This window comes from Nostoc sp. CCY 9925 (genome assembly GCF_963920935.1).
In the GTDB taxonomy this organism is placed as follows: domain Bacteria; phylum Cyanobacteriota; class Cyanobacteriia; order Cyanobacteriales; family Nostocaceae; genus Nostoc.
Genome location: NZ_CAWUDO010000047.1, coordinates 1 through 57671, shown reverse-complemented (window position 1 = coordinate 57671; position 57671 = coordinate 1). Strand labels below are relative to the sequence as shown.

General features: G+C 41.0%; 40 protein-coding genes and 1 tRNA gene. 18 read left to right on the top strand and 23 right to left on the bottom strand.

The window, feature by feature from the left end; genetic code table 11:
- Positions 1-82 precede the first annotated feature (82 nt).
- A complete protein-coding gene (locus ACM0OY_RS22390) occupies positions 83-484 on the top strand; it encodes a fasciclin domain-containing protein (RefSeq protein WP_414571038.1) in 402 nt (133 codons plus the stop codon).
- Between the two features lie 152 nt (positions 485-636).
- On the opposite strand, the gene sfsA is transcribed toward ACM0OY_RS22390, so the two are convergent.
- On the bottom strand, positions 637-1362 hold the full coding sequence (sfsA, locus tag ACM0OY_RS22385; RefSeq protein WP_414571044.1) for a DNA/RNA nuclease SfsA: 726 nt from the start codon (positions 1360-1362) through the stop codon (positions 637-639).
- 241 nt (positions 1363-1603) lie between these two features.
- On the opposite strand from sfsA, the gene ACM0OY_RS22380 reads away from it, so the two are divergent.
- Positions 1604-2272 (top strand): 2OG-Fe dioxygenase family protein, encoded by a 669-nt coding sequence (locus ACM0OY_RS22380; RefSeq protein ID WP_414571037.1) that lies wholly within the window; start codon positions 1604-1606, stop codon positions 2270-2272.
- A 229-nt stretch (positions 2273-2501) separates the two neighbouring features.
- On the top strand, positions 2502-3869 hold the full coding sequence (locus tag ACM0OY_RS22375; RefSeq protein WP_414571036.1) for a cytochrome P450: 1368 nt from the start codon (positions 2502-2504) through the stop codon (positions 3867-3869).
- A gap of 73 nt (positions 3870-3942) precedes the next feature.
- On the opposite strand, the gene ACM0OY_RS22370 is transcribed toward ACM0OY_RS22375, so the two are convergent.
- The 5 genes from ACM0OY_RS22370 to ACM0OY_RS22350 form a co-directional block, all read right to left on the bottom strand.
- Entirely contained in the window at positions 3943-4611 is a 669-nt protein-coding gene (locus tag ACM0OY_RS22370) for an HAD family hydrolase (protein WP_414571035.1), read from the bottom strand.
- 203 nt (positions 4612-4814) lie between these two features.
- Complete coding sequence (locus ACM0OY_RS22365; protein WP_414571034.1) at positions 4815-5453, bottom strand: histidine phosphatase family protein; 639 nt, start codon at positions 5451-5453, stop codon at positions 4815-4817.
- Positions 5454-5673: 220 nt separating this feature from the next.
- Positions 5674-10620, bottom strand: a complete 4947-nt coding sequence (locus ACM0OY_RS22360) for an eIF2A-related protein (protein WP_414571033.1) — start codon at positions 10618-10620, stop codon at positions 5674-5676.
- Positions 10617-11921, bottom strand: coding sequence for a P-loop NTPase fold protein (locus tag ACM0OY_RS22355; protein ID WP_414571032.1), 1305 nt, complete (start codon positions 11919-11921; stop codon positions 10617-10619). The genes ACM0OY_RS22360 and ACM0OY_RS22355 overlap by 4 nt, the downstream gene beginning before the upstream one ends.
- 202 nt (positions 11922-12123) lie before the next feature.
- Positions 12124-13530, bottom strand: a complete 1407-nt coding sequence (locus ACM0OY_RS22350; RefSeq protein ID WP_414571031.1) for a lysophospholipid acyltransferase family protein — start codon at positions 13528-13530, stop codon at positions 12124-12126.
- A gap of 1236 nt (positions 13531-14766) precedes the next feature.
- Between ACM0OY_RS22350 and ACM0OY_RS22345 the strand changes: the two genes are divergently transcribed.
- Entirely contained in the window at positions 14767-14964 is a 198-nt protein-coding gene (locus ACM0OY_RS22345) for a DUF2795 domain-containing protein (RefSeq protein WP_414571030.1), read from the top strand.
- Between the two features lie 216 nt (positions 14965-15180).
- Here the strand turns inward: ACM0OY_RS22345 and ACM0OY_RS22340 are convergent, their stop codons facing one another.
- The 4 genes from ACM0OY_RS22340 to ACM0OY_RS22325 form a co-directional block, all read right to left on the bottom strand.
- A complete protein-coding gene (locus ACM0OY_RS22340) occupies positions 15181-15609 on the bottom strand; it encodes a hypothetical protein (RefSeq protein WP_414571029.1) in 429 nt (142 codons plus the stop codon).
- A gap of 72 nt (positions 15610-15681) precedes the next feature.
- On the bottom strand, positions 15682-15909 hold the full coding sequence (locus ACM0OY_RS22335; protein WP_414571028.1) for a hypothetical protein: 228 nt from the start codon (positions 15907-15909) through the stop codon (positions 15682-15684).
- A 151-nt stretch (positions 15910-16060) separates the two neighbouring features.
- Positions 16061-16372, bottom strand: a complete 312-nt coding sequence (locus ACM0OY_RS22330; RefSeq protein WP_414571027.1) for a hypothetical protein — start codon at positions 16370-16372, stop codon at positions 16061-16063.
- A 290-nt stretch (positions 16373-16662) separates the two neighbouring features.
- Positions 16663-16735, bottom strand: a tRNA-Ala gene (locus ACM0OY_RS22325).
- A 71-nt stretch (positions 16736-16806) separates the two neighbouring features.
- On the opposite strand from ACM0OY_RS22325, the gene ACM0OY_RS22320 reads away from it, so the two are divergent.
- On the top strand, positions 16807-17715 hold the full coding sequence (locus ACM0OY_RS22320; RefSeq protein ID WP_414571026.1) for a rhodanese-related sulfurtransferase: 909 nt from the start codon (positions 16807-16809) through the stop codon (positions 17713-17715).
- A 22-nt stretch (positions 17716-17737) separates the two neighbouring features.
- On the opposite strand, the gene ACM0OY_RS22315 is transcribed toward ACM0OY_RS22320, so the two are convergent.
- From ACM0OY_RS22315 to murJ, 3 genes are all read right to left on the bottom strand, one after another.
- Entirely contained in the window at positions 17738-18031 is a 294-nt protein-coding gene (locus ACM0OY_RS22315) for a hypothetical protein (RefSeq protein WP_414571025.1), read from the bottom strand.
- A 214-nt stretch (positions 18032-18245) separates the two neighbouring features.
- Entirely contained in the window at positions 18246-18758 is a 513-nt protein-coding gene (locus ACM0OY_RS22310; RefSeq protein ID WP_414571024.1) for an outer membrane beta-barrel protein, read from the bottom strand.
- A 516-nt stretch (positions 18759-19274) separates the two neighbouring features.
- Positions 19275-20942, bottom strand: coding sequence for a murein biosynthesis integral membrane protein MurJ (gene murJ, locus ACM0OY_RS22305; protein ID WP_414571023.1), 1668 nt, complete (start codon positions 20940-20942; stop codon positions 19275-19277).
- Positions 20943-21762: 820 nt separating this feature from the next.
- Between murJ and ACM0OY_RS22300 the strand changes: the two genes are divergently transcribed.
- Positions 21763-25290 carry a GAF domain-containing protein gene (locus ACM0OY_RS22300; protein ID WP_414571022.1) on the top strand — a complete coding sequence of 1176 codons (3528 nt, stop codon included), beginning with the start codon at positions 21763-21765 and terminating at the stop codon, positions 25288-25290.
- Between the two features lie 162 nt (positions 25291-25452).
- Here ACM0OY_RS22300 and ACM0OY_RS22295 read toward each other — a convergent pair whose 3' ends face one another.
- Together ACM0OY_RS22295 and ACM0OY_RS22290 are read right to left on the bottom strand one after the other, a co-directional pair.
- The gene (locus ACM0OY_RS22295; RefSeq protein ID WP_414571021.1) at positions 25453-25983 is read right to left on the bottom strand and encodes a pentapeptide repeat-containing protein; all 531 of its coding nucleotides are present in this window, start codon (positions 25981-25983) and stop codon (positions 25453-25455) included.
- Between the two features lie 155 nt (positions 25984-26138).
- Positions 26139-27653 (bottom strand): LCP family protein, encoded by a 1515-nt coding sequence (locus ACM0OY_RS22290; protein ID WP_414571020.1) that lies wholly within the window; start codon positions 27651-27653, stop codon positions 26139-26141.
- Positions 27654-27768: 115 nt separating this feature from the next.
- On the opposite strand from ACM0OY_RS22290, the gene ACM0OY_RS22285 reads away from it, so the two are divergent.
- From ACM0OY_RS22285 to ACM0OY_RS22270, 4 genes are all read left to right on the top strand, one after another.
- Positions 27769-28833: a mannose-1-phosphate guanylyltransferase gene (locus ACM0OY_RS22285; RefSeq protein ID WP_414571019.1), complete on the top strand. Its 1065-nt coding sequence runs from the start codon at positions 27769-27771 to the stop codon at positions 28831-28833.
- A 318-nt stretch (positions 28834-29151) separates the two neighbouring features.
- Complete coding sequence (locus tag ACM0OY_RS22280) at positions 29152-30798, top strand: ABC1 kinase family protein (protein ID WP_414571018.1); 1647 nt, start codon at positions 29152-29154, stop codon at positions 30796-30798.
- 562 nt (positions 30799-31360) lie between these two features.
- Positions 31361-32344, top strand: a complete 984-nt coding sequence (locus ACM0OY_RS22275; RefSeq protein WP_414571017.1) for an ABC transporter ATP-binding protein — start codon at positions 31361-31363, stop codon at positions 32342-32344.
- A gap of 69 nt (positions 32345-32413) precedes the next feature.
- On the top strand, positions 32414-33202 hold the full coding sequence (locus tag ACM0OY_RS22270; protein WP_414571016.1) for an ABC transporter permease: 789 nt from the start codon (positions 32414-32416) through the stop codon (positions 33200-33202).
- Positions 33203-33301: 99 nt separating this feature from the next.
- Here ACM0OY_RS22270 and ACM0OY_RS22265 read toward each other — a convergent pair whose 3' ends face one another.
- Together ACM0OY_RS22265 and ACM0OY_RS22260 are read right to left on the bottom strand one after the other, a co-directional pair.
- The gene (locus ACM0OY_RS22265; RefSeq protein ID WP_414571015.1) at positions 33302-35077 is read right to left on the bottom strand and encodes a protein kinase domain-containing protein; all 1776 of its coding nucleotides are present in this window, start codon (positions 35075-35077) and stop codon (positions 33302-33304) included.
- 174 nt (positions 35078-35251) lie between these two features.
- Positions 35252-36091 carry an alpha/beta fold hydrolase gene (locus ACM0OY_RS22260; RefSeq protein WP_414571014.1) on the bottom strand — a complete coding sequence of 280 codons (840 nt, stop codon included), beginning with the start codon at positions 36089-36091 and terminating at the stop codon, positions 35252-35254.
- Positions 36092-36381: 290 nt separating this feature from the next.
- On the opposite strand from ACM0OY_RS22260, the gene ACM0OY_RS22255 reads away from it, so the two are divergent.
- The 3 genes from ACM0OY_RS22255 (at position 36382) to ACM0OY_RS22245 (ending at position 42799) form a co-directional block, all read left to right on the top strand.
- Positions 36382-37914: a SagB/ThcOx family dehydrogenase gene (locus tag ACM0OY_RS22255; protein WP_414571013.1), complete on the top strand. Its 1533-nt coding sequence runs from the start codon at positions 36382-36384 to the stop codon at positions 37912-37914.
- 576 nt (positions 37915-38490) lie between these two features.
- Positions 38491-41283 (top strand): PAS domain S-box protein, encoded by a 2793-nt coding sequence (locus tag ACM0OY_RS22250; RefSeq protein WP_414571012.1) that lies wholly within the window; start codon positions 38491-38493, stop codon positions 41281-41283.
- Between the two features lie 10 nt (positions 41284-41293).
- Entirely contained in the window at positions 41294-42799 is a 1506-nt protein-coding gene (locus tag ACM0OY_RS22245) for an ATP-binding protein (RefSeq protein ID WP_414571011.1), read from the top strand.
- Between the two features lie 76 nt (positions 42800-42875).
- On the opposite strand, the gene ACM0OY_RS22240 is transcribed toward ACM0OY_RS22245, so the two are convergent.
- From ACM0OY_RS22240 to ACM0OY_RS22225, 4 genes are all read right to left on the bottom strand, one after another.
- Positions 42876-45488: a DUF3769 domain-containing protein gene (locus ACM0OY_RS22240; RefSeq protein WP_414571010.1), complete on the bottom strand. Its 2613-nt coding sequence runs from the start codon at positions 45486-45488 to the stop codon at positions 42876-42878.
- A gap of 181 nt (positions 45489-45669) precedes the next feature.
- Positions 45670-45786, bottom strand: coding sequence for a photosystem II reaction center protein I (locus tag ACM0OY_RS22235; RefSeq protein WP_190955567.1), 117 nt, complete (start codon positions 45784-45786; stop codon positions 45670-45672).
- Between the two features lie 426 nt (positions 45787-46212).
- Positions 46213-46911, bottom strand: a complete 699-nt coding sequence (locus tag ACM0OY_RS22230) for an acyltransferase (RefSeq protein WP_414571009.1) — start codon at positions 46909-46911, stop codon at positions 46213-46215.
- A gap of 649 nt (positions 46912-47560) precedes the next feature.
- The gene (locus ACM0OY_RS22225; protein ID WP_256091202.1) at positions 47561-47689 is read right to left on the bottom strand and encodes a hypothetical protein; all 129 of its coding nucleotides are present in this window, start codon (positions 47687-47689) and stop codon (positions 47561-47563) included.
- A gap of 597 nt (positions 47690-48286) precedes the next feature.
- Between ACM0OY_RS22225 and ACM0OY_RS22220 the strand changes: the two genes are divergently transcribed.
- Together ACM0OY_RS22220 and glgP are read left to right on the top strand one after the other, a co-directional pair.
- Positions 48287-48610: a hypothetical protein gene (locus ACM0OY_RS22220; RefSeq protein WP_414571008.1), complete on the top strand. Its 324-nt coding sequence runs from the start codon at positions 48287-48289 to the stop codon at positions 48608-48610.
- 565 nt (positions 48611-49175) lie between these two features.
- Positions 49176-51740 (top strand): alpha-glucan family phosphorylase, encoded by a 2565-nt coding sequence (glgP, locus tag ACM0OY_RS22215; protein ID WP_414571007.1) that lies wholly within the window; start codon positions 49176-49178, stop codon positions 51738-51740.
- Between the two features lie 225 nt (positions 51741-51965).
- Here glgP and ACM0OY_RS22210 read toward each other — a convergent pair whose 3' ends face one another.
- The gene (locus tag ACM0OY_RS22210; protein WP_414571006.1) at positions 51966-52424 is read right to left on the bottom strand and encodes a DUF29 domain-containing protein; all 459 of its coding nucleotides are present in this window, start codon (positions 52422-52424) and stop codon (positions 51966-51968) included.
- A gap of 104 nt (positions 52425-52528) precedes the next feature.
- Positions 52529-53260: a DUF429 domain-containing protein gene (locus ACM0OY_RS22205; RefSeq protein ID WP_414571043.1), complete on the bottom strand. Its 732-nt coding sequence runs from the start codon at positions 53258-53260 to the stop codon at positions 52529-52531.
- A 459-nt stretch (positions 53261-53719) separates the two neighbouring features.
- On the opposite strand from ACM0OY_RS22205, the gene ACM0OY_RS22200 reads away from it, so the two are divergent.
- The 3 genes from ACM0OY_RS22200 to ACM0OY_RS22190 all read left to right on the top strand — a co-directional run.
- The gene (locus tag ACM0OY_RS22200) at positions 53720-54985 is read left to right on the top strand and encodes a glycosyltransferase family 4 protein (protein WP_414571005.1); all 1266 of its coding nucleotides are present in this window, start codon (positions 53720-53722) and stop codon (positions 54983-54985) included.
- Between the two features lie 135 nt (positions 54986-55120).
- The gene (locus ACM0OY_RS22195) at positions 55121-55987 is read left to right on the top strand and encodes a calcium-binding protein (protein WP_414571004.1); all 867 of its coding nucleotides are present in this window, start codon (positions 55121-55123) and stop codon (positions 55985-55987) included.
- A gap of 348 nt (positions 55988-56335) precedes the next feature.
- A partial coding sequence (locus ACM0OY_RS22190; RefSeq protein WP_414571003.1) for a toll/interleukin-1 receptor domain-containing protein occupies positions 56336-57671 on the top strand: 1336 nt, incomplete at its 3' end.

The following is a 57671-nucleotide window of genomic DNA, read 5'->3' as shown; positions in this document are numbered from 1 at the left end:
TTGAGATACATCTCATGATAGATATAGTTTATTGAAAAATCGTTTAGATTTGTAACAAGTTACACAGAACTAGGTAAAACGCATGGCCAACATAATTGAAACTGCTACTAACAATGGTTCCTTCAAGACACTAGTTGCAGCAATCGAAGCGGCTGGTCTGGTAGATACACTGAAAGGTGATGGCCCATTCACCGTCTTTGCACCCACTGATGAAGCATTTAATAAGCTTCCAGCAGGAACAGTAGACGCATTACTTCAAGATATTCCCAAGCTCAAGAAAATCTTGACCTATCATGTTGTCTCAGGCAAAGTACTGGCTGCTGATGTAGCTAAACTCAAGACAGCTAAAACAGTTGAAGGTTCAGATGTAAAAATTGACGCTTCTAATGGCGTTAAGATAAATGATGCAAAAGTTGCAGCCGCAGATGTTACTGCTGATAACGGTGTCATCCACGTCATTGATACAGTTTTGATTCCTGCATAAGCAAACGTCAAAATAGCAAATGCTATTTTTGAGGCGGTTACTATCTATAAGTTCCTTCTCCATCGCTGTTTAAACGTTTTTTAGTAAACACCAGCTACAAATAAATCCATCTAGATAGTGTCTAGATGGATTTGTTGTTTAATCGAGTGCAATTAAATTTTTAGTTTTGCCAAACCCAAATAACGGATACCTTCAGGGGAAATATCAAAACGACAAGGTAACACTTCTAAACCAAGAGCGATCGCCTCTCGTAATAACTTACCATATACTGGGTCAGTGCGATCGCCAGGGGAAAACTCAGTACAATCACTCCGATTGATAAAATAAAGCATCACCGCACGAGTTAAAGGTAACAGCGCCATTAATTCCCGCAAGTGCCTTTGTCCTCTAGTAGTTTCCGTATCTGGAAATAAAGCTAATCTCCCGTCACAGAAAGTTGTGTTTTTAACTTCTAAATAAATTGGCCGTTCCTCAAGACTTGCTGTTAAGAAAAAATCTACTCGACTTTTTTTATCTAGTCCATAAACCACCTCGCCCTTAACTTGGGTATATTCGCCCAATTCCGGGAAAAGATATTTCGCCAAAGCTAACTTGACCACCCGATTAGGCAAAATAGTATTCACACCCACCCAAGTCGGCTCGTTGTCATGTACCTGAATTAGTTCTAAAGTGTAAGCCAATTTGCGGTTTGGATTATCACTTTTAGAAAGCTGTACTGCACTTAGGGGAGTCGATACTCCAGTCATTGGCCCTGTATTTGGACAGTGTGCTGTCACTATCTCGCCAGAAGTCAGTTGAACGTCTACAAAAAACCGCTTGTAGCGTTTTAGCAGAATACCCGAATACAGAGGTGGGTAACGGTAAAGCCAATCAATCATCATCAAACCTTGTTGCTGTAGTCAATATACGTCGATTCCTGACCCACCTACTTGACAACAGGAAATCTTTTCAAGAGTACTCCACCCTATGATGGAATTTGCATAACTTTCTATATCATAGATTGTCAACTTTTGTAGTCAAATTTACGACACTTTAATAAAAAGTAGCATATACTAGGTGTCGTAACCCTCCCATAAAGAAAAATCGGGGAGAAATTCAACGTGCAAGGAGGTAAATCCTATGCAAAAAGTGTGGGCATCAACGGAATTAGAATATGCTTTTCTGTTTACTTTGAGAAAAGTAAATTCAATTAATGTAGAAGGTTTCAAGCCATTTTTTAGGAATATGCCTATCGATCCTTACATCAAAGGCAACTATCGTTCCAGAAGATTATCTCGGTTCATAGTTGCTGAGGATCAATTAATTAAATTACCTCATGGCTACCTCTTCCAAAGTAAAGACTACAATCCATTATTAGGCGATATCAAAAGAGAGTTTGCAGAATTAGAAGATGCACTTATTGAACTTGATATTTTTAGAAATCTTGTCTTAGCATTTCATGATTCTTGTAAACTTCATCCGGAAGCAGAAATCGGAGTTCATCAAATCAGAACTATTTGTTCGCCAGATAATTTAGGTAATCCTGCACCTGAAGGTATCCATCAAGATGGTACTGATTTTATTGGCATATTCTCAGTAGATAGAGATAATATTCAAGGTGGCGAAACACATTTGTATAGGGCCAAAAAAGAAAAGCCTGTATTTAGTAAAATTCTCAATTCGGGAGAACTTTTATTGGTTAACGATCATGAATTTTTCCACTTTACCACTCCCATCAAACCAGAGATTGAGGCTCAGGGAAGTAGGGATGTTTTTGTGCTAACTTCTCCTAGCTTACTGACTGAATAACTTTAATATTCAATAATTTAGCTGCGTAGGTTGAACTGTAAAGATTTTCCAATTTAGGGGATATAACAATCCTAGTTAATGTGTGAAAAATCGCAGTGTTCAGATACCCGACTTCTTCAAGAGGTCGGGTATCTAATTTTTCAAAAGTAGACGCTCACCAAAAGAATTTCAACCTCTTAATTCTACTTCTGCTAAGTTAGTGTAAATAGAACTAATCGGAGTATTTGTCATGAAACTGCCAGAAAGTCCACAAACTCCAAAACTTATACAACTGCTTCAGTGGATTTTTAACCCTTTGGAACTGATGGAAACATCTGCAAAGGCGTATGGGGAATGTTTTTCGCTAAACCTAACTGCTAATAACCCAATTGTATTGTTTAGTAATCCCCAAGCAATTCAACAGATTTTCACCGCTCCACTCGAGCAGCTAGACGCTAGAGGTTCCGCGCAACTTTTAGGATCTTTGTTGGGTGAAAACTCCTTAATATTGCTATCTGGTGCATCTCACCAACGCCAGCGGCGATTATTGACACCGCCTTTTCATGGCGATCGCATGAAAGCCTACGGTCAAATTATTGCTAATATTACTAATGAAATCATCAGTAAATGGAAAATTGGCGAACCTTTTTCTATCCGTGACTCCATGCAAGAAATCTCCCTGAGAGTAATTCTCCAAGCTGTATTTGGTCTAAATCAGGGAGAACGTTTAACAAAATTGCAGGGACTGTTGCGTTCCGTCCTGGAGTTATCTGGTTCCCCCTTACGTGCTTCCATAACATTTTTTCCCATACTGCAAGTAGATTGGGGTAACTGGAGTCCTTGGGGGATATTTTTGCGTCAAATACAGCAAATTGATGAAATCCTTTACAGTGAGATTAAAGAACGCAGAGATCGTCCAGATGCTTCTCGTACTGATATCCTCTCCTTGATGATGTCGGCGCGTGATGTCAATGGCGAACCGATGACTGATGTCGAGTTGCGCGATGAGTTAATGACTTTGTTAGTCGCCGGTCACGAAACCACCGCTTCAGCTTTGACATGGGCAATTTATTGGATTCACCATTTGCCAGAAGTACGAGAAAAGCTGCTAACCGAGTTAGATAATGTTAGCGAGAATCCTGATTGGAATGAAATTTCTCGCTTACCTTATTTAACAGCGGTATGCCAAGAAACACTCCGCATTTACCCGATTGTCATGCTTACTATCCCTCGGATAGTCAAGACACCGATAGAAATCATGGGTTATGAATTACAACCGGGGACATTGCTAACAGGTTCTATATATTTAATGCATCACCGCGAAGATTTATATCCTGAACCAAACCAGTTTAAGCCAGAGCGATTTTTACAACGCCAGTATTCACAGTATGAATATTTACCCTTTGGTGGCGGCAATCGTACCTGTATTGGTATGGCGTTTGCAATGTTTGAAATGAAATTGGTATTAGCAACGGTGTTATCACAAATGAATTTAGCATTAGTTGATAATTATCCAGTTAAACCGACACGTCGCGGCATAACTTTAGGCCCTTCTGGCGGTAAGTGGTTAATCGCAACCGGTCAGCGGCAAAAGGTGAAAACTCCTGTGGGTGTGTAATTAGGGCAAAACTTAGAAACAAAGAAGCGATCGCCTAAAATAATTTCAACAAGTGCGATCGCTTTTTTAATATTTAACCATTTGCACCCAGGAAAGAAGAGTCATAGTGCTGTAGCAAATCTTCTGGGTCATCATAAATTGCCAGCGCTTCGGACAATTGTTCATCGCTAAAGCCACCGCAGCGCACAGCAATCACACCTACCCCTGCTTTGCCAGCAGACTCAATATCGTAGGGAGAATCTCCTAACATCACTACTTTACCAGGTGTCATTTTCCCTTTCTCCAAGGCGGCTTGTACAATATCAGGAGCAGGTTTAGATGCTTGGGCATCATCGGATGTAGTGACTTCTGATAGCAAATCATCTACTTGGGCAATTTTGAGCATGATCTCAAGTTCTTCAGAACTAGCTGAACTAGCAACAACCAAATGCAACCCAGCTTTTTGCATCTTTAATATTAAGTTTCTGCTACCATTGGCAGCAGTAATTTGCGGTATATATTTGTCAAATAATAGTTGTTTGCGTAGTTTAGCGATCGCTTTGCCAGTTCCATCCTTACCATCTAATTCTGGCACTACTTTGGGAATCAGTTGATCTCCACCCATGCCCATGAGTGGTCTAACTTTTTCAAATGGCACTTCTAAGTCATAAGCTGCAAATGCCTCAACCCAAGAATTTGCATGAACATCATTACTTATAACCAGCGTGCCATCAATATCTAATATCACCCCTTCTAATGCCATCAAAAACCTCGCCTGACGTTTTATTTCATAGCTGATGATGGCATAGTGAATATTTTACTTCATCGTCCTATGAGGGGAGAAGGGGGTTATATAGCAATACGGTTCAGTTAAAGGCTACTGGTAAAAAATTTTGGGTTTTCGAGACGCGATAAATCGCAGTCTCTACAAGTGTTTTGGTCTTATCTGAACTGTATTGGGGACTATTATGTTCCCGGACGAGAGCGAATATGATCTGGTATATGATGGCGATCGCCTAATATTTCTAACAAAGGGCCATTAACGTCAAATTTAACCATACTTACCGACGCAACCAAAATATTCACCCGATAGCGATAGCGTCCCAAATCAATTCCCAGTAAACTGCAAAGCATAATCCGAATCGTGGCTTTATGGGAAACGACTAAAACATTACCTTGGGGATGTTTTTCTTGAATTTCAGCAATTACAGGCATAGAACGGTTAGCAATATCTACCGCAGTTTCTCCACCTAGTGGTGCATTCCAAGCGGGTTCTGTCAACCATTTGACATAGTTTTGGGCGTAATTCTCTTGGATAAACGATTTACTCTTAGTTTCCCATTCGCCGTAACTACCTTCTCTAAGTCCGTCACGTAACTGCATATCCATACCGATAGCATCACAAAATGGCTTGGCAGTTGCAATTGTGCGCTTCATCGGGCTAACATAAACAGCCTCCCACTTCAATTTTTGATAAACATCGGCAAAACTCTCTGCCATCTGCATCCCTTGTAAGGTCAACTCTGCATCAGTTTTACCGCAGAAATCACCACTTTGACTAAAAGTAGTTTCTCCATGTCGCAGTAAATATAAATTGAGTGTCATAGCTTGTATTGCGATTGGGATAAAGGAGTTTGTGCAAAAATAAAATACCATCAATCTCGCAATCGATTATGTGACACTAGGACAAAGTAATCAACCAAAAAAGTCAATTCCCCCACAAACTTTTGAAATCGAAGATAAAAGTAGCGGTTTGGGCTAGTAAGTAGGTAGACATAATTAGCGTAGACGCTTCATCGGCTTGTTGTCAGCGATCGCTTGGCTTTTACTTGATCTTGTCACAGAGATGGCGATCGCTCTGGCTCACTTTTGAGTTATTCTGCAAATAATCATGTAACCATTCACAGCCACGCACCAGTAAGTTATCTAATTTATCCAGAGAATTTAGCTGTTGCAAATCCCACAAAATCACGATATTGTCAGCACTGCCTAAGGCCAAGGTCTTGTCATCGGGTGAAAAACTTACACTTAATATTTCTTTGCTATGTCCGCTAAGAGTTCTGATGGAAGTACCATTTGGACGCCAAAGTTTTACTGTCTTGTCATCACTGGCAGTGGCAATCTTTTGATCGTCCGATGAAAAGACTACACTTTTGACTTCATCGTTATGTCCTGTCAACTTTTTGTATAAGCGAAACTCACCGTCATCCTCTTGCTTCCAAAGGATCGCCGTTTTATCATTACTGGTCGTGGCAATCATTTTGCCATTGTGTGAAAAGGTAACGCTATAAACCCAGCTTTTGTGGCCATTTTCTCCGGTGAGAGTCTTGTAAATTTTAAACTTTTGATAGCGATCGCGCTGCCAAAGTTTTATCGTATTGTCATCACTTGCTGAAGCAATAAAGTTGCCATCTTTTGACCAAGCTACACTTCTGACCCAATCGCGATGACCTTTGAGAGTTTGATAAGGTAGGGTTTCAAACTCACCCTCGCCATCTCGCCGCCAAATTTTCACTGTATTGTCCACACCACCCGCAGCCAGAAGTTGACCGTCGGGTGAAAAACTCACATCTAATATCTTGTCACTATCGTCAGTTAGGGTTTTGATGAGGCTACCGTCCTGCTTCCAGAGTTTTACAGTTTTATCTGCACTAGCAGAAGCAATTATTTGGCCATCGGGTGAGAAAGTGACACTATTAACCTGATCTTTATGCCCCTCAAGAGTTCTGAACAAGGTGCCATCAGCAGATTTCCAAAGTTTCACTGTTTTGTCATAACTAGCTGAGGCAATTATTTCACCATTAGGTGAGAAACTCACCTTATTAACCCTATCATCATGAGAATTGAGGGTACTTAGCACGCCACTTCCTAGCCGACCACCTTTCATGGTACTGTCAGCGCAAATAGACGCATTGCGATCGCCCTTGTGTAACAAACTTCCAGCATCAAGCTGCCAAATTTTTATCGTACTGTCAGCACTGGCGGTGACAAGAACTTTACAGTCAGGCGAGAAACGTGCAGCATAAACCCCGTTTGTATGTCCTGAGAGAGTTGTCAGCAATGTACCTTCAAGCTTTCCATCAGATTTTTTGTCAAGCTTCCAAAGCTTCACTGTTTTGTCTTGGCTAGCTGAGGCAATTATCTTGCCATCGGGACTAAAACTTACATTCATAACCCTCTCTCTATGCCCTTTAAAAACTTCTAGGACTTTGCCGTCTAGGTTCCAAACTTTTACGAAGTTGTCCCGCCCAGCAGTGGCAATTATCTTACCATCCGGCGACCAAGCTACAGCCCAAACAAAGTCCTCATGCTTATCTTTAAAAGGTTTGAGGAGTTTACCGTTGGGTCTCCACAATTTTACTTTCCTGTCCCGGCCACCCGTGGCAATGATCTGACCATCAGGTGAGAAAGCAACGCTAGTAACTCCATCTTCATATCCTGTAAATGTTCTTATCCAATTGCCGTTAGGTTTCCAAAGTTTCACAGTCTTGTCCCGACTAGCCGTAGCAAACATCTCACCATTCGGAGAAAAACTTATTCCATAAACTCCATTGCTATTTTTGCTATTGTGAGCTTTCAACTTTTTGAACTCTTTGAATTGAGTACTTTCACGCTTCCAAAGTATCACGGTACCATCGAAATCGCCTGAAGCAATCATCTGACCGTCAGGTGAAAAATTAACGCTCAAGACTTTATCTTTGTGTCCTTCAAGGGTTTGTCTTAATTTACCGTCACGATCCCAGAGTTTTACAGTATGGTCAAAACTAGCTGAGGCAATTATCTGACCGTCAGGTGACAAATTCATACCCCAAATTAGACCTTCATGGCCTTCTAAACGATTGCGCTCTACTAACCAGTAAACTGGTTGTTGTAGTGCTGTTACAACTTGTGTAGCAATGTATTCTTTATCCTGATTTTGTATAAAAGGTAATTGTTTTAGCAATATTCCCGCCTTGATGCCTTCTTTGAGAGCATCAAACCTTTGACCTGAGGCAAAAAGAGCTTCTGAAGTTTTACTAATGGCTATTATTCGGTTGTTTTCTACTTCTCGTTTTTGAGATTCTGCTTGCGCCCAAAATCTTCCTGATAGAACTGCCAGAATTGTCATCATAGCAACTCCAGCGATCGCCCAGTTGCGTTGCTGTTTAAGAACGCGATTTAGCTGTGCTTCAGCCTGTTGTCGTTTTTTCTTTTCCTTTTTCCGTTCTTCTAATTCTCTTGCTTGTTGTGATTGCCTAATAAAAGATACTAGATAATCATGAACTAGTTGATATCGGTCAGCAGGGTCTTCAGGAATATTTAACACTAGTCCCGAACCAACTAAAATCTCTAAGACTAAATTTAGTTGTTGTTTATTTGAGATAATATCTGCTGTTTTTAAATCTTCTGCTAAATTGTCAGAAGTTTTTAGGGGACGAGTGCGATTTTCGTCTGTGAGTAAGTATAAAACTACTCTGGCACAGCGTTCATTTTCAAAACCACAGTCTTGAATAACTTCTTCTAAAAATCCCTCGACCAACTTTTCTTTTGTTCCTACCTGGAGATATTTTTCTAAAGTTGTAATTTTATGTGTTTGGAGTTGCGCTCCAACTATTTGCAACTCAATCGGGCGTACTTCTCCTTCGTCTGATAAATCTTCTAATAATTTATCAATTAACACAGGTTCTAAATAAAAGTTGGTTTCTTTAGTTAGACTCTGAACAACAGCTTTGGCATCTTCTGAAGATAAATTTTTTAATTCATAACGAATATACTTATCTAAAATATTATTATTAATTGCTGTAAAATTAAAGAGGTGATCGCATTCCAATAAATAATGCAAATAATCTTCTCTCAAACAAAGAATCACCTTCACAAAAGGAATATCTAAGCAAAGGTACAAAAATTTATAAAATGGCTGCCTTTTACTTTTATCTGTGTAAACAAAGAAAAATTCTTCAACCTGATCAAAAATTAAAACTGTTAACAGATTACGCTCGGCATTTTTGTGTAAATTTTCACATATAGATTCTATGGAAATACTAGATGTACTATTATTGGCTAAACGTTTTGCTAATATCCCCATCCAATCTGTATAGACTCTTACGACAATAGGTAATACATCACGAGCATCAATTGATTGCAGTTGCAGAGCAGGTATTAACCCACCGATCAAAATCGAACTTTTACCTACACCGGAATGACCATGAAATACAGTTAATTTATGGTCATTCCGGCTCATTCTTTCTCGTAATCTATCCACATCTTTTTGCCGACCAGAAACAGCAATTTCTTGGGCAACTTTTACTGAATTTTCTACTTGTACTAATGCCGGATTAATAACTTCATACTGAGGATTTAAATAAGCTGCTCCAATGAAGGCGCGAAAACCATATTGGTGTTCAATTTTAATTTGTTCTTGCTTAATCTGAAAAGCTTCAAGATATTGACGTTGTTGATAATAAATTTGTCGTAAATTTTTTAATATGCAAATATAAAGCTCTGGATCGTATTGAGGTTTAGTTTTTTGTTTAGCAGTTTTTAGAGTAACTAAAGCATCTTGTATCTTATTAAGCTGCTGTTGCGCTCTGGCTAGTGCAAATAAATACCAACCCTGATGATAATATAGGACTAATTCTAAATTAGCATTGGCTTCAGAAAATTGGTTAGTAGCTACAAGAGAAAGCGCTTGTTCAGCCGCTTGTTTGGCTTTATTCCAATCAGATTTAGCCAGTGCTACCTCAGAGATAAATCCGTAAGCTCTAGCTTCTCTGAACCAATCAGGATAAGTTTGATATAGTTTTAAAGCTTTTTGTGCAACCTTTTCTAATTCATTCCACAGCTCGAGTTTTTGTAGTACTTCTCCTAGAGCATTGATAAATTTTGCGGTTAAGTCGGGACGATTTGCTTGTTCAAATACCTCCAGACATTTTTGATAATAATCTTTAGCTTGTAAGCAAGCAGGTTGCTCTTCTGTTAAATGTTGCACTGCATAAGTACGCCACCATAACCCCAAATTGTACAGTACACATCCTTGCTGCTCTAGTTTAGAAATTTGCTGCCAAAGTGTTAAACTGCGTTCATAATGCTGGCGTGACTGTTCCATCGAAACCGCATCTCGACCGAGAACAAATTCTAAACTAGCTTCTAGTTCTGCATCTAACTTCACACCCCGTGTTTGGAGTTCGGCTTGTGCTGATTCCAGTTCCACGCGCTGCGGCGAACCAATTGCGAGATTGAGTGCGGAATTATCAAGAAATTTCCCTGCACCAGCATCTAAAACTTGGTCAAAAACTGACTCAGCAGTTTGTTTGATTAATTTAATTAAATCAGTGGTAGCGATCGCAGTGGGAATTATTGTTGCCCAATTCTCGAAATCTGTCGCTAATCTTATTAGCTTTTGTAGAACTTGGTCATTAACCAATAACACCACTGGGAACGGGAAATTTTTTCTAAACTCCTCTCGTACTTGGTTAGCCGAAGTTAAAACTGTATCAATATCTTTAACCGATTCCAAACCAAAAACCATTAACGCTGGTGGCTGTTCATCTGCGAGTTCTTCACCTATACAGGTGTAAAGAGTTTTGACTGACGTAGGTAAGGAGATTTCACGGATTTTAACAGGAGATAGTTCGTGCAGGCGTTGTACTATATCTTGACGTAAAACTGCATAGTTACAACGCAGTAAAATCAGCGAAAATTCTCCCTGAGAAAGGGTAATTGCTCGCACCAGAGTTTGCAATGAACGTTCATTTTCAACGACCAAATGTTCTGGCTCGTTCTGATTACTCATAACCTGAATTCCTTAGCTTCAGCCAAAATAGGATTAATATCAAACCACGAACCATCCTCATTTCGGTATTCAAATACAAACATACTGCGGAGCAAAAGTTCGTATCTTTCATGACCTCTTAAGCTTTTTTCTTGCGCCACTTCACGCAATACCTCCCATTCATCAGCTGTAATTGCTAAAGTTAGCTCATTGCAGCGTTGTTTAATTACTCTATTTACGCACTCTTGCGATAGAGGTGGGTCTTCTTGTTGAAGACAGCGAAATAATAACATCAGCAAATTTCGTAAATGACCGCCGCTAACTAAGCACAGCCTTTCTAAAGTATCAGGACTATCAAAAACTTCGGTAATTAAATGCTGGCTTTGTTCCCAACTGACACCAGGAAAAGCTCTTGCCATGACCATTTTTTGCAGGAGTGTAATTCCTTGGAAAAATTGCGAACCATCCTGTAGTTGCACCGGAACCATCGGTAAAACCTTGGGATCTACTCCAAAGCGATTTGTTAACCTGCCTAAAGCATTGGAAAAAATCAATACCAAGGGAATAGTATAAACAACGTGACAATTTAGTTGGTTTAATTGTTCGCCGCGTTCTACAAATAAATATTCTGGTTGATAATAACCTGAAGGTTTCAAAGAATTATCAACTCGGTCAAGATTATCAACAATTACCACCAGTCCTTTTTTACCTTGCTGCTTGAGTTTTTCTCTCGCAGGCTTGAGTAATTCTTTGTTTATTGACTCTAAAATGCCATTGGTGCGGGGTTCTAAATATTGTCGCAACTGACCGCGAAGTTCGGGACTATCTTTAGTTTTGGCAGTGATTTTGGCAATACCTACAGACAATTCGGCTTCAACGCCAATGTCTAAGGGTGTTTGCAAAAATTTAGAAATTTCATGAAACAGATTTTTAAAGTATCCTGGTTTCAGGTTAATTTTTATTGCTTCCAGACTTTGACTCACTTCACGAGCGATCGCCAGTAAAATATCTGTAACATCAATATCAGCCATATCTAGGCTTTGGCTAGACTCAAAATAAACTGTATGAAAGCCCTGCTGTTCTAACTCTGCTTTCAGCCGCAGTAATTCAGTAGATTTGCCACAGCCGATATGTCCAGTAAATAATTGACAGGTAGGTTCTTCCGGTGAAAGGCGGGTGATAGTCCGCCCAAGTTCCTCAATAATTTTGGCACCACGCACTTTGGAAAAATCAATATAATACTGCCTATCTTCCGGTTTGCTCACAACCAGAGTCTTGGCAGGGTTGCAAGCCTGAAAAAACCTGACTAAATCTAGTTTCATCACAAATTACCCGAAATCAGCTTGACGCTCTTACCCATCTCAGTGATTATACAGATGGCAAAGCCGCTATTTCGGATAATTGGCGTCACAATTCCCAATCATGTTTGGTTAAGGCAACAGACGCGATAAATCGCCGCCTCTATAAAAGATTGATTATTGTAGAGACGGCGATTCATCGCGTTTTTTCAAGATATTTTATTTATCAACTAATCATTTTCTCTAAAGCAGTTTGTAAATCTTTAGTTAATTGGCTCGCAGCTTGCCTAGACGCGTGGCGATCTCCTTGACTTTTTTCCCAGCGTTCACTAACTGAAATTGGTTCTCCCACAGTAATTTTTGCCCGTCGCAAACCTAACCTGGGTCGCCCCGCAAGTGTGGTATCTTTAATTCGAGAAAGCATATCAAAAATTAGCAAAGTTGTTTCCGCAAACTTTTCTGCTGTCGGTTTTTCTTTAATATAAGTAGCGGTGACTGCAACAAAACTTTCTACAATCCGCATGTGCCGCATTCGCAAGTCTGCTTCTTGGGCAATCCAATCTGCTAAACCGCGTTTGAAGGGTGGCAAATTATTAATATCTGGCAAATCTTCGCGGTAAATATAATTCCAACCAGCTTCTTCTAAACGGCGACAACGGTCAATGAAATTTCCTTGTGGCTGAACTCCAAAATATTGCTCGGTAACTGCTAAAGATTTATCTAGTAGGCGATGGAGTCTTTCAATTAATACTTCATTAGGATTAGTAGATTCATCAATTGAGACGGTTTTAGGGATATCTTGATGATAGAAACGACGGTAAAATTCTTCCATTTCTGTAATTAAATATTCACCAAGACGATAGATGCGTTGATAGTAAATTTCTTCACGTTCGCCTTGAGTAATTTCCATCACAGGTAAGCCACTATCAGCTTCCAATTTGCTCAATAACCAATCCAATTTTGACCAAGGTGGCTGGTCATAGGAATATTGAATGGCGATCGGTACAATTAAAACTGTCTCAGAACGGTTGGCTTTTTGCAAATCTTCTACACACCAAAACCCCATTTGGGAAACACCAGGTTCTAGCGGACTAACAATGCCACTATGACCATTAGTACCGCCTTCGGGTGCCACTGCGATCGGCAGTTGGCCATTAGCAAACAACTCCCGTGCTGTTTGGATGGCTTGGCGATCTAATCGCCTACCGCGACGAACCGGCACACCTCCCACCAGTGAAAATAACCAACCCAGCCAGTTTCCAGCCCAAACCGTCATACCCCTGTCATAAAGAAAATAGCTGTGAACTGGGTATTGCAGCTCAATATTTTTCTGACGCGCAACCTGTGGCACAATCCGAGAAAGCAAATACAGCATACACAGAGGATCTTCTACCTCTGGGTGGCGAAATGCCAACAAAAAGCGAATTTTTCCAGCCTGGAATTGTTGATAAAGTTCAGCTAAGACCTCAACATTCTCAGCCTCAATTCCGACGATACCAGCCGGTAACCAAGGTCGAGTCCGGAATCGTAGCGCTATTGGGAGTAACCATCGAAAAATGTAGAGTACCGATGGGTTAAACCGTTGGGGGATAAATTTCAGTGGTGGTTGAGTAGATTGAATTGATCTAGGCAAGTCGCTTTCCAGATTGTATTTTTAGCGATCGTACAATATCTAAGCTAACAGCGATTCTATAGCAATCCTATCCCTGTTATGAAAATTACTATTTAAAACGTGGAATCTTGAATTTACGGCAAAAGGGACTTCCAAATAAAAAAATAATCAATCGCTTTGGTGGGCAGCACTTCTCTACGAGACGCTGCGCGTAGCTTGCTTCTCCGTAGGAGTACGACTACGCTCAGTGGCCGGGGTCAGGGGAGGCAGTTGCTGAGCAGAGGGAGAAGAAATCAGTCGTATTGGATGCAGGAATTGAGTAGTTTAATTTTTGGATGTCCCAAATAGAGGAAACCAGAATTTATTGAAGCCACCTCTGGAAACTGCACAACACATATAGCAAATTCCAACTTGGTGAGGTAGAGATAATTGTAGGTGCACAACATGTCCATTGGTGTCAACTTAAGCTCAAACACTCAATCTTCCGTCGTTTTAGATCCCCCAACCCCCGTGGGGGCATTCGATTCTAGTTCCCCCCTTAAAAAGGGGGGTTAGGGGGGATCTAAAATCTAGGTGGTATATGGAAAAATTGTCAAATGCTTGTCAGACTTACCTTTTACGTTAAGTTGACGCCCCTACCCGTGTACTTCATTTACCTGAAATACCCTGTAAGTGTAGACCGAACTGTTGACCCACGTTACTCCAGTTATCACAGGCACTTCCCTTGCAGCTATAGCCGTAGTCACACAGGTTAGGACATTTTGAAAGCATGGAAGCTAGGAATAGTAATACTTTTACCTCCTGCCTTCTGCCTTCTGCTATATCTCGTTTCCATGCCTGCCTACGCCTTCACTCACTAATCACATCTATTTCTTTGGTGATGGCGGCAAGTTCTCGCTAATTTTTGGTAGTTCGATTGGCTCAAGCAGATTTTGTGACGGTTAAGACTCAGGTGTGAAGTGCAACAACGCCAAATCTTACTTAAGGAGCATGAATTGACGAGCAGGTATGTCTGAAGCTAGAGATGGCAGACGTGGAAATTTTATGTGTCAATTAGGCGACTAAAAACCTGAGTGTGGCAACGAGGAAGTTTACCGAGGAAATAAGACCATAAATCAAATTGAGTCAAAAGTACATTGGCTGGGGATAGGCTTTCTTCATTTGTAACTAACTGTTTTCAATTGTTCCCAGAACGAGTATTAAACTCAAGAACCATCTTGTTGAGTAAATATACAATATTAGACTTGGAGGAAAATCATGAGCGCTACAGTCAATTTATCAAAATTACAAAACAATTTGAATGAAGTTAATTACCCAATCAGCAGAGAAGAATTGCTGAGATACGCAGAAGAAAAAGGCGTTGACGAGGTTGTTTTGCGAGCCTTGAAACAATTACCTCCAAAACAGTATCAAACCTTAACTGATGTCAGTCAAGCTATCGGAGGCAGCGAATAAGTGTTAGTAAAAAACTAATATAAATTGCGTCACTTCGAGGGTAGCAGTACAGAATGACTGATTGCCTCCCAATATTTATCGGATAACTACTTTTCACTTCTGGTGCGACGATCTGGGAAAAGAAGGGTAAGGGATAAATTTAAACCCTTTCCCTTTTCCCTTTCCCCTTTAACCGACAAGTATTAGATTGCCTCCTAGCTGTCACATATTCATAAGCTATGATGCCTCAGAAATAGGCAATGGTAGCACGGCGTCATGAGGAAAAGCCCAGAAACGACCTTCAAATACAAATAAATCCGTCCATCCATATTGGTTACACCAATTGGTAGAACTTACTAAAAAATCACTATCAATTTGCTGTTGGAGGCGTTCTAAACCGTACTTTATTTTAATCTGTGCCAGGAAGGGAACGCGAACTAAATCACCCTCACAAGCTCGAAGTTTTAGAGATTGTTGCCATCGCAGGCCTGCTTGGGAACAAGCATTTTGGTAAGTGATTTGTTCTTGTTCTTTGATAGTCTTAATCTCAATTAACTCTGTTAGAGAAACAGAACGAGAAAAAAGTCGGCAGCTTGGTGGGTCGCTATCTTGTTCTAGCCAGCGTTGAATAATATCAATGAGAATTTCATGTAGTTCATCTATCATAACTCTTATCTTTTTTGGTTCTGATAGCCATGAGCTAAACCTGTAAAATAAATGAATCGTACATTTTGGAGCTTATTGATTTATCCAAAAAGGAATAGCTCCTTGTTTGCGTTTAAGTTGATAAATTCTTACAGGACAATCATCATTACTCCATCCTGGCTCGATTTCAGAAGCTTCAATCAGTTCACGCAAAGCCCTGTCAAGAACACTATAACTACACTCAAGGCCATCTTTAAGTTCTCCAGCAGTTTTTCCCCCAGAACGAAGCTGTTCGAGGATAATTTGGTTGATATCATTCATAATTTCTCCACTTGTAAAATGATAGATTAACTGGATGTAGCACTACAGCAAATTTCAACTTCATAAAGTACATTATCTATGTCTCAAAGCTAGGCAGAGAAAGTATTCTAATTCTGAATTCTGACTTCTAAATTCTGCTGTAAGTTCTTGTCTAAACTGGATGTCGATGCGTGTAAAGTTCTCCATCTACTTCGGCTCGTCGCAATCGTTGGGCGCATTCTGAGCAATAATACTCTTCGCCCACCGAGTAGACAGGATGACCGCAATTATCGCAATGCTCAGTGTCGCCCAGTTCAGGATTATATTGCCAGTGCCACTGACAACATATAGATGTATCACTGATTGTTTTGCTGTGTGCATCAATGGCGGCAAGGGCTTTTTTTTCTGCTTCCACAAGTGAGTCAGCTTGTCCTTGCCAATGTTGCTCTCCAGATTCAGTATTGAGAAATACTAAAAATTTCATAAACGAGTAACCTCGCAGAAGTTGTAATCAATCAAAGACTAATAAGATAGCTTTGATTCCAAGATACTGCCTCCATCTCGTGGCTCTGGTTCTACTAAAGGACGTATTCTGTATTTTCTGTGGTAAATTTTTGGCGTATATATCCTCATCAAAGAGCAAGGTTTTTCAGAGTCGGGCTGCATTTGCTAGCTGATGCCGAACTCAAGCTCCTGGCAAAGGCGGTCATGTCTGCATTATTGGGAGAGTACGATGTTTAGCAATAGTGCAACCGTTAGACTCTGTGGTAACAATGGAGGTTAGCGGACTCGAACCGCTGACATCCTGCTTGCAAAGCAGGCGCTCTACCAACTGAGCTAAACCCCCGTAAAATTAAAATAGTAGGTAACTTTGTTTGCCGTTGTTATTGTAACTTATATTGTTCAATTACTAAAGGGATGAAGCCAGAAAATATCCAGGTTGTCGCAACACTGTATAAATTCGTCAAGCTGCCAGATTTTGCCGAAAAACGAGAACCTTTGCTATCTTACTGCCAAGCGCAAGGTGTCAAGGGAACTATTTTGCTGGCAGAAGAAGGAATTAACGGTACAATTGCAGGTTCGCGTCAGGCGATTGATTCTGTTCTCTGGTTTCTGCGTTCTGACTCTCGTCTAGCTGACCTAGAACACAAGGAATCTTATACCCAAACTCCACCTTTTGAGCGGATGAAGGTGCGGTTGAAGCAAGAAATTGTCACTTTAGGGTTACCAGAAATTGACCCAAATGAACAAGTTGGCACTTATGTCGCTCCCCAGGAATGGAATGATTTAATTTCCGACCCAGAAGTAACTGTGATTGACACCCGCAATGATTATGAGGTGAATATCGGTAGTTTTCAAGGAGCAGAAAATCCGCAAACTGGCTCATTCCGGGAATTCCCCGATTATGTACGCCACCACCTCGACCCAACAAAACACAAAAAAGTTGCTCTGTTTTGTACAGGCGGCATTCGCTGTGAAAAAGCCTCATCCTTTATGCTTGCCCAAGGCTTTGGAGAAGTCTATCATCTCAAAGGCGGCATTCTCAAATATTTGCAGGAAATTCCAGCCCAAGAAAGTTTATGGGAAGGGGAATGTTTTGTCTTTGATGAACGGGTAGCCGTCAGTCATGGGTTGGAGGAAGGAAATTATGAATTATGCCTGTGTTGTGGGCATCCAATATCTGAGGAAGATAAACTCTCCCCCAAGTATGAGCAAGGTATCTCCTGTGCTCATTGTTTCGATCGCCTAACTGATGAAAAAAGAGCGCGTCAACAAGAAAAATGGCGACACTACCAAAGCCAAATTGCTAATAAAAATAAGGAATAGATTGGGAGTAATGACTTAGGAGTTAAGAGTTAGGAATTTTCCCCTGTGCCCCTGTGCCCTTGTGCTCATGCCCCGCTAAACCACCAGGTATTCTCAGCTTGGCATAATCGCCGCCAAGTTGAACCTTTGATGGTGGCTGATGTAGGATTACACAGCATCTATGAACTGCGGTTTGATACTCTCGCCATTGCTGACGAATTGCTCTACTGGCAGCATCGTCACCTAAGTCTGAAAATCTTAGCCCTGCCCGAATCAGCCAAGATTCCACGTCTGTTGTTTCACCAACCATTTCTGGAATGGGATTAATCTTGTCCATGAGTAATATCTAATACAAGCATTAAAAATTTATAATTTCACTCTAAGAGAAACTATGAATAATAACCAATACCTTTTTTTGTCAAAATCATAAATAAAAATGATTGATAAAAAGATTCATATCTGAGTCCAGAGACTCAGATATGAGAGAGGAAATCGCGATCGCACTTATCAGATATCATTAGCTTTAGCTTCCGAATCAGCTATTGCGATCGTTAGAAGCGATAGCCCAATCCTGCTTGGAAGCTCACAGCATCAGCATCACTATTTCTATAAGCGTCAATGCCCCATTTCGTATCACCGTAGGCGATGACGTTGTTAGCAACTTCTGATTCAACACCAAGGGTGACTACAGGTGCATTGCGATTGCCCAATGGGCTATTTTGACCTTCGTCAGTTACGAAAGAATAACCACCACCGAAGTAAACGTTCGTGTTTCTGGCGATGGGCGCATCATAAGTAACTATGGGCATAATGGCAGCAGCATCACCACCATACAGCACAGAACCCCGTACTGAAACAGGTCCATTGGGAACGGCGTAACGCCCTTGAACATTCCCACCAAGTTGTGCATCATCGTTTCCTTGTCCGCCACTAGTTGCACCAGCCGCAATACCAGCACCAATGTAGTTAGCGTTAGTACCTGCTGTTTGAGCAGAAGCAATGCCACCTGAAAGGATAATGGAAGCAGCAGCGAGGAAAGAAGCAGTTAATTTTGTCAGTTTCATAAGATTCTTCTTACTAGAGTTAGGTAATATCAATGTTCTCTAGTACCAGAATCTCTTTTTTTACAAAATGTAACCTCCCACACTCGGTTCACCTTGGTGGTTGAATTGTTTATCACCCACTTGGGTGATAAAATCGCAAATTTATCCCTCTTCTGTCACTCTCCGGGAGGGCGATCGCTAGAAGCCTCATGAGACAATCAATACAAGCTATACTATTAGAAAAAAATAGGCCTTGTATTTGTTATTAGAAAATAATCGTGCTATCGCTTGCTATACAAAAGCTCTAAGATTCAGAAATGGCAAATGTTTTCGGAAAGTGACAGAAGAGGGTTATAGCCGTAGTCACACAGGTTAGGACATTTTGAAAGCATGGAAGCTAGGAATAGTAATACTTTTACCTCCTGCCTCCTGCCTTCTGCCTTCTGCTATAGAATTCAAAAAAATTAGGGCAGCACAGCTGTGCTACCCTATCGCATGTTACTTGTTTAATATTTAGGCAATAACTCTCTGCAACTCTTATTTCTTCGTGTCCTCTGCGTCCTCTGCGGTTGGATTTTCCGTTACCTTTGCGTAAGTTCTCTTTTTTTTCCAAAAGCGCTGACGCAGACGATCTACAAAAGAATTCACCTCTGGTATTTTCATCCATGCAGCGATCGCCGCAAACACCGCAATTCCCGCGCAGCTAGATATGCACAATTGCAAAAGCATAATCAGTAAACCTGTTTTACCTAACAATTGTTGAGAAACAATCAAAGTTCCATAACTGGCTACCCCAGCAACCACACTTCCCGCAGTTAAACCCAGAATTGGCACACTCCACTCACGCCAAGGTAAACCATTGAGTTTGCGATCGAGCAACCACAACAGCATCAATAAAGAACTGCAATTTACACCCACTGTTGCTAATACCAAACCGGGTGCGCCAAAAGGCCCAACCAAAATCCAATCGAGTGCAGCATTGAGAAAAATATTAAAAGTACTGATGCGAAAGGGTGTCTGTCCATCGCCCAAAGCATAGAAAACCCGCACCAAGACATCGCGCCCCAAATAAACAAACATCCCAATGCCGTAAACAATTAGCAACTCCGAAACTAACTGTGTCGCATCCCCCTTAAAAGCACCGCGTTCGTAAACCACCTGGACAATGGGTACAGATAGCGCCACCATCAGCGCTCCCAGAGGTAACATGGTGACAGCACTGAGCAACAGTCCCTGACGAATACGTAATTTTAGGTCATCCCAATGTTCTGGAGCCGCAAGCTTGGCAAATATTGGTAATAAGGGCAACAAAATGATGTTAGAAATAATTCCTAAGGGAGTTTGTACTAGCAAATTAGCATAGTTGAAGCCCGCAGCAGCACCAGGGATGGGACTTGCGAAGTAAAGCACGGTGGCAAAATTAATTGGCATCATCCCTGAGGAAATTGTTGCCGGAGTCATGATTTTAACTACTTCTTGGACAGCTGGGGATTTAAAATCAAACCGCAGTCGCAATGTACCTAGTCCTAATCGCCACTGGACAACTAGCTGCACTAACCACTGGAGAATTGCCCCTGCCAAGGTTCCCCAAGCTAACACCATACCACCGATAAAAGCGTATTCTGGCTTGATGATGTCCTTACCCAGTTGCATAGTCATGAAAGCAATGCCGATGACAACTGTAATACTGGATAACAGAGGACTAATGGAGAGCAACCAATATTGATTAGCGGCATTGAGAGTACCGAAGCCAATACCAATTAATCCAGAAAATAAAGCCATCGGTGCCATAATTTGGATTTGTTGGATAGCGATCGCTCTGGTTGTTGGGTCTAAACCATGACCGACTAAATCAACAATCTCATCTGCCAAGAAAATTTGAGCGACTGTCACCAGTAACAGCAATCCACCCACCAGTGTTGTGACTGTTTCCACCAGGGGAGCAGCTTCTTGTTGCTTACGCTTGGCTAAAACACTGACGATCGCACTGTGTAATGGGCCATTCACACCACCTAGTAATATCAATAGAAAGCCAGGGATAATATAAGCGTAGCTGTAGGCAGTGGCAGCCGCACCAACACCAAAAGCAGCAGCGATCGCTTGCTGCCGAATTAAACCAAAGATTTTACTAATTAATGTGGCAATGGCAACAATGCCAGCAATTCCAGCGAAAGAACGAGAGGGTTTTTGATCTTGTTGTGTCACGAAGAATACCTGAATACTCTTGCAGAGTGTATATCTGAAAACATTTAACCTGAATTTTAGGGTCTGTCAGGCTAATTTTGATAAGTCAGTCATTAGTTTAACGGCAATTCATCAAGTGCGTAGATGCAAAGCAGCTTGTCGCCAGACATCGCCTTTCACCAAGTAGACGCACTACAAGGAGAAAGGCGATCGTCCAAAATTACAAGAATATTTCATCAGATAGGCATCAGCCAGTGCCCGTCTACATATTTTTGTATGTGTTTAAAAACGCTAAAATTTTATGCCAAGTTATACTTAGACATTCAATAAATTTAGCGAACAATCAACAATTAAGCTAAGCTCTGACGCATTTTAATTGCACTTATCATAAGTGAGATCTGTCATTTGTCGTCTCTGACAAACTTCTGACGATCCCAAACCTCTTTACAAGACGCTCTGCGTAGCTTGCTTCTTTGTTGGCGTAGCGTTCCTTCTGTACGAAAGGAGTACCCAAGAGACTTTGCGGTTTGGCATTTGTGCTTACAAAGGACTAATGCTTCTCTACAAGAGGCTGCCCCAACGGCTTCTCTACGAGACGCTACGCGTAGCTTGCTTTCCCGCAGGGGTACGCTCAGTACAAGTGACCAATAACTAATGACTAATGACTGATTGTTAACAAGTTGTGAAGATAGGTCAAGAAAGGGGAATTATAAAACTAACCATCTTCTTTCAAAGAATTGAATACTTCAAGAAGAAGTTTGTCATACCCAGAAGGTTGGCACTGTTCAATCGAAGTTTGACATGATAAATCTTTGTAGAAAAATCCCTCAAATCAATAGCAATGGAACTCAATTCAACTTTCGCGGAAAATCAAATTCTATTGTCAAGTACTCAACTTCAAGAGCAACTAGAGAAACAAAAGGCTCTCGCGAGTGTGATTGTACGAATTCGGGAGTCTCTTGAGTTAAAGACGATTTTCCAAACTACAGTTACAGAAGTGCGTCAGTTGCTCAATGCTGACCGAGTAGCAGTCTTTCAATTTGATTCTGAAAAAGACTGGGAAGGAGAATTTATTTCTGAGGATGTTGCACCTAGTTGGACTTCGACAATGGCAGTAAAAGTCTACGACCACTGCTTTGGAGAACAATTTGCTGCTAGTTATCAACAGGGAAAAGTGCAAGCAATTGCTGACATTTATGAAGCGGGACTGAGTGATTGTCATATAAAAATTTTGAGTCAATTTCAGATCCGTGCCAACCTCGTTGTACCTTTATTAGGAGAGAAGAAACTGTGGGGATTAATTTGCATCCATCAGTGTAGTGAGGCTCGTAGTTGGAAAGAATCAGAAATTGAATTTATTCGCCAAATTGCTGACCATTTAACAGTTGCTATTCAACAAGTAAAGCATCTCCATGAAGTCCAATTACAAGCTGCAAAATTAGCTCAAGCAGCCCAGCGCGACCAAGTAATCGCTCAGCTTGTTGATACAATTCGTTCGCCTCTCGATCTTGACACCATCTTTAAAACAACAACTGAAGAAATACGCAAACTACTGCAAGCCGATCGAGTTGCGATCTTTTGCTTCCATGCAGATTGGAGTGGTAGCTTTGTGGCTGAATCATTTGGCGAAGAGTGGACTGCTTTAGTTGGTATTCAACCTGCGATCGCGGATACTTATTTACAACAAACTCAAGGGGGACGCTACCTTAAAAACGAGACATTTACAGTTAATGATATTTATCAAGCCGGATTAACAGATTGCCATGTCACTCTGTTAGAGCAATTTCAAGCAAAAGCCTTTGCAACTGCCCCGATTCTGCAAGGGGACAAACTCTGGGGAGTGATTGCTGCTTACCAAAATGCTTCACCTAGAGAATGGCAATCCTATGAAGTCGAATCACTGACCAAAATTGGCAGACAAATTGGTGTCATACTGCGACATCACGAGTTGTTAGCACAGGCTCAGTATCAAGCAGAACAACAAAAAACATTAACCAGCGTGATTACTCGTATTCGTAAATCGCTGGATTTGGACACAATCTTTCAAACTTCTGTCACCGAAGTCCGGCAAATGCTACAAACAGACAGAGTAGCAGTCTTTCGTTTTGACCCTCAAAAAGACTGGGAAGGAGAATTTATTTCCGAAGATGTTGTAACTGGATGGGACTCAGTAATCACAGCGAAAGTCTATGACCACTGTTTTGGGGAACAGTTTGCTATTGATTATCAACAAGGTCGCGTGCAAGCAGTAGCAGATATTTACGACGCAGGATTAAGTCAATGTCATGCGGCGATTCTCGGCAGATTTCAAGTGCGGGCTAATCTAGTGGTTCCCTTGTTGAAGCAAGGTCAATTATGGGGATTGTTGTGTGTTCATCAATGCAGCAATCCTCGAACTTGGCAACCTTCAGAAATTGAATTTGTCAGCCAAATTGCCGAAAATTTAGGAGTTGCTTTACAACATAACAAACTTTTGCATGAAGCTCGATATCAAGCAGAGCAACAAAAGATATTGACTAGTGTTATTGCTCGAATTCGTGAATCTTTAGATTTAGATACCATCTTTCAAACATCTGTTACCGAAATGCGCCAACTACTCAAAGCCGACCGAGTAGGGGTGTTCCGCTTTAATTCTCAAAATGACTGGGAAGGAGAATTTGTTTATGAAGATGTAGCTGCTGGTTGGACTTCTGCAATAGCAGAAAAAGTTTACGATCACTGCTTCGGTGAATATTTTGCACCGCTTTATGCTCAAGGTCGAGTAAATGCGATCGCTGATATTTATCAAGAAAATTTTCAAGGCTGTTATGTGCAAATCCTACAAACATTTCAAGTGCGTGCCAATATGGTCGCTCCACTTTTGAAAAAGGGCGAACTTTGGGGCTTGCTGTGTATTCATCAATGTAATGCTCCTCGTCAATGGCAAGCGTCAGAAATTGAATTTGCAACTCAAATCGCCGAGCAATTAGGAGTAGCATTAAAACAAGATTCGTATTTCAAACAAGTTCAAATGCAAGCTGTCCAGTTAGCAGAAGCTACCGAACGGGAAAAAGCAATGGAACGACAAGAATTGTTGGCTGCTACTATTGATAAAATACGTCAATCCCTTGATATTCAAACAATTTTTAGAACCACTACTCAAGCTGTGCGAGAGCTACTGGAAGTAGAGCGAGTTGCAATCTACCGCTTTAACTCAGATTGGAGCGGTAAATTTGTAGCAGATTCCTTTAAAGATGGTTGGAAACCTGTGGTCAAAACTCAACCATTGATTATACAAACCTTTGAAGATACAGATGATGATAATGAACTTCCGCGGAACGAAACTTTCGTTCCTATTCGCCAAGGTGAAAAATTATGGGGGTTGTTAGTTGCTTATCAAAATTCTCAACCGCGTTATTGGAAAGAAGAGGAAATTAATCTCTTGGCTCAAGTAGGAGTGCAATTAGGAATTGCGATTCAGCAAGCAGAATTGCTCGAACAAACTAAACGTCAAACTTCAGAACTTACTCAAGCCCTGCAAGAATTAAAACAAACTCAAAGCCGATTGATTCAAGGCGAGAAAATGGCAGGTTTAGGACAACTCTTGGCTGGAGTTGCTCATGAAATTAATAACCCGATTAGTTTTATTTTTGGCAATCTCATACATTTAAAAGAATATACTCAAGAACTGCTGGACGTAGTGAAACTTTATCGGCAAATTCCAGATTTGCAAAATCAAATTCAAAAGACTGATTTGGATTTTATTATTGAAGATTTACCCAAAACAGTTGACTCCATGCAGATAGGAGCAGAGCGAATTCATGAGATTGTGCTATCACTGCGAAACTTCTCTCGTACAGATGAGGCAGAATTGAGAGCAGTAGACGTTCATGAAGGATTAAATAGTACTTTGCTCATTTTAGGACATCGGCTGAAAAATAATAGCGATCGCCCAGCTATTGAGATTATTAAAGAATATAGCACCTTACCTTTACTCGAATGCTATCCTGCACAACTAAATCAGGTATTTATGAATCTCCTGAGTAACAGTGTTGATACATTAGAGGAAAAATTCAAAACTCTACAGCAAAAATATTTAGAATTGGGAGAAAAACCCCCAAAGATTCCCTTGACTGTTTGGATTAGTACCCAAATTATTAATAATCAAGTTTTAATTAGAATAGCTGATAATGGTCTCGGTATGCCAGAGGAAGTGCGATCGCACATTTTTGACCCCTTCTTCACGACAAAAGAACCAGGTAAAGGTACAGGATTGGGATTGTCTATCAGCTATCAAATTGTGGTTGAAAAACATCATGGTGAAATTAAATGTTTGTCTAAACCCGGAGAAGGAACAGAGTTTTTAATTAAAATTCCCACAGATAATTAATGTCCACTGGCTTTTGATAATTCTCATAAAAAGAAAAATTTTCAGTTTGTGTTCAGGATAAATGTTTTCTTACATACGTTTATACTGGACACTTTTTACTGTTCTCATTGAAATTTTTACCCTTTACTTTTTTGCCAGTCTTCCAGTGCACCAATTACAAAGCTAGCTGCGGGATGATTGAGAAATTGACCTACAACCCAAACTATCTCGCGTTGACACACCTGTAACTGGATTTATGCCATCGGCTTTTTCGCACAACAGCGAGACTTGATAGCGGTCAATTAAAGCATCGCTAAAATCAGCGCCAGTGACATCAGCATCATAAAAGCGGCTGCGGGTTAAAGTTGCTTCTGTAAATATGGCATTTTTTAGATTAGCACCATCCATAGTTGCGCGATCGACTAAAGCGCCAGTAAGGTTCGCGCCTTCCAGATTTGCTTTTAATAAAACTCCTTTAGTCAGAATTGCGTTGGTTAAATTAGCTTCTTGAAAGTTTGTCCCTCGCATTTCTGCTGACACAAAAGTTACACCTGCCAAATCAGCATGAGAAAAGTCACGATTTTCTAAATTTATATTGTTGTAGTTGATTGTGTTTAGTTGAGCAAAAGCAGGTTTGGGATTAAGTACTATCCACATAACTGCTAGTATCAAAATCACAATCAAACCAAAAAAGCGGAATAAAATCTTTTTCATAACTTTAATTATTAGTCATTAGTCATTAGTCGTTTGTCCTTTGTTATATCTTACAAAGTCTGAGCAGAGGTTTCCTCTGCTCAGACTTTACGCTTTTTCATTTGTGCTTTGTTATTTAGCAATGACCAATGACCAATGCCCTGTTTGGCCAATGATTATTTCCAATCTTTCCCAATACGAATTGTGAGGTCAGATTCTAAATCACCAATAGCCGCTACCTCGATTTGACCCAAACCTAAGATTTGTTGCAAATCAGCCCCAACTCGTCGGTTACCTTTTTGGACAACAATCTGAGTTTGACGCTGGGTATCTGGCCAATCAGGAACTTTGTAAATATTAGTAAAGCCTTTCTGTTTAAGATAAGCAATAACTTTTTCAGTTAACTGAGGTTGATTGGAAGCATTTTGAATAGCAATTTTGAGGTTAGGAACCCGACGCATATCTGGTTTGAGACCAGGTACATTTACCCCAACATAATCATTCAACAGGCTTTGTTGCCCTGTCATATTCAGCCAATAGCTATCAGGGTCTTTGCTAAAGCGGCTAAACGTACCAGGCAAAACGGTCATTTGGAAGTTATCTCGATCTAAATTCAGACCGAAGTTCACCAACGCCATCATTTCTTCCATTTTCAGGTTGGTGTCAAAGTATTTTCGCATCAGGCGAGTTAATTGAGGCAACCTGGGTAATAGGGTGGGACTATTGAGGCGTTGCAGTAAGGCTGCTATGAGTGCTTGCTGACGCTGCACTCTTGGCAAATCTCCCAAACCGGTTTCGCGGAACCGGGCAAACTGTTCTGCTTGTTCGCCGTTGAGGGTTTGCCAGCCACTGACTAAATTAATCGACAGCTGACTGCTGGAGTCTTTATATTCCATTGACTGGGGAACAAAGACTTCTACTCCGCCTAATTGATCGACTAACTGGCGTAAACCGCTGGTAGAAATGCGAATATAGCGATCGATTGGGGCATTGTTTAAAGTACGGCTAACTACCCGTGCAGCTAAGACTGGACCGCCTTGGGCATTGGCATCAGATACCTTAGTTAAACCCTTTTCTCCCTTTTCTGGGATCGCAATCATCGTATCTCTAGGGATCGAAAGCACCCGTACAGATTTTTCATTAGGGTTGAGCCGTACTAGCAGCATAGAGTCACTTTTACCAGCAAAGCTTTCTGGCGAACCATCAACAGTTCCACTGACTGGTTCAATCCCCATAATGAGGATATTCATCGGTCGTGAAAGCTTGTACTGAGAAATTTTGCTCCATAACTCACCCGGTAATGGGATTTTTTGCTCGTCCTTAGTACCGGTTCCTAAATCATCATCTGTTCGATCTAAATTGCTCCATAAAGGAGTCCATAACGCTAACGTTGACACCAGCAGCCCAGATAAAATGATGCCGATAACAATCGTCATGAACCATAACAGCCATCGAGGCATGGTCAAGCCCAATCTCTCATAAAGCTGATTGGGAATTGCACCCACCGATTCGACAACGCTACGGTTGGTATTTGCTGGCGCTTTGAGTTCGACCTCTTCCTGGGGGTCTGCTATTGATTGAAGTGTTGCTTGATTTTCCGGATCTTCAAGTTCCGGCGATCGCACTTCATCTTCAAATACTACTTGTTGAGATGTGACCTGATTTTCCGACCATTCGACTTGTTTTATCACGATTATCTCCCCACTGAACCACTCCCTAAAAGTATGTTAATGCAAGCTACAAATATTGCCAGTGGAAAACCTCACTGTAAACTTGTAATGTTCTTCAGTAGACGTGTATGACAACATGAATACTTTATTGTTCCCTGTAATCCTTGCTGGTGGTAAAGGTGAACGTTTTTGGCCTTTAAGCCGGCGAGACCGACCCAAACAATTTTTAAGTCTTGATGGTAGCTCTAGAAGCTTATTACAAGCAACCGCCGATCGGTTGTTAAAACTCGCTGGCGGGTGGGATTTCTTGTGGGTAATCACTTCTAGTCAGATAGCCCAAGGGGTACGAGAACAATTACCCGATCTACCATCTGGGAACTTACTAATTGAGTCAGAAGGAAGAGACACCGCCGCCGCCGTTGCTTGGACAAGTTTAGAAATCAAACAACGTTATGGAGAAGATGCTGTTATTGGCTTTTTCCCTGCTGACCACTGGATTGCCGACCAAGAGGCGTTTGCACGCACACTAAGTGCAGCTACGCAACTGGCGACGACCAAAGAAGCCATCGTCACACTGGGGATCAAGCCTACTTTTCCATCAACCGGTTACGGCTACATTGAACAAGGTGAAAAAATAGGTAGCTTTAATGAGTTGCCAGCTTATCACGTCAACCGCTTTACTGAAAAGCCCAACCGTGAAATAGCAGAAACTTTTTTATCTGCGGGACGTTTTAGCTGGAATAGTGGCATGTTCGTCTTTCGGGCAGGAGTTGTTCTCAAGGAACTACACACCCATGCTCCAGAAATTATCGAACCTTTAAAACAACAGGGGCCTAATGTCTATCCCCAGTTACCTAAGAAGAGTATAGACTATGCACTCATGGAAAAGACAAGTCTAGCATACGTTTTGCCAGTTGACTTTGGTTGGGACGATTTAGGAGATTGGAATGCGATTGAACGCTTACTGAAAACTGAAGAGACTCCAAATGTAGAAATTGGTACACATGTAGGACTGGATACGCAGGGGGCAATTATTTATGCTTCAAATCCAGAGGATGTAGTTGTTACTATTGGTTTAGATGATGTAGTGATTGTGCGCGATCGCAACGTCACCCTCGTTGTTAAAAAAGAACGTACACAGGAAATCAAGCAGATCTTGAAAATTCTCCAAAGCGATTCCCGATTTACCGACCTGCTGTAAAAGTTAAAACCCTTGGCAGAGGCTAAAAAGTCTATTTTCTCATTATAACTTGAATGTCGAAAAAGGGAGCAGGAGAAGAAGACGCGGGGAGGCGGGGAGGCGGGGACACGGTGAGGAAGTTGGAGTCTTGGCGGTTCCCGTCGATTCCAAACTTCCGAACCCGAAGGGGGACGCAAAGAGAAGTCTGAGCTAAGGCTTGAGAACTTCAGGGGCATCAAAAAATTTTTATTCTCCGCGTCCCCGCGTCTCCCACTCTCCGCGTCTCCCCATCTCCCCACCTCCCCACTCCCCACCTCCCCACACTCCCCACATCCCAAAATGTTCCTAACCCAAACCGTTCCCCGTCAACGAGAAATCATTGAAGTCTTCCTTCGCAATGGCTGGGACTATATGCGAAGGTTACTAACTGGTGGCAAAGCTGATGAACCCCAGCTTCCTACACCTGCGGTTCTAAAAAATATCTTGATAGATTTAGGCCCAGTCTATGTCAAACTCGGTCAGCTACTCTCCACCCGTCCAGATTTACTCAGTGCCGCTTACATAGAAGAACTGTCAACCCTCCAAGATGAGGTACCTCCAGTTCCCTGGTCAGAGGTGGAAATAATCATCCGTAAAGAGCTAAAACGCCCACTGGCAGAAACTTTCAGCATAATCAATCCTGTTCCAGTGGCAGCGGGATCGATTGCCCAGACGCATCGAGCTACATTAATAGATGGTCGAGAAGTCGCTCTCAAAGTGCAGCGTCCAGGAATTGATATTACTATTAGCCAAGATATTGCTTTAATTCAAGGTATTGCCGATTTAGTGGCGCGTACTGATTTTGGGCAAACCTATGAAATCAAATCCATTGCTGAAGAATTTACCAAAGCTCTAGAAGCCGAATTAGATTTTACACGAGAGGCAGGTTTTACAGACCAATTGCGGCGCAACTTATCTAATAGTCGTTGGTACGATCCGACACAAATAGTAGTTGCCGAAATCTACTGGGATTTGACCACAGAAAAATTACTGGTGATGGAATGGTTGGACGGAGTGCCGTTTCTGTCAGCGGATTTAGACAGCAACGCCAACGGTAAAGACTCTGCCGTCAAACGTCAAGAAATAACTACTTTGTTATTTCGGGTATTTTTTCAGCAACTATATATAGATGGATTTTTTCATGCCGATCCCCATCCAGGGAACTTGTTTTATCTCAAAGATGGTCGAGTTGCCCTGTTAGACTGTGGGATGGTGGGAAGACTCGATCCCCGGACACAGCAGATATTAACAGAAATGTTGTTAGCGATCGTTGATTTAGATGCTCAGCGGTGCGCTCAGTTAACTTTGCAGCTCTCTGATTCTGCTCAACCAGTAATTTTATCGCGGTTAGAAAATGATTACGATCGCATGTTGCGAAAATATCACAACGTCAGCCTCACGCAAATAAACTTCAGTCAGATAATTTATGAAGTTTTACAAGTTGCTCGCAACAATAAAATTAGATTACCTAGCAATATGGGATTGTATGCCAAAACCCTGGCGAATTTAGAGGGCGTAGCGCGGACATTTAACCCAGATCTGAATTTTTTTGATGAAGTCAAGCCATTAATCACAGACTTGTTTCGTCGGCAGTTATTAGGGGATAATCCAATGCGATCGCTCCTCAGAACAGCCTTGGATCTTAAAAGCCTGTCCCTCCAATCTCCCCGACAAATTGAACTTTTATTAGACCGAGTTACCTCCGAAACCCTACAGTGGAATTTATCACTGCGAGGCTTAGATGGGGTGCGGCGGACTATGGACGATGCTGCTAACCGATTGTCTTTTAGCATTTTGGTGGGTTCGCTAATTATGGGGGCAGCAATTATTACTACCAGAGCGCAGACAGCGCAGCTATCTTTTTTAAGCAGCGTTCTATTTGCAGCCGCTAGTTTATTGGGTTTGTGGCTAATTATTAGTACATTGCGATCGGGACGTTTACGGTAAAATTGATGCTTTTTGGCTAGGTAATTCCTAATATGGGAATCTATGACACCTAAATCTATGTTTGATTATTTGGAACTACAGACGAACACAGTTAACAATTCAAAGTTCCTTTAAGCGGGGGAACCCCGCCAACGGACTGCCTCAACTTTGTAAGACAGGGGTCTTAAATCTTTGACCTACAATAATTTATCTGTATTCATTTGTGTTTGAGCTTCATCTGTACAGGACTAACGCACTGAAGCTTGAAACCCTGATCCCCCCTAACCCCTCTTAAAAAGGCGGAAATGTCTAAAGCCCCTTTTTTAAGGGGGTTGGGGGATCTGAGTGCGTAAGTCCCAATCTGTATTTAGATTGCAAACAATAACTCGTTAAGAAGATGTTTGGAAAGTCGTTTTAAATACTTAACTTCGGGCTTTAGGGGAGTAGTGTCAAAGCAAATTTTACAGCGCTTTTCAAGTAACTGAACTATACCACTCCCTACTCCCCATTCCCATCTCAATCCGTAGTCTGAAATACCTCTAAACTACTGTAATTGCTTATCTGTAGTTCTAATATAAAAAATATGTCAACTATCATTGCCGAAAAACTAAGTAAATCTTATCCTGTGGCGGTAAAAAATCCGGGTATTAAAGGCACAATCACCCACTTTTTCCGCCGCACCTACCGCACAATTAAAGCAGTTGAGGAGGTTTCCTTTGAAATTGCTCCTGGTGAAGTAGTGGGGTTTTTGGGGCCAAATGGTGCTGGTAAAACCACCACACTCAAAATGCTCACGGGGCTGATTCATCCTTCGAGCGGTACAGTCAGAGTAGCCGGACAAATTCCCTTTCGTCGCCAAGAAGCATTTTTGCAAAAAATTACTTTGGTGATGGGGCAAAAGCAGCAGCTGATTTGGGACTTACCAGCACTGGATTCTTTGAAAATTAATGCTGCTGTGTACGATATCTCTGATAAAGAGTTCCAGCGACGAGTAGGAGAATTAACAGAAATGCTTGCCCTAGAGGGTAAACTTACCCAACCAGTGCGGAAGTTGTCTTTGGGTGAGCGGATGAAGGCGGAACTATTAGCAGCGCTTCTGCACCGTCCCCAGGTATTGTTTCTAGATGAACCAACGCTAGGACTGGATGTAAATGCTCAAGCGGCGGTGCGTGATTTTTTGCGCGAGTACAATCAACTTTATCAAGCTACAGTGCTGTTAACGAGTCATTACATGGCTGACATCACAGCTTTGTGTCAACGGGTGCTGTTGATTCACCAAGGAAGGTTAATGTATGACGGTAGCTTAGATGGACTGTTGGAACGTTTTGCTCCTTACCGCGAAGTCGATATCGAGTTAGCCCAACCTTTAACAATACAAAAACTCATGACCTATGGAGATGTGCAACTTTTAGAAGGGCGAACAGTACGTTTTCTTGTGCCACGAGAGGAACTCACCCGCACCGTATCTAAGATTTTGGCAGATTTAGAGGTAATTGATTTAACAGTTACCGAACCGCCTGTAGAAGAAGTAATTGGGCGAGTTTTTCAGGCGGGGGTTGTGGAGTAGAGACGCGATTAATCGCGTCTGTACAAGAATTCTGAATTCTGAGTAATTTTTGTTGTGGTAAGTAAATAAATGAAGCGGATAATCAGAAAAGCATTTACTTTTCTCTGGGTATACTATGCGTATATGGTTGAGTATCGAGCAGAACTCATTTTATGGGTTTTAGCTGGAACTTTGCCAATTATCCTCATGGGTGTCTGGATACAAGCAGCCCAAGGTGGGCAATTTGGATTATCGCCTGTAGATTTTGCCCGTTACTTCATTACGGTTTTCATTGTCAGGCAATTTACCGTAACTTGGGTAATTTGGGACTTTGAAAGAGAGGTAGTAGAAGGTAAACTTTCGCCGAGGTTGCTACAACCACTCGATCCAGTATGGCATCATATTGCAGGGCATATTTCTGAAAGATTTGCCCGCCTAAGCTTTGCTTTTTTATTAGTAGGATTATTTTTTATTCTTTATCCTCAAGCTTTTTGGCTACCAAGTTTAAGTCAATTTTTGCTGTTTATATTGGCGGTGGTGCTAGCTTTTACTTTGCGGTTTATAATTCAGTACACTTTTGCCATGTTTGCCTTTTGGACAGAACGGGCTAGTGCTTTAGAAAATTTTTGGTTGTTATTTTATCTATTTTTATCTGGTTTGATAGCACCTTTAAAAGTTTTTCCAGAACCTATGCAGAAAATAGTGATGTTTACACCTTTTCCCTATTTGATTGATTTTCCTGCGAGTATTTTGGTAGGGCTACCTGTAAATGTATGGCAAGGATTTTTCTCAATGGTGGGTTGGATATTAATATTTTTGGGTGCGAATCGCTTGCTTTGGCGTGCGGGTTTGAAGCGGTATTCTGGGATGGGAGCTTAAATGCAGCAGAATTCAGGATTCAGAGTCAAGAGTGTAGGGAATTGCGATCGCTACAGGAGTAGAAAACTACTATAGTATTTTATGGTTAAAGGAAAAATATTATAAATTACTTGGTATTGTCTTAAATTTATCCACCGTTCCCAAGGAATAATCTTCTAATTTAAAATCAGCAAAAGGCTTTTTTTCTAACCTATTCCGTAAAGCTTCATCTAAAATTACACCTGTTGATTCTTTTTTAACGCCAATAATTATAATACTTCTTTGATATGTAGTTAAATCTTGATGTGCTTGACAATTAGTGCGTTGAAATTGACCCAAGTTTAATAAGCGAAAGTCTTTGACGCTTGGTCGATCAATAAATATTTTTTTTACTAAAAGTTGTATTTGTAAGGAACGTTCTAAAGCTACACGTTGTTGAAATTTTATATTACCCTTACAAGAAGTTGTACCTACAGAGATAATTTCACTAGGATCTTCCATTATATTCTGTATACCTTCTTGTTCTAAGTTCAACTTTAAAAGGTTAAGGCTAATGATTTGATCGTTATATTTAATTTGAAAATTGCTGCCTACAACCCATTTATATTGTAGTGATAAAACAGCTATGTTAAATTTGGCGGTTCTCCCCTGACTATCTCTACCTTGTTGATATGGGAAATAATCAATATTACCTTTTCTTTGCGGAAATTGCCCGTAATTTGGTATTAAAGAATTTTTTGATGTCTGCGTCGCTATAACGATTATACTAAGTAATCCTAAAACTACTAGCAACGCGGCAAAAACTGTGAGTAGTGGTAACTTTTCCAGTTGGTTATTTGCATTAGATAAAGTTGAAGTAATTGCTAGTGGCTGTTCAGGTTCAAAATTATTGACAACTTCAATATCTGAGGCATTATTTCTTGCTAGTTGATTTTCGATATTTGAAGCATTATTTATTGCTAGTAGATTTTCGATATTTGGAGCATTATTTATTGCTAGTTGATTTGTTATTTCTTCTAAACGCTGCAAAATTTCCTGGGCATTGTTGGGACGTTTTTCTATATCCGGCGCTATCAGCCAATCAATTAAATTTAATAGTAAGGGTGAGATATTACTCGCATGATTTTGCCAGTGCAACAAATTTTGCTGGACATCATACATATCTAAGGGATGGTTTCCCGTCAACAAAAACACAAAGGTACGTCCCAAGGCAAAGAAATCTGATTGTGGTACAGCTTCACCATTCATTTGCTCTGGGGCGCTGTAGCCAGATGACATTAGTGCTGTCATTTTAGGGCTGTTGCTAAGTTCATCTGGGCCGGTTTTGGGGATTTCATTGGCGGTACCAAAATCAATGATTACTAATTGTCCATCGGGTTGAATCATGATATTGGATGGCTTAATATCTCGATGCAGATATTGTTTGCTATGTACTAAATCTAAAACTTTTGTCAGCTGTTTTAACCAGGCGATGGCCTGTTCTTGCGAAATCTGTTCATTCTGCTGCTGCAACCATTCTTCTAAGTTGCATCCGTCAATTTTTTCCATTGCAATGCAATGCAATACTAAACCATTTCGGGTTTGATATTGGAAGTAACTATCTTCCTTAGGAATGCCAGGATGGTTCAGTTTCAAAAGGACAGTTAACTCATGCTGAAATAGTTCTACTGCTTGGGGGTCGCTTGATAAATCTTCTTTGAGTATCTTGAGAATTTTGGGGGTATTTTGTTCGTATGCCTCATAAACTTTACTAAAGCCTGTGTTGTCACTCAACAGAGACTTCACCCGATAACGCCCTAGCAATTCCAGATGAGAACCACAACTTTGACAAAAACGGTTTTGATGATTATTTGGGTGATTTGGTTTGGGGCAGACGGGATTGATACAAAGGCTCATGAGTGGGGACTGGGGAGTGGGGAGGCAGGGGAGGCAGTGCGGTCTTGGGGTTTCCCCAAGTGGAGCAACTGCCGTGGAGCAGGGGAAGAATAATTAATGTCCGATGCCCAATGCCCCATTTTTAATTCTTCTGTTCTTGTGTGGATAATCCCGTCTAAATAATCATGAGATTTTTTATCTGTGTTCTGCCAAGAATGCTGCTACGGTTTGATTAAATGGCCCTGGTTGTGTCAAAAATGGCCAATGATTGCCGGGAACTTGGGAAATACGTAAGTTTTTCAGATAGGTTTTGTAGGGTTGAATTTGCCAATTTTGGCGGTTGAGTCCTTGTTCTGGCTGGATGAAGAGGGCAGGGGTGTCAAGGGGAATTGTAAAACCAGGTACTTGCATTACTGCTTCAAAAATTCCATCGCGGGCGGCAATAGTAAATTTGCTCCCCCAAATACCATCGGGTTTTTGTTCAATTCCGGCTTGGAAGACTTGCTGTTGTAGAGAACTCCATCCTTGATATTGCTTTAATTGCCGTGCTTGTTGTTCGGCTGCCTCTTGACTGGCGAAGGGACCCATAGTTTTGAGAAAAGGCAAGAAGCGATATAACATTGGAAAAGTTAGCCTGAAGAAACTGGGCATTCTCCAGATAAAAATTGGATCGATCAAAATCATACTTCGTAAACGGTTTGGGTTTTCTCTTGCCCAAATTGCGGCTAATTTGCCTGTCCAGGAGTGACTAACAATATGGGCAAAAGTCCATCCGAGACTCTCCATGAGTGCTTCGAGATCTGCGATCGCACTTTCAAAGCTATAATCTTTCTCTGGTTTACTGCTTTCGCCATGTCCACGCATATCTGGTGCGACTATGTGGTAATCTGCCGCCAAGTAATCTGCCAAATTAGACCACACAAGAGCATGGTCACCTAAACCATGTAACAACAGTAAAGGTTCTTGACCTTGGTTCCACTCTAAATAAGAAAGTTGGATATCAGGTTTTGATAAAGTTTGACGTACAGGCATCATTGCACATCCATCTATGGAGAGATATCTTTGCGTTTATATCGTACTGCGAAAGGGGAGGCAGGGGAGCAGAGAGCAGGGGAGCAGGGGAGCAGGGAGCAGGGGAGAATAATTCTTAACTTCTAACTCTTAATTCCTAACTCCTAACTCCTAACTCAACAGTCAGCACTTCCCCAATTGAGTTACCAAATACCACTTTGTGAATCTGAGGATTGTACTAATTGACACGAAATAATGAGACTGATGAATGCCAAGATCAAAGATAAGGATGCCCTGAGGATATTAAAAGTACTATGCCAGAATTACACCAATCAATTGCTCAGCATTATCACGAACGGACTAAATACGACCCTGAGACTCTCGCTTTGAAAACTCAAAGGTTAGATTGGGCTAAGCAGCCAGTACCTTTCAAGGAATACAAAATTGGCTCTACTTACGATCTCAAACCTTATATCCAAGAAAAGCCAGAGGCATTTGCGAATAATCCAGATGCTCAATGGTGGCAAAGACTGTCGCGGTTGCTGTTTCGCAGCTATGGACTCACTGCGAGAATGCCTTCTATGGGAAGTGCGGTTTATTTACGTGCGGCTCCGAGTGCGGGCGGGTTATACCCTGCGGAGGTGTATTTAGTTTCCCGTGGTACGTCGTTATTGCCTCCAGGTCTGTATAATTACCAATGTCGGACTCATTCGCTGATGCATTATTGGGAAAGTAATGTTTGGCAAACTCTACAATCAGCTTGTTTCTGGCACCCTTCCCTAGAAAATACCCAATTGGCAATTATTGTTACGGCGGTTTTTTATCGTTCTGCTTGGCGTTATGAAGACCGGGCTTATCGTCGGATTTTTCTAGATACGGGTCACCTTTTGGGTAATATCGAGTTAGCTGGTGCGATTACTGATTATCGCCCCCATTTAATCGGCGGTTTTGTGGATGAATCAATAAATGATTTGCTTTATGTCGATTCACAACATGAAGGTGCGATCGCCATTCTACCTCTGGCAGATTTGTTAGATATTAATCAAAATCTGCCATTGGGATGTACTGCTTTACCTTCTGCCACTGAAACTAGTTATCCACAAATTCCCGATGGCGAACTGCTGACATATTTCCATAAATACACTCAGATTCAACCAGGTGTTACTGGCAAGCTTAATCTACCAGCGATCAAACAAAAAAAATCTTTGGAGGATAAATACAATTTTCCTTTCTGTTTGAAAATTCCCACCACCACTACACCTATACATTGGGGAGAAAAGCTCTCAGAACTGGAAATCACTATGTACAAGCGACGTTCTACCCGTGCTTACAATGGTGATGATTTAACTTTTGATGAACTGAAAAGTTTACTCGATTTCACCTATCAACCGCAAAGTTACATTGACCAAAGTTTAGATATTTCTCCAGACTATTTTGACCTGAATTTAATAGAAACATTTATTGCTGTTTGCGGTGTCAAAGGACTGGAGGCTGGTTGTTATTATTATGCGCCCAAAGCTCAAGAATTACGGCAAATTCGGTTTAAAAATTTCCGCCGAGAGTTACATTTTCTCTGTTTGGGGCAAGAATTAGGACGAGATGCAGCAGCAGTACTGTTCCATACTGCCGATCTTAAGGCTGCCATCGCTCAATATGGCGATCGCGTTTACCGTTACTTACATATGGATGCTGGCCATTTAGGACAACGCCTGAATTTAGCTGCAATGCACCTAAATATAGGCGTTAGCGGCATCGGTGGATTCTTTGATGACCAAGTAAATGAAGTTCTGGGTATTCCTGCTGATGAAGCTGTTTTATATATCACTACATTTGGACGCCCAAGATAGAACGAACCGCTCCAAGCCAGAGGGCACAGAGATTTTCTCATGTCTCTGTGTCTGGAGTGGGTCGATTTGGTTGCTAAATCTCTAGCGACAACTATATTTTGTATATACTTTTACTTTTATTTTTTAATATAGCTATTATGCTGATAATACCCATTTAATGTAACATAAAAAACTATGTAATACGTGTATAGTAGCAGTGAAGATTGTTTGTTTTTTTATAAAACTTGTTTAAATCATTGCGAATGCTTATTTAAAATCAAGTAGAATAAATATCTTAAGAATACTCTCTAAATCAATTATGAATTTATCCAAAAAACTTGTTAACTAAAAAATATATTTTAGCTAATTGAAGGTAATAAAATAACTATTTAATAAAAGTAATAATTTTCGATTAAAGCCAGATTTTCTAAAATCCAAATATATACAACTCATATTTTATTTCTGAAAAAACTCGCCCTCCACTCAAAAAGCTGATTTTCTATTGCATACTCCCTTATGAGAGCAAAGAAATTCAAAAATCAAAGCAGATTTATATATCAAGGTTAAGTATACAAAATTTTTTTCACACAACGATAGATGTTATTTCCTGAAAATGAAAGGCAACGACTAAAAGTAGTTAATGAGTATCAAATTTTAGATACACCCCCAGAAGAAGTTTTTGATGGACTAGCTCAAATAGCTGCTAACTTTTGTGAAACACCAATTGCTTTGATTACTCTAGTCGATGCAGAACGCGAGTGGTTTAAGTCAAAAATTGGAGTAACTACATCGGAAGTTGCGCGAAACATTTCCTTTGGAAATTATACAATTTTACAAAATGACATATTAATAATTCCAGATACTTTGCAGGATGAACGGTTTGCCACAAATCCCTTTGTCACATCAAATAATTGTTTTCGCTTCTATGCAGGAGTTCCTCTAATTACCTCTAATGGCTTTGCATTAGGCACTCTTTGTGTAATTGATTTTGTTGCACGAAATTTGAATTTTAAGGAGCAAGTAGCTTTACAAAATTTAGCTCAACAAATAATCAATAATTTAGAGTTACATAAGCAAAAAAATCTTGACGATAGCCAAAAAAGTTTTAATCTACTTTTCTCTAAAAATCCTAACCCTATGTGGGTGTATGATGAAAATAATCTGAGATTTTTAGATGTGAATGAAGCTGCTACTGTTCACTATGGCTACTCACGAGAAGAGTTTTTAGAAATGCGAATAACTGATATTCGCCCTGTAGTAGATGTGCCTGGAGTGCTGAAATATTTAGCGGAAAAAAATTATAATTTACATTTTTCTGGGCAACATCGTCGCAAAAACGGACAGATTATAGATGTGGAAATTGTTTCACATGCAATAGATTATAGTAAACACAAGGCTCAGTTGGTTCATATAAAAGATGTTACGGAACACAAACAAATCGAAATAAATCTTGAGGAAAGCGAAGCTAGATTTAGAGCTATTTCGGCAGTTATTCCTATTCCATTAATGATTTCGCGTGTGTCTGACGGCTTAATTTTATATGCAAATCAAGAGTTCATTAAAACATTTAAATTGTCAGAGATAGATTTAGTTAATCACAAAAAAATATTAGATTTTTACCAAAATTCAACAGATTTATCAGCATTGTTAGAAGCTCTCGAACGGGATGGATATATTCGTAATTATGAACTTAATTTAAAAAGATCGGATGGCAGCTATTTTTGGGCGATTGCTTCACTAGAATATTTAAATTTTAACAACGAATCAGCAATATTGACATTATTTAATGATATCACATATCTCAAAAACGTAGAAACAAAACTCCAAGAGCAAAACGAATTTTTGCGGTTAATTTTTGAAAACATACCTTTGATGATTGCACTCATTAATACTAGTGGCAAACTTCAGTGGGTGAACCAAGAATGGGAAAGTGTTTTAGGGTGGAAATTCCAAGATTTCCAAAATTCTAATGTTCTAGAATTCTTATATCCTAATCCTGAATATCGTCAGCATGTAATTAACTTTATTCAGTCTGCACAACGCAATTGGGGTGATTTTAAAATTCGGGTACGGGATGGTCATTTACTAGATACATCTTGGACGAATGTTAAACTTCCAAATGGTCAAATTATCGGTATTGGCCAAGACATCACAGAACGTAAGCGAAGTGAACTTGCGATTATTGCTCAAGCCGAACGAGAACAATTGATGCGGACTGTTGCTCAAAGGATTCGTCAATCTTTGAATCTGCAAGATATTCTCACTGCAACAGTTGAAGAAGTGCGAGATTTGTTGAAGGTTGAACGAGTGGTAGTTTATCAGTTTGACCGAGAGATGATCGGCACAATTATGGCAGAATCTGTAGAGCCTGGATGGACAGTCTCTTTAGGCGTAGAGATTCATGATACTTGTTTTCAAGCAGGCGCAGGAGGCGAGTATTATCAAGGACGCAAAGGAGCAATCGCTAATATTTATCAAGCTGGACTAACTGATTGCCATATTGAGTTATTAGAAAGGTTTGATGTCAAAGCAAATTTAGTCGTGCCCATTTTACTTGAAGTAAGCTCTCAAAACCCTGGTTCTCACCTTTGGGGTTTACTAATCGCTCACCAATGTTCACGTTTTCGAGAATGGGAAGAAAATCAATTAGATTTGCTCGATCAAGTGACAGTACAATTGGCGATCGCCATTCAACAATCCAGCATCTTTGAGCAAGCTCAAACTGAACTTGTTCAAAGACAAAAAGCGGAAGTAAAGCTCAGAAGTGCTTTAGCTGAAAAAGAAGTTCTGTTAAAAGAAGTACATCACCGAGTTAAAAATAATTTGCAGATTGTCTCTAGCTTATTGCAACTCCAGTCTCACACAATTCAAGATCCAGAAGTAATTAAAGTTCTCAGAGAAAGTCAGAATCGCATCGAGTCCATATCTCTAATTCACAAAAATTTATATACTTCCCCTGATATCGGACAAATTGATGTTGGTGAGTATATCCACAATTTGGCAGCAAGCCTGTTAATTTCTTATCAAATAGTTCCCGGTAGAATTGGCTTAGAAACTGATATAGATTCAGTTAGTTTGAATATTGACCAAGCCATTGCCTGTGGACTAGTGATCAACGAATTAATCTCCAATGCCCTCAAGCACGCTTTTCCCAACCAACAAGCAGGCACAATTCATATTGCTTTACGAAATCTTAATAATAGTATCGAGATGACTATTCAAGACAATGGTATTGGTTTACCAGATAATTTAGATTGGAGAAATACTAGTTCTTTGGGTCTCTCTTTAGTGTATGACTTAGTTACAGAACAACTCGAAGGTGAGATTACTCTAGAACGCGATCGTGGAACAGTATTCAAAATCCAATTCACGCAGTTAACTTTGGATTAGTAAATATCAAATGGCTCAAGCTAGGATTTTAGTTGTTGAAGATGAAGTGATTGTGGCTAGAACTATTGCCAGCCAACTCAGCCAACTAGGGTACATTGTCACAGGTACAGCTTCCTCTGGAAAAGTTGCCATTGCCAAAGCGTGGGAGACTCAACCAGAACTAATACTAATGGATATTATCCTAAAAGGAGAGATGGACGGTATTGCTACTGCCACTCATATTCGTGAACAACTAGATGTTCCCGTGATTTTTCTCACTGCATATGGTGATGAAAATACTCTAGAAAGAGCAAAAGTTACTCAACCTTTCGGATATATTATTAAACCATTTACTACAAAAGATTTAAGAATAGCTATTGAAATCGGTTTATTAAAACACCAGTTAGAACGCGAACTACGGGAGAATCGAGATCAGTTAGCAACTCTTTTAAACTCCATGAGTGATGCTGTAATTGCCACCAATGAACAAGGAATGGTGACATTCATGAATCCCGCAGCTGAGGCGATAACTGGATGGCAGCAAGAAGATGCTTTAGGCAATGAAGTGTCAAATATTTTTCATATTGTCGATGAAGTCACAGAAACTACCTTAGAAAACCCCGTCACAAAAGTGCTACGAGAACAACAGGTTGTTTATTTGGGGGAATTCACATCTCTGATTACTAGAGATGGAAAAAGAGTTCCCATTGGCGATAGTGCCTCACCATTGAGGCGGCGTCCTGACCAGATAAATGGTGTAGTAGTTGTTTTTTGGGATCTTAGCGAACGGCGTCAAGCACAATTGCTAGAGCAAGCATTAGAAAAGGAGCAAGAACTTAATCGTCTTAAGTCTTTATTTATTTCGACCGTATCTCATGAGTTCCGTAATCCCCTAACAGTTATTCAAACAGCAGTAGAACTGATAGAAATTCAAGGATCGCGGTTGACAGATATTAAAAGAAGCACCTATTTAAACCGCATTCAAGGAGCTGTGCAATCCATGAACCAACTCATGGAAGAGGTGCTATTTATGGGTCATGCAGAGGCAGGAAAACTGGTATGCAATCCTGCTCCAATTCACTTAGAACAATTCTGTATAGAACTAATCGAAGATTTTTCTACTGTTATAAATAGTGTCAGTCAAATTATTTTTACTTGTCATAGTGAGAATACGAACGCAGTGATGGATGAACGGCTCTTGCATTACATGTTCGTGAATTTACTGTCAAACGCAGTCAAATATTCTCCCAGCGGTGACAATATTCACTTCGATGTAATATGCGATCCTACGGATAAAGTAGCAATTTTTTATATTCAAGATCAAGGAATTGGTATTCCCGAAGCAGACCAAGCCCGACTTTTTGAATCATTCTACCGAGCCTCAAATGTCCAATCAATTCAAGGCACCGGATTGGGGTTAGTTATTGTTAAAAGATGCGTTGATGCTCACGGAGGTCAAATTAGCTTTACAAGTCAAGTTGGTGTCGGTACTACATTTACAGTAATTTTGCCTTTAAATCCCGAATCATTAGAATAGGGCATGGGGAAGATGAGGGAGACGCGGGGACAAGGAGAGGCGGAGAATGACCCAATGCCCTGTTTGCCCATTTTGATTAATAATTCTGTTGCACGCCGCCCACTACTGGCTTAATTTCAGAAAATGGATCTGTGCCGCCATTCCAGTTAAAGTCACTAATTCGGACGCTCAAAGCACCTAACTCCAGTACCGGATTGTAACGCAAGGTAATGCCATAGGTGCGGCGGCTATATTCCACAATGTAGTCGGTGCTAGATTCTTTACCTGTATCTAAGTTAATTGATGTTTGAAAGCCTAAGCGCAGAGGCCCATAGATTTGCTGTGTAATTCCAGCAGTCAATACTTTTTCGTCAACCAAGCGATCGAATAAAAAAGGTGATAATCCGTTATTTAAACCTTGAGAATAAATGATACTAAAACTTGTATAGTCTAAAAAGGGTCGAGAAAAATGGCCAATTTGCCCTTGTAAGCCAATTGTACCAGTTAGGGTGCTTTGGTTGTCTCCATTGGTGTAATAACTGGTAGTGCCTGTGACGCCAGCGATCGCTTGCAAGTAAGGAACCACAGGGCTAGGCGTGTATCGTAATCCCTCACTAGGAGTGGGTGCTAATGGTTTTCCCTGCCACAGTCGCAATCCAGTACTTAGGGCAGCACTGGCTTGTAGGCGACCTAGTGAGATGCGATTGTTGTCCCGCACTGGTTCTAGTAAGTCTAAGCGATCCGTGTTGGCATCGATATACTGGGCACTTGCTTGATAGCTGAGGTTGATGCCACTTTTCCCTAGAGGAATCACAGGAGAGCTAATCAGGCCACCAAAACTACTCTGAACGTCTTGAAAGCCAAGGGAACCGTTGTAGAGACGATCGCGGTAATTATATTGCAAATTCAACAGATGAGGAAGGCGATCGCCTAATATTTGGCGCAATCCCAAATTCGCCCGAAAACTGTCTTCTACGTTGTCGAAGTCAAAACTGGTTAACTCTCCAGTACCTTGAATTACAGTTCGTGGACTCAAAACAGAATTTATCCTGGTTCTGACACCAAATATTGCGCTTAAGTTCTCCCTTCCTTCTATAGCCCTTTGTACAAATAACTGGGGCGTGATTGTCCAGCGTGTCTGTTCTGTATCGATGACTGGAAAGCCACGCTCAACATAAAAACCACCCCGGTCTTCTCCGTCATAGCCGGGAGAGACTATAAAAGGTGTAACATCTCGCTCCCGACGGTCAATCTTCCGCTCATTTAGGGGAATTGGTAACGAGATCGTTTGATCTAATACCAAACGCTGTCCCCGTGTCTGGATACGGTCTACCAAGGGTGATTCCCGCGTCGAAGTGACTTTATCTGCACGTAACTCTAGTTCTGGGGGGGAAAAAGGGTCATTAGTGATGCGGACATCGCTTGCTTGCCAGCCTTGAGAATAAAAGTCAATCTGTTGGGCTTCAAACCTCAGGCGCTTGACTGCACCCCCAGCTTTTGGAGGTGGGAGGTTGCTGGCTTCTGACTGACCACCAACTGTGATATCAATTCCTCCAGGACTGCTGACACCTGAAAGCGGCTGATTGGCTATAATGCGATCGCTTGGCGGACGTTGTGGGACTCCACCAGTGGTTATATCTGTGGATGAGAAAGCAAAGTCTGTAGTGGCTGAGGGTACGTAAATTTCCCCGCTACCATTTAGCATTTCCCCGCTATCTTGAACAAAGTTATAGGTAAAACGTTGTCCCCGTAGTACTTGATCGCCCCGTGTCAGAGTTACATTACCTTCCCCCGCAGCAATCAAGTTATCCAAATTGACTTGCAGGCGATCCGCATCTACTACCGCTCCATCAAATCGTACAACCACATTACCAACAGCCGTAATAATCCGCCGTTGTTCGTCATACTCCTGCCGATCTGAGGTCACTTCCACAATTCTTGGTGCAGCGACTGGCGGCGTACTAGCTGGCACTTGTGGCTGATTTGTAGTGTCTACTTGTGGCGTAGGTGTTGGTGTTTGGGTTTGGGAATAAAATTCTACAGTGAAGGGCGCAGAAAGTTTGTTTGTTGGGTTGCGAGATTTGAATTGTATTAAATTTTGTACTGATTGAGAATTTGATGCAGAAACAGGAGAGGGTGACGCTCTGACGCTCTGACGCTCTGACACAGTAGAGTCAGGAGAGTCTAATGAGGTTTGTTTTTCTTGATTGCTAAAGTTGGGATTTGGCGATCGCTCTTGGGGTTCTTCAGATGCTTCAGGCTCTCCTTGTGTGTGTCCCTGTGTCAGAGCGTCCCTGGGTCTGTCTACCTTTGTATCTTCTTTTTCAGCAACATTAAAAATCTGAACTTGCTGCGTGGGATAACCAACTTCTAGAGATTGCCCCAGAAGTGCGGCACTTTGAGAGGTGTTGACAGAGGAAAATTCTGGTGGGAAAGTTTTTGGTGGATCGGGTGCAGACGGAGTTTCGGCGACTAAAAGCCTATGGCCAGTTGAGCCAAGCGAAGTTGGCGATCGCGGATAACTTTTCGTCTCACCTGCGATCGTCAACTGAGCCAAATCCAGGTGATGCTTGGATCTGTCTGTGTTTAAGTGTATCCCAGTCTTGACACCTGAAGCAGACTGGGTATCACTAACAGATGAGACAGGATTGGCAGGTTGTAAAGGTTCGAGAATAGGAGGCGGATCGGGCGGCAGAACTGGATGAAGCATATTTGAGCAAAATCGAGCTAACAAACAGCCAAATGGCGAACAAAAGCATGAATATACATTTTGCCTTTCGACTGTCGCCTTCTGCTACTTGGAGCAGGAAACTTACTAACTTTAACCTAGTAAGTTTCCGTGGCGTTGAGTATTTTCCGCCTTCCAAACTTATGGATAATTTATCGCTCTTTTACTCCAAGTCCCGACGACCGGGGTTACGAGCTGGGTCGTTCGACAAAAATCCGAAGACGAAGATAGCTACAAAGAAGGCAACAACAATATAAACAACGATTTTTAAAGTCACCATACAAATATCTCCAACGGGTATGACAAAGAGAGCTTTTCTTTCAGTATCTGCCATGCAGAAAAAGTAGCTACTTTATATTACCCACATCTCGTCCCTTTTTGAGACGAGATTCTGGGGATTGGGTATGGGGCACTTGTACTGAGCGACTTGTGCCGAGCGACTTGCCCTGACTTGTGCTAAGCGTAGCCGTTGGCGCAGCCTCTCGTAGAGAAGGGAGTCGAGGTAAGCCGAAGTATGGGGCATAGGCTATGCCCAAGTTTATTGAAAATGGTGCGTGTCTGACTTGCTAGATGTCCCTAAAAAATAACTCAGAGACTGGCTATTCTTGTGACGTTGACTAACAACATAAGTTTCCCAAAAAAGTAGAGTTTACAGGGAACACTGACCGTACCCATGCCCCATGCCCCATGCCCCATGCCCAATTCCCTATTTCTCCTGAAGTTTTGCTAAATTCTTGCCAATTCGATTTTTGATGACTCGTGCAGGTATGCCTACAGCAACGGAAAAAGGAGGAATATCTTTATTGACAACTGCTCCCGCACCAATCACACTGCCTTGACCAATGGTAACGCCATCTAATACTGTTACTCCATGTCCTAGCCAGCAGTCATCCTCAATTACAATTCCCTTGCGAGTCACACCTTGGTATTTCATCGGTTGCATTGGATCGGCAAAGTTATGATTATTGGCATATATCCCTGAGTGGGCAGCAATCATACAGTGTTTGCCAATTTTAATGTCTCCTGGGCCTTCAATACACGCGTTGGGACCAATAAAGGTGTCTTCATCAATATGTATACACGTATCTGACAAACAGCCGATATCAACATTACGTTCAATAGCGACTTTATTCGCTAGATGAATTTTATTATTTTTGTGTCCGCTAGCATCTAACCGCACACCTTTGAAAATATATACTCCACTGCCAATTTCAATACAAGAAGTACCGTTAAACTCAACACCATTTTGAATATAAACTGGGCTACCTATTTTCGCAAAAATAGTACGATATACTAAATTTCGTAATTTTGGCCCGAGAAGGAGTGTAGGAATATCTCCTAATACTGTAGTAACTAAAAGTTCTTGGGTGCGTTGAATTTTTGAGAAATATTGCTCGTTATACATGGTTACATATCTCTTCAATCAATTGTTCTTGAAAGTTTTGAAGCTTTTTTGGGTTGTATCCGAATCTCGCAGCCATACCATTGGTATTGGTATGTCTTAATACCTGATGTAAATTAGCGGTATTAATGTATTACCCAAGGTTTCTAAATGGGTTTACCAATTTAGAAAAACCTATGTCTGGCTTTAACTATGCGAACATTTTTTTTTAACTTTTATATGGCATAGTTACTCAACTGATATACACAATTGCTTCAATCGCTAGAAGCTTTCGCAACAGTCAAGTTACGCAAAAGTTTTGCTGATTTTTCAGGAGACTGAATTAACAAAACAACATCAGTGCATCGCAGAGTCAAAGCTCAGACTATTAACTTGTCTGATAGGAATATTTCCTAGTTGAGATAGGCTACTGTTTTGGTTATCGGGCAAAAAATTTTTAAAGCTTGTTACACAACTACGCATAGAGTTGTTTCCCTGAAGGTTACTTATTATCAGGCGGTTTTAGTATTTTAAAACAACTAAGTCCTACAAGCTATTTGGTAACAAAAATACATTTAACTAGACTCTTTAAAATTCAGAAACAATTTATGTCTAGCAGAATATGTAATTATTGTTGGATTTTGATGGGTAGTTCTGCCCAAATAAAATCCAATTAAGGTGGATTATCTCCCACATCAGCCATCACATTGAAGTTAACCATCGGTGCAAACAAGTAAGCGCTTCCCCGACTGCTATGACGGCTTTCTTGCAACGAATTTCTAGAGTATGCTGCTCCAATCATGTTGCACACGGATGATTTACAGACCAACCAATTCATCCTTATAAATTAGATGAATAGCTTTTTATTACAATTGTTTTTAACGATAACACATTTTATTTTTAGTGGTGCAATCTTCTGAAAGTAAGTTGATTTTCAGGTTATTTACTGATAAAAAATCTGAAAATCAGCTAAGTTTTTTACGGAAGCGATCGCTAATTAGGAAATAGGGATGCAGGGCACAGGGGCAGAGGGTTACAGGGAAAATAATGACTAATGACTAATTACTAATGCCATTTTGTTGATATTTATACCGTCACCTAACTCTAAAAAAATTTTTAGTTTCTGTTAAATTCAAAATGATATCTACTATACTGAATGACACCCTCTTTCTGAAACAAACAAAAAGCTAAAAATTATCTTCTTCCCTGTTACTTATATCTCAAAATTTGTAAATCACCCAAACGGGTGAGCCAAGCGGGTGATGCGTGCTTGGGACTGGTTGTTATAAATTTTATTGAAAGCTAAAACGTATCAGAGTTTCAGGGAAAAGTTGACTAAGCAAGATGCAATTGCAGAAATTGAGGTATCGGTTTTAACTCACACACTTGGTCTAAGATTATGGCTTTAATTAAAGAAATTGTAGAACAAGCTCTGGCTACAGGTTACCTGAGTATTGTAGCTGAAGACGAAATCCGATCGCTAATTCAAAGTGATTATGATTCTGAGGATCTAGATGCTTGGATATTATTACAACGATCGGTTGTAGCAGGCGATGTCAAGCAAGAATCGCGGCGCAAAAAAGTTTCTCCTCGTCCTAAAACCAAGGACGCTTCATCAAGTATTAAACTTGCTTATCAAATGGCCGCGGAGATTGCCTATGCAGCAGCCATAGCTCTCACAATGTCAAAAAATACTAAGGATCAGCCTTCACTAGGTGCATAAGATAACATTTATTAAATTGTTTTCCTGTTGTAGTATCAATGTTTGATACTAAGTGGTTGGCTATCCCTTTTTCTGCTTAACGGCTTGCTAGAGTTTTAGTCAGTACGAATTGTCGGCTGTGTGAAACAATTAGATGCGATCGCATAAATTTAGGTTAACCCTAACCTATCCATTCTGACGACTCTGTATCAGCACAATTTTATTAAAAAATAATTAATTTTTTCTTATTACTACAATGAGGATGATAAACTCCAAGGCTCCGCTAAGACACAATAATTGATCCCCGAAACGAATACTAAAATAAATATAAATAATTTATTGCAAAGCAAATTATCTTAAATGATACATGCCAGTAAATGATTAAATTTTAATATACCAAGTACATGGCTTGTCGTAACGCATAGAATAAAAAACACCTTGGTGTAAACTCTCGCAACGAGGTTAAGAAAAGTTTTCAATGCTTAACAAAGTCATGGCTTCTTCACAAACTACACTATAAAGAATTGGCAACATTGGTAAAGAAAGTAAACAATAACCATAGCTAAACTTGGAGTCTTGCCAACCTATGCAGCCAATTCGCACATTCAATGTTTCTCCCTCACTACCGCCGCGACTAGAACCGCTGCGGCGGCTGGCATATAACTTGCACTGGGATTGGAACGTTGAGACTAAAGATTTATTTCGTCGCTTAGATTCCGACCTGTGGGAGTCTAGCCGTCATAACCCGGTGTTGATGCTGGGTACTATTTCTCAGGCGCGGCTTTTGGAAGTTGTCGAAGACGAAGGCTTCCTAGCGCAAATGGATCGAGCTAACCGTCAGTTAGAAGATTATTTGCAAGAGCGCACCTGGTATCAGAAACAACGGGAAAATAAACCAAAAGAATGCTACGCCTATTTTTCGGCGGAATTCGGACTTGTTGATTGCTTGCCCGTCTATTCTGGAGGCTTGGGCGTTCTGGCGGGGGATCACCTCAAATCTGCCAGTGACTTGGGGCTACCGCTTGTAGGTGTAGGTTTACTCTACCAGCAAGGCTACTTTGCCCAGTATCTCAATGCTGATGGTTGGCAGCAAGAACGCTACCCCATCAACGATTTCTACAACATGCCCCTGCACCCAGAGCGCAATCCAGATGGTTCAGAACTACGGATTGCAGTAGACTATCCAGGGCGCAAGGTCTACGCCAGAGTTTGGCGCGTACAGGTGGGAATGGTGCCTTTATATCTGCTAGACACCAACATTGAACCCAATAATCCCTACGACCACGACATCACAGACCAACTCTATGGCGGCGACATCGACATGCGTATCCACCAGGAAATCATGCTGGGGATCGGTGGCGTGCAAATGCTCAAAGCCTTGGGGCTGAACGTCACCGCCTACCACATGAACGAAGGTCACGCCGCCTTCTCCGCCCTAGAACGCATCCGGCTGCTGATTCAGGAACAAGGATTAAATTATGCCGAAGCTAAACAGGTAGTAGCTTCCAGCAATATCTTTACCACTCACACGCCAGTACCAGCAGGTATTGACTTGTTTTCTCCCGATAAAGTTTTGTACTACCTGGGGTACTATGCAGAAATCTTTGACTTGCCCAAAGAGCAGTTTTTAGGGTTAGGGCGCGAAAATACTGGCGATTTATCTGCACCTTTCAGTATGGCAGTGCTGGCGCTGAAAATGGCAACATTTTCTAACGGCGTAGCACAACTGCACGGCGTCGTGTCCCGGCAAATGTTCCAGGGCTTGTGGAAGAAAGTGCCAGTAGAGGAAGTGCCCATCGCCGCCATTACCAACGGTGTCCATGCTCGGAGTTGTGTTGCCAAATCAACTCAAGAGTTATACGATCGCTACTTGGGGCCAAATTGGTCATCAGCACCAGTAGATAGCCCACTATGGGAGAGGATGGACGCCATACCCGATGAGGAATTGTGGCGGAATCACGAACGCTGCCGCTTAGACATGATACTGTATGTGCGCGAGCATATGGTGAAGCATTTACGCGATCGCGGCGCTTCACCTTCAGAAATTGTCCAAGCCCAAGAAGTTTTAGATCCTTACGCCTTCACCGTTGGCTTTGCTCGTCGCTTTGCCACATACAAACGCGCTACTTTGTGGATGCGCGATGTAGAACGCATCAAGCGGATTTTATTAGCCAACAAACACCGAAAGGTGCAATTTGTAATTGCCGGTAAAGCGCATCCTAAAGATATTCCCGGAAAAGAACTTATCCGCGACATCAATCACTTTATCCGCGAACAGCATTTAGAAAAGCAGGTAGTGTTTGTTCCTAATTACGACATTCACATTTCGCGGTTGATGGTAGCAGGTTGTGATATCTGGTTAAACACACCGCGTCGTCCGCGGGAAGCGTCTGGTACCAGTGGCATGAAAGCCTCAATGAATGGATTGCCGAATTTAAGTGTACTAGATGGTTGGTGGGATGAAGCTGATTACGTCCGCACAGGCTGGGCAATTGGACATGGAGAAAATTACGACGATCCCACCTACCAAGATGAAGTAGAAGCCAACGCCCTCTACGATTTGCTAGAGAAGGAAGTCGTACCGCTATTTTATGAACATCGCGATAGTGATGGCTTACCGCGGCCATGGGTTGCCAAAATGAAGGATGCAATTCGCTTGAATTGTCCATTCTTTAATACAGCGCGGATGGTAGGAGAATATGCACAAAGAGCTTATTTTCCAGCTAGCGATCGCTATCATACCCTGACCGTTGATAACTATGCCCCAGCCAAAGAACTAGCCGCTTGGAAAGCAAAACTCAGCGACCATTGGTTCAACATCAAAATCAAAGATATTGATGTATCAACACCTGCGGATATTGAAGTTAATCAAACTGTGGCTGTGAAAGCTAAGGTTGACTTGGCAACTTTGAACAATGATGATGTGCAAGTAGAGTTATATCAAGGTGCCATCGATGCCAATGGTGATATTGTCAACGCTGTACCAGTGGTGATGGATTACCAAGGCGAAGATACCCAAGGATTGAGTACCTACACGGGTAATATTACTTACACCACTTCTGGTTTGCAAGGCTTATCCTTGCGGGTATTACCGAAAAATCCACATCTGGCCAATCCTTATGAACCAAGGTTGATTGCTTGGGCAGAATAAGACAATTGAATAGTTTTTGAATACTCTAGATTAGGCGTTGCTGATTTCAATTTAGCAACGCCTTTTCTTCTATAGGAATCATATTTGATTTTTGAAATATACGTAGGGTGTGTTATGCCGTAGGCTAACGCACCAAAACCTTCGGGTGGTGCGTTACGGAAGCCGTAACACACCCTACACATACTTAGATTTTTTCAGAAATCAAATACTAGTCCTATATATAATTTAAGGTAGATAATTAATATCTAATAGCTGTTCTAAGGTATAAGTGCAAGATTGAGGTAAGTTATCTAATTTGCCTTCAGTTTTCTCAATAACATACCCTAAAGCATCATCATAAATTGATGCCAATTCTTTTTCTAAAAATTGATATAAATTCGTTGTCAAGTTCCGTTTTAACTGAGTCCTAAAACTTCTAACTTCTGCTCTCCAATGTCCAGAATTATATTGAGATTCTTCTGTCCAACATTGCAGCAATAAAAGATATCTAATAACTTGTTCTAGTAAACTAGCAACCCTGGCTTTGTCTCTCCGAACCCAATTTTCTAACTCCTCAATTAAATTTTCTAAATCTAATTGTTCTAAATGATTGGCTTTCAATAGTTTAATTGTTTCCTCTAACCAGAGATGTTCATCAATTTCATAAAGCTCTTTTAAACTCAAATTAGAACTAACTCCTTGCATAAAACCTCGGTAAAAAGGACTGGAGATTGGGTTTGCAGCTTTCTTACCTTATAATCTAACACTCCTCCCCTGCGTGGGATAAAATCTACATTACAACGCTCATTTTAAGTTAAAATTCTTTGAGGAATAACAATATAGCCAGTAGTGCGATCGCCAAGTACCAAATTACGTTCTTCTCCCCAATACCACCAGTATGCAGCAACATAAGCGCAAACTAGGCCATCTAGTTTATCTTCAGTTGCTTTGAGAGCTGCGCCTGTGCTAGGAATTTCCAGAAAAAACGAATTGCACAGCATCACAGGAGGAGAAAGAGAGGGGAGAATATCGAGAAGATAATTTTGAAGTTTGATTAATTCTAAACGGCGTTCGTTGAGGCGTCCTTTTTTGTATTTGAGGATGCGTTCTAAGTTGAAGAGATGAACAATTGCTGGATGGGGAAAGACTTCTATTTGATATCTGCCAAGTTTTAGCGGTTCGATGGTGGGTGCGTGGACATAGCCACGAGATTCTAATTCTAAGCCAAAGTTGACGGTGCGATCGGCAAAGGGTAGGTTTTTGTTAGCTGGGTAACATCCGGCGTGATATTTACCAAAGTATTTATGGGTGAGTTTGTCGGGGAGGCGACTTCCAGCCTCATTGGGTATGAGGGTGGGTGCATCTACAGCGATGATGGCTGGTTCGTCTGGTTGTACACTGTCATCAATCCATGTCAGGATATCTGCAATGGCTTCTTTGCGGTCTAAATCGAGTAGTTGCAGTTGTCCATCTATCCATTCTAAACAGCATAGTCCACTTGGTTGGGATTTCCAGCCTAAATCAATGCCAATAAATTTCATGGTCATCAGACGAATTTGCAATTATTTTCGCATTTCGTGGCAACGGCTTACTAAAACAGTGCTCAGTTGCATTCAATCGGGAAGACCAGGGAGATATTACTTCTGGAGGTAATTTAGTATCAGTATTCAAGAAAAACTTAAGTTAACTAATATTTAATTGCGAAAAAATCATCGCAAATAATCTTATAATCTGAAAAAGCTTGTCTGAATTCAGGAGCCAAAATAATTAAATATTTTTAAGATATGCTGAGATCGGTATAACTATAATTAATTATTCTGGAAAGAAAATATCCCAGGCTTATTTCCAAATTGGAGAATATATAATTTTAAATTTTTACAAATAAAATAGTTTTGTTATGTACTAATTATTCTAAACTAATTACGGATTGTGAACTTTGAATTTTGACTCCTGAATTCTGACTCCTGTTTTATTTTATTTCACAATATAAAATTATTCCAATGCAGATTTTATTTTTACATCCCAACTTCCCCGCGCAATTTCGCAACCTTGCCATGTTTTTGGGTAAGGATAAGAATTTCAAAGTTGTCTATGGTACAAATCGTCGTGAAGGAGAAATATTTGGTGTTAATAAAGCTATTTACACTCCTTCTCGTGAAGCTGCTCCCCAAACGCACCACTACGTTCGCACCCTGGAAAATGCTGTGCTTACTGGCCAAGCTGTTTATCGGATAGCAGAGAAATTAAAAGCTGAGGGTTTCGTTCCAGATATAATTTATGGCCATTCTGGTTGGGGGCCGACTTTGTTTATGAAAGATGTGTTTCCCAAAGCCGAATTGTTATGTTATTTCGAGTGGTTTTATCATGCTCACGGTTCTGATGCAGATTTTGATCCGAACGAACCATTAAATGCTGATGATGTATGTCGAATTCGCGTCAAAAATACGCCGATTTTAACTGATTTATATAGCTGCGATCGCGGGCTTTCTCCTACCTATTGGCAACGGCAACAATTTCCTAAAGAATTTCACGATAAAATCACTGTCTGTCATGACGGGGTTGATACGAAATTTTTTGCTCCCAAACCAGATGCAAAATTAGTTTTACCAAGAATAAATCTCGACCTTTCCCATGTTGAAGAGTTAGTAACTTATGTAGGGCGAGGAATGGAACCTTATAGAGGTTTTCCTCAGTTTATGGAAGCTGTAGCTCTAATTCAGCAGCGGCGACCCAAATGCCATGTAGTAGTTGTGGGAGAAGATAGAGTTGCTTATGGTAAAAATCTTCCCGATGGCAAGACTTATAAACAATTGATGCTCGAAAAATTATCTTTAGATTTATCAAGGCTGCACTTTACAGATAGCCTGCCTTACCATGAATATCTTCAGGTATTACAAGCTTCTTCTGCTCATATTTATTTAACCCGTCCTTTTGTTTTGTCTTGGTCGATGTTAGAGTCAATGTCAGTGGGATGCGTGCTAGTAGCTTCCAAAACTGCGCCAGTCTTAGAAGTCATACAAGATGGCATTAATGGACTGCTAGTAGATTTCTTTTCTCCCCAAAATATTGCTAATCGGGTTGAAGAAGCGCTGGATAATCCTCAAGAAATGAATGCGATTCGTGCCAATGCGCGAGCGACAATTCTTAAACATTATGATGTGGCGAAACTATTACCAGAGCATTTGCAATGGATGTTAGCTAATAAAATTTCTGATACTAAAAAACGCCAAACTCCTAAAATTTCTAAAGGATTTGGTGGAAATTAAATATTAGGAATATGGCATTGGGCATTTACGAATGACCAATGACTATTGTACAGACGCGATTAATCGTGTCTCTGCTAATGTACAGACGCGATTAATCGCGTCTCTACTAATAACTAATAACTAATAACATTAAAAATGCGAATTCTTCTTACTATTGCCCACTTTTTTAAACCTAGTGATGAAGGTCGTCATGCTTCCCAACGTAAAGACCCCCAACCTCGTTTGCAAGCTTTAAGTCAAAGTCTTACTGGGTTGCACCAATTATTTGGTAAATCTCAAAGTATTATTAACATTGCTCAGCGATTAGCTTTCCCTGCTAATCAACCCCAATCTCACGAATTAGATATTGTTATTTGTACAACCCAAAATAATCATCTTTTGAATCAGCTTCCTGTACCATCCGATTTATACAAGCATCATTCTAGCAATATAGAACCTATGCTTTTAGGATTTGAGTGCCAAGCTGTTCTGCAAAGTTATGTTGGCAAATATGATTACTATTGCTTTCTGGAAGATGATTTAATCATCCATGACCCTTGGTTTTTTGTCAAATTAAACTGGTTTAGCCAACAAGCAGGTGACTCGAACTTACTCCAGCCAAATCGTTATGAAATCTCGCCTCATGGTTTAGTTCACAAAGCTTACATTGATGGAGATTTAGCTTTGCGAGTCACTGCTCCCTTTCAAAATGTGCAGAAACAACAAGAACTCAAGGGTACAATTATGAATACGCCTATTACTTTTAATCGGACGCTAAATCCCCATTCAGGCTGTTATTTTTTGAATGCAAATCAAATGGCTCATTGGGCTAATCAACCTTATTTTCTCGACCGAGATACTAGCTTTATTGGCCCTCTAGAAAGTGCTGCTACTTTGGGAATCATGAAAACATTTCAAGTTTATAAAGCCTCACCCGAACAAGCAAGTTTTTTGGAAATTCAGCACTTTGGAACAGGATTTCTTGGATTAATTGGAGGACAAGTAGGTTTCGTAGAAAGGTAACTCTATTCTGTGTGTGATAAAAATGATGAAATCAGCACGGTAATTATTGAATTTCATGAAAATAGCGATCGCCTGAATCCTCCAACTGAAATAGTCGCTGTAAGAGGATTTTTACCCCCTTGTGTGTACACCGTAGTTAATTTGGTAGGGTGCGTTATCGCGCCAGCGTAACGCACCGTCAATGATTTTCGGTGCGTTAGGACTTGCGTCCATAACGCACCCTACAAATTTCCGAAATTTAAAAACAGTTTAGTGAAGTAACTGATATCAGGTTGATTTGAAATACAACATAATCCAAAGGAAATTGTACTAGGTCAATCTGAGTTTGACCTTTATAGAGCAACTCGCATGAGTGACGTTTTTATCTCTTATTCTCGCAGAGACAAGGAGTTCGTTGTTGTTCTCCAAGATGCACTCAAAGCTCACAATCGTGAAACCTGGGTAGACTGGAAAGATATTCCCCTAACTGCTGATTGGTGGGCAGAAATTCAAGCAGGGATTGAGGCAACTAATACCTTTGTGTTTGTGATTACGCCAGATTCCGTTGTCTCAAAAGTTTGCAATCAAGAGATAGATCATGCAGTCAAAAACAATAAGCGCCTTGTACCAATTGTGCGGCGAGAAGGTTTTGACATGGAGCAGGTTAATCCTGCACTTTCCAGACACAACTGGCTGTTTTTTCGCCAAGAGGATGATTTCAATACTGTTTTCCCAAAGCTAATTCAAGCAATTGATACGAATTTGGAATATGTGAAAGCGCATACACGCTTACTCGTTCGGGCGCTGGAGTGGGAAAATAAGGGAAGGAACGACAGCTTTTTGCTGCGTGGCAGTGATTTACAAGAAGCAGAACAATGGTTAGCTACAAGTGCTGCTAAAGAACCTCTGCTAACCGAACAACAAAAAAATTACATCAGCAAAAGCCGTGAGGCAGAAGACGCACAACAGAGATTGGTGCAAGCTGGACATAAAGCAAGCCAGATGGTTCGCATTGGCTCTGGGATACTGGGTGTAACTTTATTATTGGCAGTCATAGCAGGAGTATGGGCAAGCAAAACAATTCGTACAGCACAAGAGAAAATTCAAGAAGCCCAGGAAGGCACAAGGCTAGAGCGAGAGGGAGTTGCAGCTTTACAGCAGTTTGAGTTTCAACAAATAGAAGCGTTACTCTCAGCTATGCGTGCAGGACAAGACTTGCAAGCATTAGTCAAGGATAGACCCGTAGCCGAATATCCAGCCGTAAGCCCAATTTTGGCTTTACAAACAATTTTGAGCGATATCCGAGAGCGGACGCAGCTTACAGGGCATCAAAGTACGGTCAGCAATGCCAGTTTTAGCCCAGATGGCAAGAAGATTGTCACTGCGAGTGATGACAACACAGCCCGTGTGTGGGACAGCAGTACTGGTAAGCAGCTAGCCGAACTCAAAGGGCATCAAAGTTTGGTCAACAATGCCAGTTTTAGCCCAGATGGCAAACAGATTGTCACTGCGAGTGATGACAAGACAGCAAGAGTGTGGGACACCAGTACTGGTCAGCAGCTAAGCGAACTCAAAGGGCATCAAAGTTTGGTCATCAATGCCAGTTTTAGCCCAGATGGCAAGAAGATTGTCACTGCGAGTGATGACAAGACAGCCCGTGTGTGGGACAGCACTACTGGTAAACAGCTAGCTCAACTCAAAGGGC

Excerpts from the sequence above, each read along its gene's own strand:
- ACM0OY_RS22390 (WP_414571038.1), top strand. The coding sequence starts at position 83 with ATGGCCAACATAATTGAAACTGCTACTAACAATGGTTCCTTCAAGACA.
- sfsA (WP_414571044.1), bottom strand. The coding sequence starts at position 1,362 with ATGATTGATTGGCTTTACCGTTACCCACCTCTGTATTCGGGTATTCTG.
- ACM0OY_RS22380 (WP_414571037.1), top strand. The coding sequence starts at position 1,604 with ATGCAAAAAGTGTGGGCATCAACGGAATTAGAATATGCTTTTCTGTTT.
- ACM0OY_RS22375 (WP_414571036.1), top strand. The coding sequence starts at position 2,502 with ATGAAACTGCCAGAAAGTCCACAAACTCCAAAACTTATACAACTGCTT.
- ACM0OY_RS22370 (WP_414571035.1), bottom strand. The coding sequence starts at position 4,611 with ATGGCATTAGAAGGGGTGATATTAGATATTGATGGCACGCTGGTTATA.
- ACM0OY_RS22365 (WP_414571034.1), bottom strand. The coding sequence starts at position 5,453 with ATGACACTCAATTTATATTTACTGCGACATGGAGAAACTACTTTTAGT.
- ACM0OY_RS22360 (WP_414571033.1), bottom strand. The coding sequence starts at position 10,620 with ATGAGTAATCAGAACGAGCCAGAACATTTGGTCGTTGAAAATGAACGT.
- ACM0OY_RS22355 (WP_414571032.1), bottom strand. The coding sequence starts at position 11,921 with ATGAAACTAGATTTAGTCAGGTTTTTTCAGGCTTGCAACCCTGCCAAG.
- ACM0OY_RS22345 (WP_414571030.1), top strand. The coding sequence starts at position 14,767 with ATGAGCGCTACAGTCAATTTATCAAAATTACAAAACAATTTGAATGAA.
- ACM0OY_RS22340 (WP_414571029.1), bottom strand. The coding sequence starts at position 15,609 with ATGATAGATGAACTACATGAAATTCTCATTGATATTATTCAACGCTGG.
- ACM0OY_RS22335 (WP_414571028.1), bottom strand. The coding sequence starts at position 15,909 with ATGAATGATATCAACCAAATTATCCTCGAACAGCTTCGTTCTGGGGGA.
- ACM0OY_RS22330 (WP_414571027.1), bottom strand. The coding sequence starts at position 16,372 with ATGAAATTTTTAGTATTTCTCAATACTGAATCTGGAGAGCAACATTGG.
- ACM0OY_RS22320 (WP_414571026.1), top strand. The coding sequence starts at position 16,807 with ATGAAGCCAGAAAATATCCAGGTTGTCGCAACACTGTATAAATTCGTC.
- ACM0OY_RS22315 (WP_414571025.1), bottom strand. The coding sequence starts at position 18,031 with ATGGACAAGATTAATCCCATTCCAGAAATGGTTGGTGAAACAACAGAC.
- ACM0OY_RS22310 (WP_414571024.1), bottom strand. The coding sequence starts at position 18,758 with ATGAAACTGACAAAATTAACTGCTTCTTTCCTCGCTGCTGCTTCCATT.
- ACM0OY_RS22300 (WP_414571022.1), top strand. The coding sequence starts at position 21,763 with ATGGAACTCAATTCAACTTTCGCGGAAAATCAAATTCTATTGTCAAGT.
- ACM0OY_RS22295 (WP_414571021.1), bottom strand. The coding sequence starts at position 25,983 with ATGAAAAAGATTTTATTCCGCTTTTTTGGTTTGATTGTGATTTTGATA.
- ACM0OY_RS22285 (WP_414571019.1), top strand. The coding sequence starts at position 27,769 with ATGAATACTTTATTGTTCCCTGTAATCCTTGCTGGTGGTAAAGGTGAA.
- ACM0OY_RS22280 (WP_414571018.1), top strand. The coding sequence starts at position 29,152 with ATGTTCCTAACCCAAACCGTTCCCCGTCAACGAGAAATCATTGAAGTC.
- ACM0OY_RS22275 (WP_414571017.1), top strand. The coding sequence starts at position 31,361 with ATGTCAACTATCATTGCCGAAAAACTAAGTAAATCTTATCCTGTGGCG.
- ACM0OY_RS22270 (WP_414571016.1), top strand. The coding sequence starts at position 32,414 with ATGAAGCGGATAATCAGAAAAGCATTTACTTTTCTCTGGGTATACTAT.
- ACM0OY_RS22265 (WP_414571015.1), bottom strand. The coding sequence starts at position 35,077 with ATGAGCCTTTGTATCAATCCCGTCTGCCCCAAACCAAATCACCCAAAT.
- ACM0OY_RS22260 (WP_414571014.1), bottom strand. The coding sequence starts at position 36,091 with ATGATGCCTGTACGTCAAACTTTATCAAAACCTGATATCCAACTTTCT.
- ACM0OY_RS22255 (WP_414571013.1), top strand. The coding sequence starts at position 36,382 with ATGCCAGAATTACACCAATCAATTGCTCAGCATTATCACGAACGGACT.
- ACM0OY_RS22250 (WP_414571012.1), top strand. The coding sequence starts at position 38,491 with ATGTTATTTCCTGAAAATGAAAGGCAACGACTAAAAGTAGTTAATGAG.
- ACM0OY_RS22245 (WP_414571011.1), top strand. The coding sequence starts at position 41,294 with ATGGCTCAAGCTAGGATTTTAGTTGTTGAAGATGAAGTGATTGTGGCT.
- ACM0OY_RS22240 (WP_414571010.1), bottom strand. The coding sequence starts at position 45,488 with ATGCTTCATCCAGTTCTGCCGCCCGATCCGCCTCCTATTCTCGAACCT.
- ACM0OY_RS22235 (WP_190955567.1), bottom strand. The coding sequence starts at position 45,786 with ATGGTGACTTTAAAAATCGTTGTTTATATTGTTGTTGCCTTCTTTGTA.
- ACM0OY_RS22230 (WP_414571009.1), bottom strand. The coding sequence starts at position 46,911 with ATGTATAACGAGCAATATTTCTCAAAAATTCAACGCACCCAAGAACTT.
- ACM0OY_RS22225 (WP_256091202.1), bottom strand. The coding sequence starts at position 47,689 with ATGATTGGAGCAGCATACTCTAGAAATTCGTTGCAAGAAAGCCGTCAT.
- ACM0OY_RS22220 (WP_414571008.1), top strand. The coding sequence starts at position 48,287 with ATGGCTTTAATTAAAGAAATTGTAGAACAAGCTCTGGCTACAGGTTAC.
- glgP (WP_414571007.1), top strand. The coding sequence starts at position 49,176 with ATGCAGCCAATTCGCACATTCAATGTTTCTCCCTCACTACCGCCGCGA.
- ACM0OY_RS22210 (WP_414571006.1), bottom strand. The coding sequence starts at position 52,424 with ATGCAAGGAGTTAGTTCTAATTTGAGTTTAAAAGAGCTTTATGAAATT.
- ACM0OY_RS22205 (WP_414571043.1), bottom strand. The coding sequence starts at position 53,260 with ATGAAATTTATTGGCATTGATTTAGGCTGGAAATCCCAACCAAGTGGA.
- ACM0OY_RS22200 (WP_414571005.1), top strand. The coding sequence starts at position 53,720 with ATGCAGATTTTATTTTTACATCCCAACTTCCCCGCGCAATTTCGCAAC.
- ACM0OY_RS22195 (WP_414571004.1), top strand. The coding sequence starts at position 55,121 with ATGCGAATTCTTCTTACTATTGCCCACTTTTTTAAACCTAGTGATGAA.